This window comes from Candidatus Accumulibacter similis (genome assembly GCA_013347225.1).
Taxonomy (GTDB): Bacteria; Pseudomonadota; Gammaproteobacteria; order Burkholderiales; family Rhodocyclaceae; genus Accumulibacter; species Accumulibacter similis.
In genome coordinates this window covers 3,456,494-3,514,164 of record CP054595.1, presented here as the reverse complement: position 1 = coordinate 3,514,164, position 57,671 = coordinate 3,456,494, and the positions used below count along the sequence as shown (strand labels likewise).

At 63.5% G+C, this 57,671-nt stretch carries 46 protein-coding genes and 1 tRNA gene (2 of these 47 running past the window's edge); 21 read left to right on the top strand and 26 right to left on the bottom strand.

Features of this window, described 5'->3' with window-relative positions:
• The 3 genes in view from HT579_15310 to HT579_15300 are tightly spaced (each overlapping or abutting the next) and all read right to left on the bottom strand, a layout consistent with a single transcriptional unit that may run on beyond the window.
• Positions 1 to 993: the 5' portion of an ImmA/IrrE family metallo-endopeptidase gene (locus tag HT579_15310; protein QKS30171.1), read on the bottom strand. The gene continues 177 nt to the left of window position 1, outside the view; the window shows 993 of its 1,170 coding nt (coding positions 1-993); it begins with the start codon at positions 991 to 993; the stop codon falls past the left edge of the window.
• Entirely contained in the window at positions 990 to 2,363 is a 1,374-nt protein-coding gene (locus HT579_15305; GenBank protein QKS30170.1) for a 7-cyano-7-deazaguanine synthase, read from the bottom strand. Before HT579_15305 ends, HT579_15310 begins: the two co-directional genes overlap by 4 nt.
• Positions 2,360 to 2,929 (bottom strand): hypothetical protein, encoded by a 570-nt coding sequence (locus HT579_15300; protein QKS30169.1) that lies wholly within the window; start codon positions 2,927 to 2,929, stop codon positions 2,360 to 2,362. The genes HT579_15305 and HT579_15300 overlap by 4 nt, the downstream gene beginning before the upstream one ends.
• Positions 2,930 to 3,209: 280 nt before the next feature.
• Between HT579_15300 and HT579_15295 the strand changes: the two genes are divergently transcribed.
• On the top strand, positions 3,210 to 5,045 hold the full coding sequence (locus HT579_15295) for a TraI domain-containing protein (protein QKS30168.1): 1,836 nt from the start codon (positions 3,210 to 3,212) through the stop codon (positions 5,043 to 5,045).
• Here the strand turns inward: HT579_15295 and HT579_15290 are convergent.
• The 12 genes from HT579_15290 to HT579_15235 all read right to left on the bottom strand — a co-directional run bounded on the left by HT579_15290 (position 4,972) and on the right by HT579_15235 (position 26,060).
• A complete protein-coding gene (locus tag HT579_15290; protein QKS31659.1) occupies positions 4,972 to 5,316 on the bottom strand; it encodes a hypothetical protein in 345 nt (114 codons plus the stop codon). The two genes, HT579_15295 and HT579_15290, sit on opposite strands and share 74 nt — an antisense overlap.
• Positions 5,317 to 5,391: 75 nt before the next feature.
• A complete protein-coding gene (locus HT579_15285; GenBank protein QKS30167.1) occupies positions 5,392 to 7,674 on the bottom strand; it encodes a hypothetical protein in 2,283 nt (760 codons plus the stop codon).
• 9 nt (positions 7,675 to 7,683) lie between these two features.
• A complete protein-coding gene (locus tag HT579_15280) occupies positions 7,684 to 8,403 on the bottom strand; it encodes a hypothetical protein (protein QKS30166.1) in 720 nt (239 codons plus the stop codon).
• Positions 8,400 to 10,415: a BREX-3 system phosphatase PglZ gene (gene pglZ, locus HT579_15275; protein ID QKS30165.1), complete on the bottom strand. Its 2,016-nt coding sequence runs from the start codon at positions 10,413 to 10,415 to the stop codon at positions 8,400 to 8,402. Before pglZ ends, HT579_15280 begins: the two co-directional genes overlap by 4 nt.
• Positions 10,412 to 13,240: a DEAD/DEAH box helicase family protein gene (locus HT579_15270; protein ID QKS30164.1), complete on the bottom strand. Its 2,829-nt coding sequence runs from the start codon at positions 13,238 to 13,240 to the stop codon at positions 10,412 to 10,414. The genes pglZ and HT579_15270 overlap by 4 nt, the downstream gene beginning before the upstream one ends.
• Positions 13,241 to 13,242: 2 nt before the next feature.
• On the bottom strand, positions 13,243 to 16,035 hold the full coding sequence (locus tag HT579_15265) for a DNA methylase (GenBank protein QKS30163.1): 2,793 nt from the start codon (positions 16,033 to 16,035) through the stop codon (positions 13,243 to 13,245).
• The gene (locus tag HT579_15260; protein ID QKS30162.1) at positions 16,028 to 17,368 is read right to left on the bottom strand and encodes a hypothetical protein; all 1,341 of its coding nucleotides are present in this window, start codon (positions 17,366 to 17,368) and stop codon (positions 16,028 to 16,030) included. Before HT579_15260 ends, HT579_15265 begins: the two co-directional genes overlap by 8 nt.
• Positions 17,369 to 19,498, bottom strand: a complete 2,130-nt coding sequence (locus HT579_15255; GenBank protein QKS30161.1) for an ATP-binding protein — start codon at positions 19,496 to 19,498, stop codon at positions 17,369 to 17,371. It abuts the gene before it with no gap.
• Positions 19,495 to 20,865 carry an SIR2 family protein gene (locus HT579_15250; protein ID QKS30160.1) on the bottom strand — a complete coding sequence of 457 codons (1,371 nt, stop codon included), beginning with the start codon at positions 20,863 to 20,865 and terminating at the stop codon, positions 19,495 to 19,497. The genes HT579_15255 and HT579_15250 overlap by 4 nt, the downstream gene beginning before the upstream one ends.
• Before the next feature lie 36 nt (positions 20,866 to 20,901).
• Positions 20,902 to 24,630 carry an ATP-binding protein gene (locus tag HT579_15245; protein QKS31658.1) on the bottom strand — a complete coding sequence of 1,243 codons (3,729 nt, stop codon included), beginning with the start codon at positions 24,628 to 24,630 and terminating at the stop codon, positions 20,902 to 20,904.
• A 49-nt stretch (positions 24,631 to 24,679) separates the two neighbouring features.
• The gene (gene brxF / locus HT579_15240; GenBank protein QKS30159.1) at positions 24,680 to 25,135 is read right to left on the bottom strand and encodes a BREX-3 system P-loop-containing protein BrxF; all 456 of its coding nucleotides are present in this window, start codon (positions 25,133 to 25,135) and stop codon (positions 24,680 to 24,682) included.
• A gap of 10 nt (positions 25,136 to 25,145) precedes the next feature.
• Positions 25,146 to 26,060, bottom strand: a complete 915-nt coding sequence (locus HT579_15235; GenBank protein ID QKS30158.1) for a WYL domain-containing protein — start codon at positions 26,058 to 26,060, stop codon at positions 25,146 to 25,148.
• Positions 26,061 to 26,394: 334 nt separating this feature from the next.
• Between HT579_15235 and HT579_15230 the strand changes: the two genes are divergently transcribed.
• A complete protein-coding gene (locus tag HT579_15230) occupies positions 26,395 to 27,291 on the top strand; it encodes a LysR family transcriptional regulator (protein QKS30157.1) in 897 nt (298 codons plus the stop codon).
• Between the two features lie 28 nt (positions 27,292 to 27,319).
• Here the strand turns inward: HT579_15230 and HT579_15225 are convergent, their stop codons facing one another.
• A complete protein-coding gene (locus tag HT579_15225) occupies positions 27,320 to 27,613 on the bottom strand; it encodes a helix-turn-helix transcriptional regulator (GenBank protein QKS30156.1) in 294 nt (97 codons plus the stop codon).
• Between the two features lie 106 nt (positions 27,614 to 27,719).
• On the opposite strand from HT579_15225, the gene HT579_15220 reads away from it, so the two are divergent.
• Positions 27,720 to 28,361: a LysR family transcriptional regulator gene (locus tag HT579_15220; protein ID QKS30155.1), complete on the top strand. Its 642-nt coding sequence runs from the start codon at positions 27,720 to 27,722 to the stop codon at positions 28,359 to 28,361.
• Between the two features lie 54 nt (positions 28,362 to 28,415).
• On the opposite strand, the gene HT579_15215 is transcribed toward HT579_15220, so the two are convergent.
• From HT579_15215 to HT579_15200, 4 genes are all read right to left on the bottom strand, one after another.
• Positions 28,416 to 30,341, bottom strand: coding sequence for a tyrosine-type recombinase/integrase (locus HT579_15215; GenBank protein ID QKS30154.1), 1,926 nt, complete (start codon positions 30,339 to 30,341; stop codon positions 28,416 to 28,418).
• Between the two features lie 236 nt (positions 30,342 to 30,577).
• Positions 30,578 to 30,651 (bottom strand) — tRNA-Gly (locus HT579_15210).
• 60 nt (positions 30,652 to 30,711) lie between these two features.
• Positions 30,712 to 31,125, bottom strand: coding sequence for a hypothetical protein (locus HT579_15205; protein QKS30153.1), 414 nt, complete (start codon positions 31,123 to 31,125; stop codon positions 30,712 to 30,714).
• Between the two features lie 71 nt (positions 31,126 to 31,196).
• Positions 31,197 to 31,640, bottom strand: a complete 444-nt coding sequence (locus HT579_15200) for a glycine zipper 2TM domain-containing protein (GenBank protein ID QKS30152.1) — start codon at positions 31,638 to 31,640, stop codon at positions 31,197 to 31,199.
• A 64-nt stretch (positions 31,641 to 31,704) separates the two neighbouring features.
• Here HT579_15200 and HT579_15195 point away from each other — a divergent pair, with 64 nt between their 5' ends.
• Positions 31,705 to 31,869 carry a hypothetical protein gene (locus tag HT579_15195; protein ID QKS30151.1) on the top strand — a complete coding sequence of 55 codons (165 nt, stop codon included), beginning with the start codon at positions 31,705 to 31,707 and terminating at the stop codon, positions 31,867 to 31,869.
• A gap of 35 nt (positions 31,870 to 31,904) precedes the next feature.
• Here HT579_15195 and HT579_15190 read toward each other — a convergent pair whose 3' ends face one another.
• The gene (locus HT579_15190; protein QKS30150.1) at positions 31,905 to 32,234 is read right to left on the bottom strand and encodes a hypothetical protein; all 330 of its coding nucleotides are present in this window, start codon (positions 32,232 to 32,234) and stop codon (positions 31,905 to 31,907) included.
• A gap of 154 nt (positions 32,235 to 32,388) precedes the next feature.
• A complete protein-coding gene (locus tag HT579_15185) occupies positions 32,389 to 34,956 on the bottom strand; it encodes a hypothetical protein (GenBank protein ID QKS30149.1) in 2,568 nt (855 codons plus the stop codon).
• 464 nt (positions 34,957 to 35,420) lie between these two features.
• On the opposite strand from HT579_15185, the gene HT579_15180 reads away from it, so the two are divergent.
• The 5 genes from HT579_15180 (at position 35,421) to HT579_15160 (ending at position 40,567) form a co-directional block, all read left to right on the top strand.
• Positions 35,421 to 35,894: a DUF2721 domain-containing protein gene (locus HT579_15180; GenBank protein QKS30148.1), complete on the top strand. Its 474-nt coding sequence runs from the start codon at positions 35,421 to 35,423 to the stop codon at positions 35,892 to 35,894.
• Between the two features lie 271 nt (positions 35,895 to 36,165).
• On the top strand, positions 36,166 to 36,741 hold the full coding sequence (locus HT579_15175; GenBank protein ID QKS30147.1) for an NUDIX hydrolase: 576 nt from the start codon (positions 36,166 to 36,168) through the stop codon (positions 36,739 to 36,741).
• Positions 36,742 to 36,781: 40 nt separating this feature from the next.
• Entirely contained in the window at positions 36,782 to 38,140 is a 1,359-nt protein-coding gene (locus HT579_15170) for a hypothetical protein (protein QKS30146.1), read from the top strand.
• Positions 38,141 to 38,154: 14 nt separating this feature from the next.
• Positions 38,155 to 40,224, top strand: coding sequence for an SIR2 family protein (locus HT579_15165; GenBank protein ID QKS30145.1), 2,070 nt, complete (start codon positions 38,155 to 38,157; stop codon positions 40,222 to 40,224).
• 46 nt (positions 40,225 to 40,270) lie between these two features.
• Positions 40,271 to 40,567: a hypothetical protein gene (locus HT579_15160; protein QKS30144.1), complete on the top strand. Its 297-nt coding sequence runs from the start codon at positions 40,271 to 40,273 to the stop codon at positions 40,565 to 40,567.
• A 199-nt stretch (positions 40,568 to 40,766) separates the two neighbouring features.
• On the opposite strand, the gene HT579_15155 is transcribed toward HT579_15160, so the two are convergent.
• The gene (locus HT579_15155; protein QKS30143.1) at positions 40,767 to 40,967 is read right to left on the bottom strand and encodes a hypothetical protein; all 201 of its coding nucleotides are present in this window, start codon (positions 40,965 to 40,967) and stop codon (positions 40,767 to 40,769) included.
• 293 nt (positions 40,968 to 41,260) lie between these two features.
• On the opposite strand from HT579_15155, the gene HT579_15150 reads away from it, so the two are divergent.
• Complete coding sequence (locus tag HT579_15150; GenBank protein QKS30142.1) at positions 41,261 to 43,276, top strand: methyl-accepting chemotaxis protein; 2,016 nt, start codon at positions 41,261 to 41,263, stop codon at positions 43,274 to 43,276.
• A 95-nt stretch (positions 43,277 to 43,371) separates the two neighbouring features.
• Here the strand turns inward: HT579_15150 and cls are convergent, their stop codons facing one another.
• Positions 43,372 to 44,802 carry a cardiolipin synthase gene (cls, locus tag HT579_15145; protein ID QKS30141.1) on the bottom strand — a complete coding sequence of 477 codons (1,431 nt, stop codon included), beginning with the start codon at positions 44,800 to 44,802 and terminating at the stop codon, positions 43,372 to 43,374.
• 297 nt (positions 44,803 to 45,099) lie between these two features.
• Complete coding sequence (locus HT579_15140) at positions 45,100 to 45,657, bottom strand: PEP-CTERM sorting domain-containing protein (protein QKS30140.1); 558 nt, start codon at positions 45,655 to 45,657, stop codon at positions 45,100 to 45,102.
• 444 nt (positions 45,658 to 46,101) lie between these two features.
• Here HT579_15140 and HT579_15135 point away from each other — a divergent pair, with 444 nt between their 5' ends.
• The 7 genes from HT579_15135 to HT579_15105 all read left to right on the top strand — a co-directional run bounded on the left by HT579_15135 (position 46,102) and on the right by HT579_15105 (position 51,707).
• Positions 46,102 to 46,764 (top strand): MarC family protein, encoded by a 663-nt coding sequence (locus HT579_15135; GenBank protein QKS30139.1) that lies wholly within the window; start codon positions 46,102 to 46,104, stop codon positions 46,762 to 46,764.
• A complete protein-coding gene (locus HT579_15130) occupies positions 46,703 to 47,413 on the top strand; it encodes a flagellar motor protein MotB (protein QKS30138.1) in 711 nt (236 codons plus the stop codon). Before HT579_15135 ends, HT579_15130 begins: the two co-directional genes overlap by 62 nt.
• A gap of 78 nt (positions 47,414 to 47,491) precedes the next feature.
• Positions 47,492 to 48,829: an outer membrane protein transport protein gene (locus HT579_15125; protein ID QKS30137.1), complete on the top strand. Its 1,338-nt coding sequence runs from the start codon at positions 47,492 to 47,494 to the stop codon at positions 48,827 to 48,829.
• Between the two features lie 50 nt (positions 48,830 to 48,879).
• Positions 48,880 to 49,167: a hypothetical protein gene (locus HT579_15120; protein ID QKS30136.1), complete on the top strand. Its 288-nt coding sequence runs from the start codon at positions 48,880 to 48,882 to the stop codon at positions 49,165 to 49,167.
• A 70-nt stretch (positions 49,168 to 49,237) separates the two neighbouring features.
• Positions 49,238 to 50,110: a DUF2092 domain-containing protein gene (locus HT579_15115; protein ID QKS30135.1), complete on the top strand. Its 873-nt coding sequence runs from the start codon at positions 49,238 to 49,240 to the stop codon at positions 50,108 to 50,110.
• Positions 50,111 to 50,122: 12 nt separating this feature from the next.
• Complete coding sequence (locus HT579_15110; protein ID QKS30134.1) at positions 50,123 to 50,800, top strand: hypothetical protein; 678 nt, start codon at positions 50,123 to 50,125, stop codon at positions 50,798 to 50,800.
• 31 nt (positions 50,801 to 50,831) lie between these two features.
• A complete protein-coding gene (locus tag HT579_15105; protein ID QKS31657.1) occupies positions 50,832 to 51,707 on the top strand; it encodes a polyphosphate kinase 2 family protein in 876 nt (291 codons plus the stop codon).
• Between the two features lie 207 nt (positions 51,708 to 51,914).
• Here HT579_15105 and HT579_15100 read toward each other — a convergent pair whose 3' ends face one another.
• Positions 51,915 to 52,250: a hypothetical protein gene (locus HT579_15100; protein QKS30133.1), complete on the bottom strand. Its 336-nt coding sequence runs from the start codon at positions 52,248 to 52,250 to the stop codon at positions 51,915 to 51,917.
• A gap of 779 nt (positions 52,251 to 53,029) precedes the next feature.
• On the opposite strand from HT579_15100, the gene HT579_15095 reads away from it, so the two are divergent.
• The 4 genes from HT579_15095 to HT579_15080 all read left to right on the top strand — a co-directional run.
• Positions 53,030 to 54,796 carry a SulP family inorganic anion transporter gene (locus tag HT579_15095; GenBank protein ID QKS30132.1) on the top strand — a complete coding sequence of 589 codons (1,767 nt, stop codon included), beginning with the start codon at positions 53,030 to 53,032 and terminating at the stop codon, positions 54,794 to 54,796.
• 210 nt (positions 54,797 to 55,006) lie between these two features.
• On the top strand, positions 55,007 to 55,564 hold the full coding sequence (locus HT579_15090; protein ID QKS30131.1) for a hypothetical protein: 558 nt from the start codon (positions 55,007 to 55,009) through the stop codon (positions 55,562 to 55,564).
• A gap of 39 nt (positions 55,565 to 55,603) precedes the next feature.
• Positions 55,604 to 56,539, top strand: a complete 936-nt coding sequence (locus tag HT579_15085; GenBank protein QKS30130.1) for a transporter — start codon at positions 55,604 to 55,606, stop codon at positions 56,537 to 56,539.
• A gap of 94 nt (positions 56,540 to 56,633) precedes the next feature.
• A protein-coding gene (locus tag HT579_15080) for a mechanosensitive ion channel (GenBank protein QKS30129.1) crosses the window boundary here: on the top strand, positions 56,634 to 57,671 show its 5' portion. 1,710 nt of this gene lie beyond the right edge of the window; only the first 1,038 of its 2,748 coding nucleotides appear in the window; the start codon lies at positions 56,634 to 56,636; the stop codon falls past the right edge of the window.

Here is a 57,671-nt window from a genome sequence, read left to right as displayed (position 1 = left end):
GGGAGCGGGCCCGTATGCTTCAGGGCCAATTACTTGGCGAACTTGTTCGTCGGTGATACCCCCATTGTCCATGAACCAATCCCAGGTTCCCTTCTTCGTCAGGCCAAGTTCTTCAAGCCGTAGAACGGTTGCCTGGCGGGATACGCCAAAGAAGTGAGCCAGCAAAATGATATGCCGGCGCGTCAAATGGGATGAACCAATGGTCAGTTCCTTAAACTTCTCCATGACTGCACGAGCCGGCATAAGAAACGCACTTGCAAACGCGTTCGCATAGCGCTCCTCCCGAGAGTTTTCATACTTCTCATCTTGATAGATCTCCGGCCGACGTCGCGTCGCAATGAAGTGGCCAAGCTCATGAGCGCCGGTCAAGGTCCGACGGTCCTGTCGATGACCTGCGTTGATCAGAATGCAGGCACCAACTGCTTCATCGTAGGCGAACAGTCCAGAGACTTTGGCATCCAGCTTCCGAGCATAGACCCGCACGCCAAGCTGTAGCTCAAGGAGGGCAAACAGATTTTGAATTGGCCCTTCTCCGATCCCCAGCCAATTCCGTAAGCTCTGGGCATCTTGTTCCGCTTGCTTGCGAACGTCGCCGGGCAGGATAGTTTTCTCCGCAGGATAGTTGTAGGGCTTGTGAATACCCAGGATGTTTTCTAGCTCTACTTCGACCCGGACAAGATCACTCAGCACCCGCGCAGCTTGCTCAATGCCCACGCCGCCGGTATCCGGGAGTGACCTGAACCGAGGGACTAGGTCGACATGAACGGCCTCTTGGCGCAGTAAGGAATTGGCGGATACACCGTAAAAGCGGCTCAGTGCTTGGATTTCATCGAGCCTTACGGGACGCTGCCCCTTCTCAATGGAAACAAGCGTAGTACGAGCGATGCCTGCCGCCTTGGCTGCAGCATCTTGGGTAATGTTGGCGGTCTCCCGCGCAATTTTTAATCTTTCGCCCAGCACTACTGGGCTCAACTCAAAGTTTGGCTTGGTCATGATGCGTCATCTATCCATTGCCTCACAAACGACCCCGGTCCAAGGTCGTTCGTGAATGCAGACCATTCATTTGCGTGCTGCTGTATAAGTCGGTCGAAGTTTTGCGCTACAGCTGCTGGCGGCTCTGACAAAGAGCGCGCTAGCTCGTTCGTCCTTCGACGCTTGATGAGCCCGTACTGCAATGACTCATGAAGCGAGGCGAGATGCTCAAAGTGGAGCACTCCTGCAATCGAATACTCGCGCAAGGCCGGCGTGAAGCTGGCAAAGTCTTTTGCAGCGCCAGTTTCCCAGGTCGCGGCCTTCAGTGATTCCCATACATAAGTCTCGGGCGGTTCATTCAAGCCAGCGGCATGAACACTAAGACGGCGGAGCATGCAAGCTGCACACACTCCGCATTGACGCCTTTCGCCCGAGACGGCCACCTGCCGCGATTGCTGCCAGCACGATCTGGTCATTGCCCAGTGCGCATCACTGCCACAAACATCGGCGAACTCGCGAAGGGTCTCACCTTTCGTCATCCACAGGCGTGGAAATCGATATTGGATCTGGTATCCAAGCAGGGCGTTGAAGAAGCGTGCCATTAATGCAGTGAAAACTGGGTAGCTCCGATAGTCCTCATAGCCTTGCCCGACGGGAAGAAGGACAGGAGCCAGTGCTCCCTGTCCGCTCTCAGGAACAATGACCGATGGAGCATCAATCAAATATGCCGCAATCGTGGATACGACACTGAATTTGAACCCCCTGCTCCGGGCACTGTTCTCAGCATTCCTACCATTGTCCAGCTTGACGGAATACGGGAGGGCAGTGAAAGGGATTCGGAGACGTTCCTTTTTCGACACGTCGTACTGCTTGCTACCTACCCTCACGCGTACCAATCGGCGACCAAGGCGCTTGCTCTCAAGCCCAGCAACCGCACACGAGTCCATTCCATCGCTGTAGGCGATGACTGCTTCTGCATTGGAGGGAAACCTCATGCGATCCTGCGGAGGTGGTTCCGCCGACGCTTTCCTGGCGCGGAATTCGAAGTGCCAGTCGTCCCCGGTCAGTAGATTCAATGCTTCCACTAGCGCCCGAGTTACCGTTTTGTCTGACCATTTGTCGGGATCATGAACGGGAATGTGCACCGAGAAGTTCCGGCCCCAGTTCATGGCACTGCGGGAAAGACTGCGATCACAGAACTCGACTACGGCAGCCACGACAAGGGCGTCGTACACCGTCGTCTGCCATTTGATCGATGAGAAGGATTCAAGAGCTTCGAGGTCGAAATCGATGTTTTGGCCAAGTCTGCAGGGCACCATACCTTTGCGGCGACGAGCACCAGCTTCAACCACATCTACCGTAAGCTCCTTGAGAGGTAGTAGGTTCATCACAAGGGCACTCCTTCGTCCAGATGGGTCTTCTTCTTGCTCCGACGGGCTCCGTCAGATTCAGGAGATACAAGCATCGCGCCCAATCTGCCCTCAGAGAAGTTGGAGATAGCGCTCGAGAGTCGCGCACTTACATGGTCTGCTCGGCGTTGGTTTGACTCCCGAAGGTAATGCTCTTCAACTTGCCGTACGTTTGCGAAACCACGCATCTTGGCTGCAAGGCCAATCGCTTCATGAAATGCATCCAAACCAAATCTACCTTCGTTGATGAGCTCAATGCTCCACGCAACCGCGTTCGTTCCAAAGACCGAGCCAGCGGCCAAGGACTTCGCTTCCTCCAGTTCTTGAAGAGCGATTTCAGGGAGCCCCAAAGAGTTATCGCGGCCGGAGAAGATGGACTTCAACGCATCGACCAATGACCACTTGATCTCGTTTTTGAAGTCGCTTGCGAGGGCACCCGCTGCCGCTTCCGCAACTTGCTCGGCGTCGTAGATGCCCTGATCTCCGCGCTTGGCCAGTTCCTTCCAAGCCTTTCGCAGCGGCAAACTTCTATGCGGTCCATCGCTCATAGCCCGGCCTCCTGATTGTCAGATTGTATGAAGAAAAATCGGACAATGTCAAACTGATCGGAGGCAGGGTTTGTGAACGTGATCAACGTCGTCTCCAATCTGGACTGCTCGGGCATCGCATTGGCTGTGGAGGAAGAGCACCAATTCCCCTATATCCAAAGACTGTCACCAATGAAAGGCTTAAGGGCTGGCAAGGGGCAAGGGAATGGGTCCAAGGGGAAAGGCCCTACCCAAAAAGGCCAAAAGGCTCCCCCGAGCAGCCCGACATCCGGGGTTTGCCATGCTCTCGCTGTTCAAACGCAAACGGGTGCCGTCCACTGCCGGCGCGCCGCCGACGCCCACATCTCCCGCCGAGCCCGGCAAAGGGCTGGTGCGGCCGGAGTCGGCCGCATCGCTGCTGGCAACACCGCGCCGGCAGAAGCTGCTGGAACACATCTGGCAGCGCACCTCGCTGTCGCGGCGGCAGTTCGCCACGCTCTACCTCGCACCATTGGAACGCTACGCCGAGTTGGTCCAGCAGTTCCCCGCATCCGAGAGCCATCACCATGCCTATCCGGGCGGCATGCTGGACCACGGCCTGGAAATCGTGGCCTACGCGCTCAAGCTGCGGCAGTCACACTTGCTGCCCGCCGGCGCCACGCCGGAGGCGCAGGCGGCCCAGGCTGAGGCCTGGACCGCCGGCATCGCCTATGCGGCGCTGTTGCACGACATCGGCAAGATCGCCGTGGACCTGCACGTCGAGTACGCCGACGGCACCGTCTGGCACCCCTGGCATGGTCCGCTGCAGCGGAGTTATCGCTTCCGCTACCGCAAGGACCGCGAATACAGGCTGCACGGCGCCGCCACCGGCCTCCTGTATGCGCGCCTGCTTGACGCAGCCATCTTCGATTGGCTCAGCGGGTATCCAGACCTCTGGACTGCGTTGCTTTACGTGCTGGCGGGCCATTACGAACATGCCGGCACGCTCGGCGAACTGGTCGTGCAAGCCGACCAGGCTTCGGTTGCCCAAGAACTCGGCGGTGATCCAAGCAAGGCTCTGGCAGCGCCCCGGCACGCGCTGCAACGCAAACTGCTGGACGGCCTGCGCTACTTGCTTCGGGAGGAACTCAAGCTGAACCAGCCGCAAGCCTCGGACGGATGGCTGACCCAGGATGCGCTGTGGCTGGTGAGCAAAACGGTCTCGGACAAACTACGCGCCCATCTGCTGGCCCAGGGCATCGACGGCATCCCATCCAGCAATACCGCCGTCTTCAACGTGTTGCAGGACCATGGCATTTTGCAGCCGACACCTGAGGGCAAGGCCATCTGGAAGGCCACCATCGCCAGCGACGCGGGCTGGTCCCATACCTTCACGCTCCTGCGTCTCGCCCCCTCCCTGATCTGGGAAGGCAATGAGCGGCCTGTACCGTTCGCCGGCACGGTGGCGGTAGTGCAGGAAGACGGGGAGCCAACTGTTCCTGTGCCCTCGCCAGCCGCGGCGGATTCGGCCGCATCCGAGCCTTTGCCGGCGCAGTCGGCCGGCGATGGCGTCGAAGCACTTCTGGATCTGCTAAGCGCTTCCGACATGGCGCCGACCGACCCCTCGTCCACCACCGAACTCCTTCCCTCGACCATGAAAGAGCCACTCCTCGAATTCAGTGATTCAAGGGCACCGGCCGACTCGCTGGTACCGGCACCTACGTCGACTCCAGGACTGGGGGGGACACCGTCAGGTGAGCATTTTGTCGCCTGGCTCCGCCGGCGTATCGAAGAGAGGGGGCTCGTCATCAACGACGCCAAGGCACTGGTGCATACGGTTGCCGACACCGTCTATCTGGTCAGTCCCGGGGTATTCCAGCGCTACGTTCAGGAACATCCCGAGACCGCCGTCCTTGCCAAGCAGGACCAGGTGGCCGACTGGCAGTGGGTGCAGAAACGCTTCGAGAAGCTGCAACTCCACCGCAAGCAGCAAAACGGTTTGAACATTTGGACGTGCGCGGTGACGGGGCCACGGAAGTCGCGGAGACTCCACGGTTACCTGCTGGAAGACCCGCGTGTTCTGTTCATCGATTTACCACCGAACAACCCTTACCTGTCTCTATCGCTCTCCACCGACTCCATGCGGCAGCCTTCGTAGAAATCACTCCGTAACTCCGCGGCCACCGTTTCCGTGGCGCTCCAGTGGTCGTCATGCTGGTTGAAGGGTTGAAGAACGACGAGAAGAAGTCCTGGATCAGGAACTCATCGGCGCCGTGCAGCTCGATTCCGTCGAAGGCCGCCTCGATGGCGCGGCGCACGGTCTCGCCGAAGGCGCGGATGATCTCCTCGTGTGTCAGTGCGTGACTGGTCAGTTCCCCGCCATTGAAGGGGCACGGGGCGGCACCTTCAGTGCGCTGGCGTGGGTCTATGGCGCCGGGAAGGTGCTACCGGGGACTGGTGGCCCGTCGCGAAGCAGAAATCCTTCTACTGGTGTCCGGCTGACATCAGACCATCCGCGTCTGGTGGGCCATGCCCGGCGACAGCAGGTCAGCGATGTCCTCAAGAAGAGGGCGCAGTTTCTCGTGATCGGATCGAGCGATCGCCATATCGATCCGAGATGACCAATGTCCATGCCTGTACAAGCTTTCCGCGCGCTCCAAGATTTCTCTTGCCGCGCGATCTCGGATTTCCTGTGCTGGCGCCGACTCGCGCGACAGATGAGCTGCAAGCGCCGTTCTGAACTCCGAAACCTGCTCATCCCCAGCCATTAGAGCGAATGCAGCGAGCCCGCAAAGACCTTTTTCCAGAATGCCCCACCCTGCTTGATATTTCCCGCCCTTGAACGTCCAGGACAGGAGGCTCTCCCCGATTTCTTTCGCAATTTCATCGCAGCCGCGATTACGCGCGTCTATTGCGGCTTCGAACAACGTCCCCGTCATCTGGAAGTTCTCAACGAACGTGATCGATTCCTTGTCATCGGGAATCCAGGTCAATGTCGCGATCAACCAGCGCGCATGCTTCTGCAGTTCCTCTTGGCTGTGATGGTCGCATGCGGGCGCATTCGACACTGCCAACAAGATTTCCGTCACGCCCGTTATCCAGTGAATCATGTCAAAAGCGAAGTGAGACTTCGCCTTTACAGCTTCGAGAAGAAGCTCCTTCTCCGTTTGGTAAAGGCCATCCGCCCAACGCTCGATGTTCCGTATGACTAGTTGGGCGTCCGTGTTATCCGGTTTCGCTTCAGAGATCGCGTTCGCCAATGCCGTAAGCCGCGACCTCAGACTCTGCATGCTCGTCGACGAGTAGTACGGCCCCAGGAATGTGCTATGGCTGCTCGACAGGGGAGTATCCGGCACGTTGAGAAATAACTTCGCCACCAAAGCAACATCTCGGCGGACTTCTCCAACGGAGAAGTGAATGTCATGGCTCTCACAGCGAAGTAGATCAAAAGTGAGATTCGCAAGCTGCGCCATTCCTTCCATCGTGACGGGGCGGTAATCCTCTCTCGCGCAGCCAGTACACGCAATCAAAGCAATTTTTTCGCTGAGCGTTGCTATGTCGTTCGGATCTCCATGGGCGAGGAGATATTGCGCAGATTGCCCCATGAGCCGTTGTCCCTCTAGCAGAACATCGGCCATGCCATGAGGAACTACGCTCTGCACCGCACTTGCAAGGTATCCTGCAGCGAGCTGTGCGTGGCTTTTCGAGGCATACGGGCTGGAGTAATCAATGCCGAGATACACTCGGACAAGTGCAGCCATTGCTTGCAGTGTCTGCTCGATCTGCTGCTCATCACGACGGGCAATCCCACTCTGCAAGTTTTGCCGCAGGTGCTCCAGCGTGTCGTTGATGAAGCCATCGCTGGAGAAAGGATTATCGACAAAGGGGTTGTTGGCGTAGAACGTTTTTCCCTTGGACTCGATGTATGCAGCATTGATGCCGACGACTGCGTTCAGCGCCGCACCAGAAACTTCATAGTCTCCCTGCTCTGCATAGCGTCCCGCAAATGACATTGCATGTCGGACCGCTCGTTTTGTGCCATCGGTCCATCTATTGTTGATCTGAAAAAATGCTGTACGGGCCAAGTCGTGCGTGGAGTCCGAAGGTGACGTCGCGGAACTTGCGCTTTCATCGCGTTCAAGCAGTGGTATCGAGCGCTGGGCTCGTCGAGCCCATGACCGCAACTCCTTACGAGTGTCTTGAATGAGTATGCCCAGTTGCTGCAATGGGTTGATGAGCACCAAAGCGCGCCGATAGGCGTACATGAACGAGATCAGTATGAGTACAACCGACCATGAAGATGCGAGCACGACCCGCGCCAGCCGGGCCTGATCCACAAAGGTCGACAGCGTCGCGACGCCTATTGCCAGGAGGAATGCCAACGCGAACGCACCGAGCAACTTTCTATCTGCACTCAGACGGCGAAATAGCCCGTGAGGCATGCGCTCGATGTTCACCTGCATGGCGAACAGTACGAGAGATGTAACAATCGCAGCAGCTCCTATCAGCGCGCTTCCCACATTTAGGATCAAGCCGCGCAGGCCCTCGATCGCATGTTCGGTCGAGTAATAGCTTGCCAACACATTCTGGAGAGCCGATGACAGGTAGGCGCTTGCAGAAACTAGAAGAAGCAACAAAGCATAAAAAGCGATACTGCCGTATCGAAATTTCCAAACACCAAGCTGGTGTTGGGCTCGATAGGTGTACTGCCAAAATGCTGCAATTCGTCTTGCGACCGCTTTGCGTATGCGTTTTTCAGGTAGGTCGATGTGGGGTCGCCAGGACATGAGCAATGACTACCTCTGACGCAAAGCGACGAACTGGTTACTCGGGCCTTCCGACCGGAGGTCGAGGTTCGGGCTGTTCGACACCACGTAGGCCAGGGGCCGCGTCAAGTTGAACGGGAACAGCACGGGCAGCGACTGCAGACTGGGCACTGAAACGGGCTTACCGGCGTAGCGCACAGCAGCTTCGATCAGCCAAGCAGTGAGCGCATCGTTGTCGATGCTCGTCTGTGCCAAGCGAATGACGCGCTTGCCCTTTTCCACGCGCTCCACCGCGCCCCAGCTCGCCTGGCTCTGGATGACCATGTTGGTCATGCGCCGGGTACCTTCGCGCTCCCCATAGGTTTCACTCATGCGCCGGTGCACTTCGGCCGACGCGCAATCACCCTGGATGGCGGACAGGCGGCCCACCAGCTCGGCCACCTTGCCGAAGAACGGGTACGTCGCAACGGCCATACCCCAGCACAGCGCGGCGACCGGAGTGTCCGGCTGCGTCTTGTGGATGGCCACGCCGCGATCTGCGTAATCAACCAGTTCTGCGCGCGGCTCCAGCCAGAGCCGATTCAGTACGGTGCGTGTTTTCTTCTTGGCTTCAACGCCAAGTCCGGCTGCATCAAGCAGTGCATTCAGATCATCTAGCCCAGCCGCACCCGCACGAACATTCAGTGCTGCAGCCGCCCAATCAAGCTGAATGAACCGATCAAAGCCGATTTGAGGGGCTGATGAATTCATTCGGTACCAATCACATAACTGACTTTCACAAAGGGCACGATCAACTCTTCGACCGACACCCCGCCGTGGACCACCACCTGCTCGCCCTCCGGCACAAAGGCGGTTCGTCCGCCTGCGAATAGGGGCATGAAGTTCGCGGGTAGTCCAGCGATGTCCAACCTGACTGTGGTGGGATAGGCCGCAGCGGAGTCGGCCAGCAATGGCTCACTCCGGTAGACCCGAACGCGCTCCCCGCGCGTCTCTGCAATCACGCCCTGGCTGGGCCTGCCGACGCCGGTGGACTCAACGTTGCCGTGGTCCGCCGTGAGATAGATGTGGTATCCCTTGTCCAGCAGCAGCGAGAACAGCCGGTCGACGAAACCGGTCGTCAACCAGTTCCCGATCCACATCGCCACGTCCTTCTTGGACCGCTCCTTGTGGAGCCGATCGTCCACCTCATCGATGACCAGGCCCACCACCTTCGGGCGACGGTCATTCAAATCCACTTCCAGTGCGTCGAGCTGATGGGTCTGACGCAGCGCACGTCGATACATCACCTCATTCGAGTTGACGCCTTCGTTCTGCCAGAACGTCTTCCACAAGGATTCCTCCTTGTCCGTCCTGTCGATGGAGTCGTCGAACTCTCGCGGTTTCAGGCCGGAGAACAACGCCTGACGCGACACCGATGTCACGGTCGGCAGCCATGCGAACGCGGTTCCCTCGTCGAACGCGAAACGTTTCGTGGTGGCGATCAGGCGCTCGCGGATCTGCACCCACTGGTCAAAGGCCAGCCCATCGAATACCAGCAGAGCCACCTTGGTTTCCCCTGCGGACCGCCGATGGCGCAAGAAGCGCGGCACGTGGTGCACCATCACCGGGCCCTTGGTCACCGGCTGCAGGATCAGGTCGGCGTAATGCTTGGCTGCGACCCAGGCTTGCAGACCCTCGTCTGATTGCGCCTGCAAGGTCTTGATCCGTTCCCGAATCACCGGCAGGTGTTCGCTGCCTTCCGTGCCCGGCAGACCATGCGTGCGGGCCAGGATCTCACCGTAGCGCTTGGCGAACTCGCTCCAGTCCTTGTGCGAAGAGGCCGCCGTTGGCGTCGTCTCGATCAGGCCATCGATGCCTTTGAGCACCAAAGCCTGCAACGCCGCCGGGTCCTGGACAATGCCGGCCTTGATCCAACTCGGCATCCCCGCCGGAACACTGTGCACCGCCAGCGGATGCAAGCTGCCGTCGAGGAACATGGAGTCGACCAGCACCTGCACATCGGAGTGCTCGAACGGAATCTCGATCTTGGCGACGTAGTCTGGCGGTGGCGGTTCGCCCGTGCGCATGCCATCCAGCCCCAGGGTCTTCAGGTAGCGATACCACGCATCCTGTACCACGCGCAGCAGCGCACTTTTGGACGCCAGCCATGTGGCGACGGGCAGATCCGTGAAGAGCCCCTTGCCTTGAATGATGCCTGCCGCGTGTTGAGCAAACAGGGGCGGCAACGAGCGATTGGCGAAGTGCATTCGCAGCAGCTCACGCCAGAAGTCGACCGGGTTGCGAATCGACCTTGGCGCCAGTTGGTAGACGTGTTCAAGGATGAAGTCCTTCGACTCGTTCTCGCCGCGCGCTGACTGCAGCTCGGTCTGGTGGGCATGAAACAGCCCGGCAAAATGCTCCGGCTCGACTTGCTGCACCGCGCTGTATGCCAGCCTGGGGAAGAGCTCCGCAAGGCTCAATCGAACCACACGACCGTGATGCACGATGTCCCACGGCAACTCATTCGCGTCGGCGCTGCGCAGATGAAGAACCAGGGACGGCGCTGGCCCCGGCTCACCGCGATCCCATGCGGCGCGATAGCGCTCCTCGTATTCCGCACGGAAGGCGAACGGGTCCTCGTACAGCATCACCTCGAAGCCGCGACCGCGCAGCTCGGACAACAGCTTTTCGTCCAGCAGTACATCATCGGGATCGCATGCCACCCACAGACGGGTGAGATCGGCCGTGAAGTGGCTGAGAATGCGTTCTGACCACTGGCTCATCCCACCTGTCCTCCGGGCATCACATCGCCGGAGACGCGCACCATCATCACGGCATTCAAAGCCGGCACGCTGGCCTCCATGTCGTCCAGGGCGGCCATGCGTGCATCGTGTTCTTGTTGCAGCCGCTTGCGCCGATGCTCGCGCACAGCGGGCAGGCCGATTCGCCCAATGGCCTGGCCTCGGGCCTCGAACGCATGCACCGCACGTTCGCGTTCTTCCTTCAGCCGGGCGCGGTGTTCGGTCAACAGTTCGGTGAAGATCCGTTCACCCTGGGTACTGGCAGCCACATGCGATGCCTCGAACCACTTCGCCGACTCCTCGGCACCCGTCACGGCATGCACGTCTACGGTTTCAGTTAGCAGCAGATCCCATACGCGTTTCGCTGTCGGCACGAAGGGGCGACCTTCCTCGTTGATGAACACGGGCAGGAAACGCTTCCGACTCAGCCCCTCAGCTGCCAGGCTGATTTCCCACAGCGACCAGATGCCGCGAACCGAATCCGGCAAGCCGGTCACGCGAATCACCGGCAGTGGTTGGCCAGCGACAAAGCGCGGCAGCTCACTGATCACAGCCCGGGCGCGTGGGTCTTCCATCGTGACCCATTCCAACTCCGGGTTCTCATCCGCCGTGCGGGCGTTAAAACAGGCCTGTGCTGACTCGCTGCCGTCCGCCCACTTCACCCGCCACGCATTGCCCACCTCGGTGGCTGAGCCGCCACGGGCGGCCAGTCCGCTGGTGATGGCCCGCTCCAGCCAGAACTGCGCTGGATGGTCGCGCCACTTGCGGGCGTCATCGGCGTCCAGATCGTGCTCTGTGGTGAGCAGGTCGCTGTTCTTCTTCGACTCCGCCAGGGTGGATCGCAGCTGCGACACCACCGCGTCGCACTCCTGTTCGATGGCATCCGGGTTCTGCAGACCATGCACGAACAGCTCGTCGAAGATCGGGTCGGCCTCGACCGAATCCATCACGTCGGCCGCCTTATCGACGCCAAACTCCTGCGCGATGACCTCGAGCTTTGCCTCCAACACCTGGCGCACTCGATGCTCCACGGTGTCCTCGAGCACGAAGTTGATGGCGCGAACAACGTGCTTCTGTCCGATGCGGTCCACCCGGCCAATGCGCTGCTCGATCCGCATTGGGTTCCACGGCATGTCGAAGTTGACGATGACGTGGCAGAACTGCAGGTTCAGGCCTTCACCACCGGCATCCGTCGAAATCAGCACGCGCACATCTTTGGAGAACACCTGTTGTGCCCGCGTGCGCGTTTCCAGGTCCATGCTGCCGTTGAGCGTCGCCACCGAAAAGCCACGGCTCTCCAGGTAGTCAGCCAGCATCGCTTGGGTGGGCACGAATTCGGTGAAGATCAGCACCTTCAGCGCCGGGTCGCCTTCCTCCTGCTGCAGCTTGTAGATAAGCTCCAGCAGCGCCTCGGCCTTGGCGTCGGTGCCTGCGGCCTCGGTTTCGCGCGCCAGGTCCAGCAGCATCTCAACTTCGGACTTCTCCAGTTCCCAGCCACTGGCCTGCATGGCCAGATCCACCTGGGACTGGCCGTCGAGGTCTGCCCACTCGTCGGCGCTGGTGTTCTCGAAAAGGTTGGCCTGCGGCTGCGGCGCATCAAGCAGTGCCTGGCGCTTCTCCAGCGTCGTGCGGATGGCTGCGGTGCTGGAGGTCACCAGCCGCTGCATCAGGATCATCAAGAAGCCGATGTGGCGCTGCTTGGCCGCCATCGCCTGGTTGTAGCCGTGGCGCACATAGTCCGTCACTGCCCCATACAGGCGCTGCTGCGAGCCGTGGCGTCCCTGCCAGGCCACCGCTTGCAGCCGGGTGACACGCGGTTTGAACAGCGGCTGTCCTTCCGCATTGATGGACACGCGCTTCTCGGTGCGGATCACGAAGGGCCGCACCCGGTCGCGGCTGACGCTGCTCTCGTCCGGGAAGGCTTCGCGGTCCAGCAACTGCATCAAGCGCATGAACTGATCGGTCTTACCTTGGTGCGGCGTGGCCGACAGCAACAACAGGTAGGGCGATGCCTCGGCCAGCGCGGCGCCCAGCTTGTAGCGGGCCACCTGCTCTGTGCTACCGCCCATGCGGTGGGCCTCATCGATGATAACCAGATCCCACGACGCCGAAATCAGGTCCTCGAAGCGCTCGCGGTTGTAGGTGTTCAGTTGTTCCAGGCTCCAGCCGCGCCGGCCTTCCAGGGGCTTCACCGAATCCAGCGAGCAGATCACTTGGTCGTGCATGCGCCACAGGTTTTCCTCCTCACCCGCACCACCGCTGCGCCACTGGCGGAAGGCCGCCAGCTCGGACGGCTCGATGAACTGGAACTTCTCGCCGAAGTGCAGCCGCATCTCAGCCTGCCACTGGCGCACCAGCCCCTTGGGTGCCACCACCAGGATTCGCTTCACCCGGCCACGCAATTTCAACTCGCGCAGCACCAAGCCAGCCTCGATGGTCTTGCCGAGGCCCACCTCGTCGGCCAGCAGGTAGCGAATGCGGTCGCGGCTCACGGCGCGGTTCAGCGCGTAGAGCTGGTGCGGCAGCGGCACCACGCTGGACTGAATCGGCGCCAACAGCAGGTTGTCCTCCAGCGCATCCAGCAGCTTGGCTGCCGCCGTGGTGTGCAGGATCTGCTCCATGCTCGGCCGGACGCTTTCCAGCGGCGCCAGATCAGGCGCGAGTGCACGCACCACCGCGTCCTTGGCCGGCAGCCACACGCGGTAGGCGACTTCGCCCCACACGTCCTGCCGCTCGATCACGCGGCAAGGCGATGCCTGCCGAGTGAACCAGCACCAGTCACCGATGGTGAACCCGCTACCGGCCACGTTCAGACCCCGTCTTCGGTACGGGTCAACGCGAGGTCATAGAGGGTGAGAAGCTTCTCGTCCTCTTGCAGTGCCTCGTCGGGCACCATCTTCGCGATGTCGATGATCGTCTGATAGTCCTTATTGCCCCATGCAGCTCTGAAGCCAGCGCGCAGCGCTTCCAGGCGGAATTCCTTCAGACGGCGACCCGTGAATGCTCGATAGTGGTCAAACTCCTTGAGCAGCGCCTTCTCGCGCTTCTTCTCGAGGTCCTGCGCCTTGTTCGGGTCGGGCACGTACCAGCGATCCTTGGCCTTGGCCACAAGGGCTGGGCTGTTCTTCTCCAAACCGCGCAGATCCTTGTGGTTGGTCGAGAGATAGCTATGAATCTGGCTCGGAACCTCACCCGTGCCGTCGTACTGAATGAAATTGTCTTCAAGCAAGGCGGCGAGTTCCGGCTTAGATTCGTGCTTCTTCCAACCTGCCCCGAGCTGGCTGATGAAATCGGTGTGGACCTCTTGATAGGTTGACGGGCGTCGCTTCAAGAAGTCCGTTAGCCAGTCAATTGCGCTTCGCTCGTCAGAAACAAACATCTCCATTTGTGGGGCTTGTGCAACCTGAGCTCGCTTCCTGTCGTACTCGGCAACCTGATCCGCCAAGAACACCATTCCATCGCGATCCGCAAAGCGCTGGGTAAGACCAGCCTGGAATTCGTGGGTGGACATTGGAACCGGGAAGTTGTGCCGCACAAACCATGCCACCATGCGATCAAATATGATCCGAGGATCGCGCTCAGCAATAAACTCAAGATCGCCTGCCTTGACCTTGACGGTTGGCAGATAGCTCAGGTGCGTTCGCACGAAATCCCACACTGAATCCTCACTGCCGCCGGCTTTGGCGAAGCGATCCTCAAGGCCACCATTTGGCTTGTAGGCTGAAATGACGAGGTCTTGCTTCACAGCCGTTGTTGTAGTGACCGCCTTAAAACTTCCTTGTTTTTTGTCTAGAGCAGAAACATTGGCGACAACAAATCCTGCCTCCTGCAGAGCGATCTGAATCGCGTTCCACACTGACGCCTGCGTGTTGGAAAACTCGATGGTCATCCAATGCCCAGGTTTTAGAATCCGATAGGCTTCTGCGAAGCAGGCGGTCATCAGATGTCTGTAGTCATCGAGACTTTTTTTGTGCGCCTTACTCTCTATCGCCTCTGGCTTCTTGTTAGTTATTACTTTCAGCCAAGACTCCCACAGAAAATTCAGCTCTGAATAGTTGATGTTCGCTCCGAACGGCGGATCGAAAAAGACATAGTCAGCACTGTTCGCTGGCATAGTTATCGATGCGTTATGGCTGGTAGTAACGCACTGACTTTTTAGCGCCGCTTTGTAGGCGCGTCGAATCATTTCGACCTTCTCGGCAAAAGCGTTGAATACGTTTTGCTCGCCCTGGAGCGAAGGCACGTACAGAGTTCCAGCGGTCCAACCCTTCATAGGGCCCGTAGACCTGTCGAACCATGCTGGAGCGCGAAAGCGCGACATCCGCGTCAGCACAGAAAAACAATCAAGCAACGCTAACTTCAAGAGGGGCGATGCGGCTTCGTCAGTCACCTGGCGCATTAGCCTTGAAATGACGTGAAGATTTCTTTGCGTAAAGAAATGATGGACGTGCGTCATTCCTATCGGGTCATTCCTACGCGATTCACCACCCTCCATCATTCGTTCTGAAGGATGCCAATCACTGACTGGCTTCGAGGCAATCTTTTCGACTAGTTGAAGATCAAACTCATCTGGCGTCTTCTCGAATCGGGACTTACCAACGCTGTAGTTGATTAGCACCGGAACCTGTTTTGCCTGACGAACCGTCTGCTTGATCGACTCATCGAATAGAGTCGTCCACGCACGGTCCAAGCTCCGCTTGGTGATCTGTGCAGAACAATGCGGACACTTGAATTCATCAAGGATCTGCTTCCCCACCTGATCAACTGCCGCATCCCAAAAGACTACGTCGCCCGCGCACTCGGGACAGGTGAAAACATCTGACCAAACCGTGTAATTGATTCGGCCCTTGGCCACGCCATCCGTATGTGTGGTCTCGTACATCCATCCGAGGTTCTTTTCGACCTCCCCTAGAACTCGTTTAGCTTGCGCGTCGAAATCGAGCGAGTCGACTTGGGTGTTGTAGTTGTACGCAATGAAAGTTGCCGCTGTAGACAGATCATTCAATACCGCGTGCCGCGCACCGACTTTCGAAAACGCCTTCCAAGTAGTTCTTCCATCCTCTTGGCGTGGTTCCAGGATCGTTCCATCTGCTTCAACCCGGTAGCCAAGTGACGTAACGACCGACCTATCACCACAAAGCTGAGCAGCGACGCCGGTCATTCCAGTGCCGCAAAATCCATCAAAGACCACATCGCCAGGCTGCGTGTAGTGCAGGATGTACCGCATGATTGCTTTATGCGGCACCTTCGTGTGATAGCTATGTGCGTTGTAAATCGGGTCGTTCTTCCCTTCACTGACATCGGCGGCGAAGGGTTCTTTACTGTATGAAACCGATGAGTCGTAGCTCTTGCCGCAATGCCTGACGAACTCCTCGATGAATGGGTTTGGACACGCCGTGTAGTACGGCGGGTCAGAAAGCGCCAGGATGTCTTCGTCCGACCCAATAGGAAAACCTTCGATCTTCCGGAACTCAGGATCTTTGAGCTTCTCGGCAAGCAGCTTCAGGTAATGCTCGCGGCGAACCTCATCACTCGGGAACGTCTGCCCGAGGCATTCAACCGGGCCGGACTTGGCCGCGTGGTTCTGGAATAAGTCATTCATCAGGTGCGATCTCGCTAAGGTTGATCCGCTCAACATTGGCGGCATCAGTTTTTTTGGGTTTTACCGCGATAGCCACGGCTTTGCCGGTCTCAATGGTCTGACGAATTGCTTCTCTCAAAACATCTGACTGGCTCGGTGTGGTGCCAACCCAAGCTTTGGAAACGATTGTCGTGAACGATGAGTTGTCGAAATGCCGGCCTGCGTTTTCGAATGTCACGCGAAGTCCACCGCGTGGCCCTTGGACACGAGGACTCTGGACGAGAAGCTTCCAGTAATCGAGTGGTAGATACATGCCAGATACCAACCCGATATCGTCCGGGTTGAAAACAAGCCGGGAGCAAAGCTTCAAGAAAAACGGGTTATCCGTGAGGCGATAGCCATCGTGCGACCTATTGGGCGCACAAGCCTGTATGCTTGCCAGCAATGCGTCCATACGAGCGATCTCTTTGACAAGATTCCTGTCGTTGGACGGGCGATAACCCACCTGCTCGTCTGTGCCCTTTTCCATCGCCTTGTACTGAACCATGACAAAGCTATGAAACGTCTCGTTGAAATAAATGAGATCGGTGCCTGACTGCTCTTCCAAGGGAAGCCGGTTGGCAAGAATGACGGTGAGGCGCTCAGACGTCGCTTCGGAGACAAATACTGCGGCGCCGGTAACGCTCACTTGGTCTTGAATTAGGGTGAAGCCTGGGATTTTCATCAGGTCATTGATGACCATCTGGTCTTCACGTAGCCGGGCGCTGGGCAACCCGTCGAGGAAGGACACCGGTGTTCCTTCTGGCGGTGACCACTCTTGAACTGGCTCACGGCTCAACCCTGCAATTGACAGCGCCGTGAGTAAGGCTTCTTTCTGTTGCGCCAGGTTGTCTTTCGCCTTCGGGGAAAGCCGTTGGATGCGCGCTGCTCGTATGCGGCTGAATCGGTCGAGCAATGTGCTGGCCTGGGGTGCAAGTTGCCGAATGGTCTCTATGACTGCGGCAAAACCTTTATCTGTCAGCAAACCACCAGAGTTGAAACGCTTCCGCACGGATGCAGCATTGCGCTTTGGCAAGCAATTGATGATTCGCTGAACCGATAAAGGCGCGGAGAGCTTTTCCACACGATCGATGTTCAGCCGTCTGAGCCCAGTACCGGCGCGTGTGCCTCGTCGCCCTAATCCAATGTGGGCAATCTTGCGCGCGCTGACGATGAAGCAGACGAGTGGCACGTTTCGGCTGTGCTGGAAGTCGGCCACAGGCTCGGCAAACGGTAGCCCTTCCTCGACGCATTCGAGGAATGATGTCATCCGATCTTTGGGAAGGAGGACGGCAAAGCCGCTTGCTTTGGCCATCTAGGAGGCTCCGCCTTCGTCCGCAGCATCATCGTCTGGAACAGGTGCCAATTGTTGCCAGTCTTCTGCAATCGCCTTCCAATCCACGGTGCGCTCGACAGCTTCTATCTCGCCTATTTCGTTCTCCTTCTTACCCGACCATACCGCCCAAAAGTCCGGGTCGTCGGATTTTGGCCGTTGGCCTTCAGGCAAGGCATTCATCTGCACCAGCACTGGTAACTCAGAGGCCCAGCCCAGTAGGATGGCGTGGCGTGAGGGTAGCGAGGGAAGATCGCGCAGCAGACCACGCAGGTTGTCAGGAACCAGCTTGTGCACCAATTCCTGGTCACGGTCATTGCTGATGCGGTGCAGCAGGTAGCTGTTGCATTGCGAAAGTACCGTGGGCGACAACTCGCTGGGGCGCTGGGATGACAGCACCAAACCCAGTCCGAACTTGCGCCCTTCGCGGGCGATTTTCTCGAATACCTGACAACAAATGGCGGCTGAATTCTGGTTCTCAGCATCGTCCTGGTAGCGTTTGATAAATGTGTGTGCTTCTTCCATCACCAGAACGGTAGGCAGCGTTTTACCGTGGTTGAGCTTGCGGTAGCGCTGCATGGCTTCCAGCGTCATACGGGCAATAACGGCGGTGACGATATGCACCACTTCAGCGGGCACCAACGATAGGTCGATGACGGTTACCGTGCCGTTGGACGCTTGGTCATCGCCGATGGTGTTGGCTAGCCAGTGATGCAGCGTCACACCATCGGTATTACCGGTGATGGTTTTCATGCGGCTATCGGACAGAATCGTTCGAATGCGCATGAGCATTGTTTCGACGTATTCCGAGACGCCTAGCAGTTCTGCATTGGCTTCAACACTGCGCAGCAGCTGGTCGCCGGTAAAGGCGCGGGGTACGTCCGCATCGATGGGCAAGACGTCGGTGTCACTGCCGCCAAAGGCGGCGTGGGCGGCTTTAGCCATGCCTAAAAATTCGTCAATCTCTGGTGCAGTGAAGTCGTAGTTTGGATACTGGCCTGAGCGCGCGTCGGCAAACGCGGCAATCTTGTCTCGTACTGCGCCTAGCGCCGCATTCTCATCCGCAGTGAATGAGACATCGTTACCCAACCCTTCCTGCCACTTCCTGGTTTTTTCGAAGAAGTTTTTTGGATGCGGAAAATTAGCCCAGGGTCGTCCGGCAGCGCGCTCGATCTGAATCACGCTGACCAGCGTGCGCAAGAAACGGCGCATGTCGTGGCTTGGCGTACCGGCGGCTTCCACTGCACCGTCGCGCACGGCGCGCAGTGCCTGAATCAATGTCGGCCGTTGCGCCTTGGCGCTGGCCTGAGTAAATGCACTCCACTCGGCACTGTTCCAGAACCAGAGTGGCACCTGAAGCTGCTTGATGCCGCTTTCTGGTTTCGGCTCGACCGCGAACACTCGCACTTTCCCCAAACCATCAAATGCCTTGGCGTATTCGCCGTTGGGGTCGAGCACAATGAAGCGGGCATTGGGGTCTGCTCCGCCACGTTCTTTTCGGGCTGCTTCCATCGACCAGCGGATCAAACCGGCGACCGAACAGGATTTGCCACTACCGGTGTTGCCCAGCACGGCCAGATGACGACCGAACAGGCGATCAGGGTCGATTTTGACTTCCGCATTGGCGGCCAGCGGACTGATGCCGATTTTCACTCTGCGGTTTTCGCCCGATTCAACGATGGCGCGTAGTTGTGATTGGGTCGGCAACAGAACGGGGTCACCCACTGTTGGGTAGGTTTCCACACCACGCCGGAAGGAGTAGCGCTCCTTTCCAGCACTCTGACCCTCGAACGCCAGGCCGCCCAGCGGGTTGAGGCTCATCTTGCGCAGCGGATAGGGCAAATCGACCAGGCCGAAATCCTGCATGCCCTTGCGCTTGGGGTACTGAGATCGCTCGATGGTGATCCACTCCACCTGTGCGACCAGATAGCCTGCATCACTAGGCACGAGGACATAACCGTTGATACGCGGGAACGGCCGTGGTGTGCCGGTATTCATGGCGAGGTTGTCGGGCGCCTCAATATCCAGCAGCACCTTGATTTCGTCAGGAGAGACAAAGTCAATGCTGCCGATGCGCAGTGAGTCGGCGTAGGCCAGGGGCGAGAAGCTCATACCAGGTCTGCCCCGTCAAAATCACTACCAGGTTTCGCTGCTGCCGGGCCTGGATGGGCTTCGGTGCCGAAACGCTGCTTGAGCAGTTCGCTCATGCGGAAGGTGGTTTTGTCGATAGCGGCCTTGGGCAGGAAGCTTTCGGTCAGGGTTTGTAAATCTGCCAGCGCGGGGCCGATCAGCAGGCTGATCTGCGAAGGGCGCCCCAGCTCCTGGTAGCTTTGCATGATGCGGCCGAGCGGATCGTCATAGGCAATCACCACCAGATGGGTGGACGGAACCGTGAGCATGTCGCGGATGACGCGGTTAATGTGCTCGTCGCCAAAGCTGTAGCCATAGGTAATCAGCGTGCTGTTAGGGCGGCACACGGCGGCGGCGAGGTCTCGGAACAGTTCCACATAGGGGTGATCCGAAGTCTCCCGATCCTTGGCGGCATTGGGGTAGATCATCAACTTGTGAGCACTGGCGCCGTTGAGGCCAGGCGCTTGCAGATAAGGCGCGACATCACCGGCGCCGAAGGGCAGCCCGATGCGGCGGATGTCCCTATCGGCCTGCACCCAATCCACCGAGCCGTGCAGCTTGGTAAAGCGGGCTACTCCCTCCAGGTAGCGCGGTTCGCCGCGAATGCCGGGCGGGTTGTAGTGCATGTCCAGATCCAGCCGCGACGAGCGAAAGATCGGCATGAGGTTGCCGAGGAAGCGGTCCAGCAGATGCAGCCCGGCCAGTTCGGCCCCAGCTTCGATCAGTCGGTCGTAGTTGGTGGTGAAGATGTTCAGCCGGTCGCGCACGCCGGTGCGGCTGGCGAAGCTCATCAGGAAGGTGACAAGCACATTGAGCGCTTGTTCACGCTTGTCTTCACCTGCCCTGGCAATACCAGCTTCGCTTTCGAGGATGGACTTGGAGAATGCTTCCAGCGTGCTGGTCAGCTCAGTCAGCAGCGTTTCAGCTTCTGCTGAATTGCCCAGTATCTCTAGCCCTCGCAGCAATTCGGTGGCGACGCGAAGCTGGTCTTCCAGATTACCTGCTTCTCGCCCTGATTTTTGGGCGGCTTCTTTCGCTGCTTTCTCGATTTCATCCTTGTAGCTAGTCAGGGTTGCTTCGCCCATTCCAGCCGCTGGCTTGCCTGTCGCCAGATGGTGTACGGCATGGGTCAATCCTGAGCCAGCAAGCAGCGAAAGATGCTCCGACTGGAATAAGGCGGTCAGCCAAGGTTCAACACGGCTACGCAACTCCTTGATGCCGAAAGTTTGGCTCTGGGTTAGCCAGGAGGCTTCTGCGCCTTCGCAAAGCTTGAACTTGTCGACATCCTCGGCGCTTGCTTCGAAGCAGACAGGGGCGTGGTCGTCCCTGACTTTTAGCGTGTTGCTCATGGCAGTAGCTCCCTGTTCGTTTGCAGAGTCATGGCATCACTCGATCACGAAGCGCAGCTTGGTTGAGTCCTTGCCCTTGCAACGTTCGTTCAGAAAGGCGTCGAAGCGCTTGCGCAGATCGTCTGGCATGGCCGGCGAGCCGCCTTGAAGTAGCGCCTGCTTGATCTCGTCGCCCCTGACCGCGATCTTCTCCAGCCCCGACAATGCTTCCTGAACGGCATTGGCGAACTCGGCGGTCATCGGGTCTGACAGCTTGCGTGAGGTCAGGAAGGCGTCGATCAGCTTTTTGGACGCAGGCGGCAGCAGACCCAGGCTGTCCTGCGTGAACGGGTCTTCCAGGTTCTCCAGCAGCGTTTGCTGCCAGTTGGTCACCAACTGGTCCAGATCGTCGTCCAGCTTGTGCAGGCGGTTGGCCGCCGGGATCAGCTCCAGCTGCTCGGCAGAGGGGCGGAACTGGCAGTGGGGGCAAACGGCCGCCGTGACCAGGGTTGGCTCATCCAGCGAGGAACAGCTCTTCAGGCCGTTGAGCGACTCCTCGAAGGCAGTGAGCTGGCTGGTGGGCATTAGCGACACACCGGCCAGCACGCGCAACGCCAGCAGGCGATCGTCCTTGCGCAGCGCGTTTCGGGTCTTGTCCTCGGCCACGCCGAGCCGCGCCTTGCTGTGGCTGGCGATGTAGGCGGTGATGTAGTCCTTTTTGAGCTGGTTGAGCGTCTGCCGGTATTCTGCGGCGTGCTCGGCGGTGCGGTCCTGGCTGAGCTTTTCCTGTAGCGCCTTGCGGGCGGCCTCGGCTTGTTTCACCCACGGGTGATCAGCGGGCAGCACCATTTCGGCCTGCGAGAGGTAGGACGCTGTGCTGCCCAGTTCCACCACCAGTTCGAGCAGACGCTCGACGGCGGCCAGGATCTCCAGATTCTTCTTCTGGCTGTCGAGGTCTTCCTGCGTGACGCGCAGGTTCTTGAGCTTCCCGACGGTGTTGTACGGCGCCAGCGACTCGGTGAACTTCTTCAGCGAATCGAGCCGTGCGTGCCAGTCTTTGGCTTCTTCTTCGCGCAGCAGGTTCTGGCCCCAGAAGCCGAGCTTACCTTGCTGCAGGTCGGAGCCAGCTTTGAGCACACGCGGCACCAGCCCACTGACTTTCTCCTGCAGTTTGATGACCGGTTCGGTGTCGCCCTGGCTGGCCTTCTGGGCCAGGCCGGACGGCAGGTCGAACAACTCGAACAAGGCACGCAGTACCGCGAGGTTGATCTCCTTGGGCGCTTCAACGTGCTTGAACTGCTTGAGCTCGTCAATGGAGCGTTCAGCCAGTTGCGCCAGCTTGCCAGAGTCGATCTTGTCGCCGGTGATCGACAGCACGATGTCGCCGGAATAGACCAACCCACCCAGCACGGTGACCAGCAGATCGGGCTCCAGCCGGTACTTGATGGGCGCGAAATACTCGACGTCCGAGGTGCCCGACAGCAGTTCGCTGCGGTTGAGCACCTGGCCGTGGCCCTTGGCCTTGAGCCGGTTCAGCACTTCCTGCGCGTAGCGTGAGTTGGCCGGATCGACGCGGTCGCCATCGAGCAACTCCAGCGCATCGAGCACGGCGAGCGCATCCTTGGTGCGAGTACCGCCGGCCAGTGCGCGCAGCGCGTTGCCGATCAGTTGCTTGCGGTTGGCCTCGGTGACCAGCACCGAGAAGGTGGGGTATTCCGGCGAGAGATCGACGAAGCGCTGGCCCAGTACCAGTCCCGAAATGACGTTCACCACGTCGCGGAAGTTGATGCGCTCGTCCGCGCCAAGCCGCGCCCGGTCACGCAGCGACACGCCTTTGGCCCACTCCTGCAGGTTCTTCTTCTTGCCCTGGTAGGTGACCTCGAAGGCGGTCATCTGCTTTTCCTGCAGCCACTTGCTCATGGCGCGCAGGAAGTCTTGCGCCTTGGAGAGGTAGATGGCCTTGGCGCCGCCACTGGCGGTGGATGCCAGATCGAGCGCCGCCGCGTAGGACGACAGGTGCCGCTTGAGATCGTCGTCCAGCCCGGTGAGGCGGAAGAACACCTCGTCCGACAGGTTGTTGTCGGCGAACTTCGGTTTGTCGAAGGGCTGGATGAAGTAGACGTAGAAGTCGCGCTCGGGCTGCGCCGTGGGCCGATCATTCGGCGCCCCGAAGAACAGGTAGCCCATGCGTTCGACACGGCGCTCCTGCCATTCGAGCTGGTACTGCCAGATCTGGAAGCCGGGATAACGCAGGTCGTCGCTGCACTCCATCAGCGCCTTGACGGCGCTGTAGTAGGCACGGTCCAGTGCGTCGTCGGATAGGGCTTCGGCGCGCTTTTCGATCTGCGCGTCGTAGTCGATGTCCTTCTTGAGGTCGAGGTAGTACTGCTCGGTGTCCGGCGCCTTGGAGATGAACTGGCCGTTGACGGTCTTCAGCACTTCCCGCATGACGGTCTGGACCATCGACAGCAGGTTCTCGGCCGGATCGCCCGGCATGTCCTCCACGCCCGGCTGGAACAGACACATGGCGTCGCGCAGCTCGGCAGCCGTGGGGCCAATGGGCACATGGATGTCGCCGCCCGTGGTCAGACGGTGGACGGCCAGCGCGTTGATGACGCGCAGCGCCATTGCCTTGTAGGCCGGGCGCGTGAAGGCTTGCTGGACCCGCGACTCCAGTACTTCGGAGACGCGCATCACTTCCTTGATGTTGGGGTCGGCGCGCAAGACCGAGTTGGTCTTGATGGTGTTCCAGAAACTCTCGTAGCTGATGAACAGCGGCTTGTCGGCAGGCACGTCCTGGTCGAGGATGGCCAGCATGGCGGCTTCGATGGTCTTGAGCGCGCCGCGCTTTTCGGTGAAGTGGATCTGCTCGAAGGTCTTCAGGTAGTCCGGGTGAACCGGGAACAGCCGGACGTACTCGTCCATACGCTCGTTCATGGAGCCGTAGAACTTGGCGAACGGCGTGAGGTACTCGCGGATCTTGTTCTGCTGGTCGGCAGTCTTCTTGAGCAGGCGCGCGGAGACGACGAAGCTGACGTCCTGGCGGTCGATCAGGATCTGGGTGAAGCGCTCGTTGACCCGCCGCATGCTGTCGGCCACGTGCTGGAAGCGCACGCTGTCGAAGATAGCCTCCTGCACACCGGCCACGAAGCGGAACTTCAGGTGCTTGGTGACCTCGCCGATCTGACGCAGGATGGCCAGATCCTGCACCAGCTCGTGGTCGCGACGGGACTGCAGGTACTCCAGGAACTCGTCGACAACAAGCAGCACACCCTGGTCCGAAAATTTCTCGCCGAACGCAGCCATCATCTCCTCGAAGGAGTCCTTGTTGTTGAGTTCCTTGTCGGCGGTCGGGAACGTGTAGTCGACGCCGATCTTTTCGAGGAATCGCTCAAGCTGCAGGGTGATGATCTGGCGCAGCGGCATCTGCAGCCCGCCCACCTCAATGCGCAGCACCTTGAAGCGGCCAGCGATCGGGGCAACCGCCTCGGCCACTTTCGGGTGGCGGATCATCGGCGCGTAAGCGGCGTCTTCAGCCACCAACGACAGCACCGACATCAAGTGCGATTTACCGGTGCCGTAATTGCCGACGATCAGCACACCCTTGTGATCGACCGAGTCGTCGAAACTGAGCTGGGGAACCATGAGCTTGGAGATCCGCTCAGCCATGTCGTCCGAGATGACATAGGTCGCGACGAGCTTCTTGGCCTCGTCCGGGCGCCCGGCATCGAGCAGCTGAATGACTGACTCGATCTGCTCGAACTGGATCAGATCTCCGTATTTCATGTTCTTGGCCATATGGTTCTACCTTCCCCCGCAGTTTCCGTAAATTCGGTCAAATTTCGAGTACGACCACGCCGTCCCGGCTGTAGTCACGATGTTCTGGATGGCTCATCTCGGCGTACACCAAGCGATCACCGCGCAGCTCACCAGGCCAGACGGCCACGACGCGCTTGGAGTGAGCCAGCCGCCTGACGAGGTCAAGCGGGTTGATCTGCAGGCCCGGCTCGAACAGCAACTCGAGGTTGTCGAGCAGCAGCGGGTCCTCGGTTCGTTCCTTGTCCGCGATTTCCCGCAGCAGTTCACCGGCGGAGAAGCCACGCTTATTGTTTGGCGTGGCGGCCAACCGGCGCCCGAGCTCCAGGCCCACGTTGAGCGGATCGATGTTGAGCTTGGCGCCGAGCTGGCGGAGCAGTTGGGTTTTGCCACTGCGGCTGGGACCGACCAGCAGGATCAACTTGCTGTTGAGGTCGCCGATTTCGCCGATGAGTCGTTCGAGTTTTGCGAGCATGCGCATCCCCTCAGTCCGACTCGGCTTCAAGCCGCTGTTGATCGGGGGAGCGGTAACCCGGCGCCAGCACGGCATTGCGCACACCGTAGATGGCAAGGGGGTCCTTCAGCCACAACCGGTACTCGTGCCCGCGCAAGCTGTGGTCGGGCGTGCAGTCCACACTCCATTGGCGAAGGATGTAACCGGCGGCAGCTGCCCGCAGTTTCATCCGAAGCACGCCACCCTGCATGCTGTAGTCCATCTCGGTGATCTCCGGCCGGGGCTGGTCTGGGTGCGGCACCAGCTCCAGCTCGACGATCCGGGTCCACTGAATGTCTTGATCGCTCATCTCGTGGGGTGCCACTGGCTGCCCCTTGTGCACCACCGGGCGCTTGATCCGGGTGATGACGAAATCCCGGAACTCCTGCGACTTCCGGTCGAAGGCGCGGACGTGCCAGCGCAGACCGTTGTCGATCAGCGCGAACGGGACGATCTCCCGCTCGGTGCGGCCACTGGAGATGGAGTGGTACTCGATGCCGAGCGGACACTCCTGGTGGATCGCCCGGGTCACGCTCGCCAGCACATCCAGATCCGGGTGCGTGAGCCGTGACGGGCTCTCGCTGGCCACCCACGCCTTGAGCCGCATCGGCTCACCATCGCCAAAGCCTTGGGTCAGCCACGACAGAACCCGCTCCGGTGGGAAGTCGAAGACGGGCCGGAAATCCGGCCCGAGGACGTAGGACTTGCCCTTGGGGTCGTAGTCAATGTTGCCGGGCGCCAAGTCCTTGTACAGCGCCAGATCCCTGGATGCAGCGGCGGACTGGATGCCAAACCGCGTAACCAAGTCGTGGCGACGTATCTCCCCGATGAAGCGCACGCGCAACTCCACGAACGCGAGCCGATCGCGTTGTGGCTGGGTTAGATCTGCAAGCTGTTCGTTCGACATCCTGGCTGGCTCGTTCGGGTTAGCGAATGCTTATACGGGTTATTGCGGAAAGTATATGGTCCGCCCTAAAATCTGTCTATGATGCGTTTTTGATATAAAACACGTCGCCTCGTGATAACCACCATGGCGCGGCGACGAGAGGGGCTACGCGGACTTTCACAACCGGGGCAGTTGCTGAGAAGCGCGTGACGTGCTCAATGCCGGCGCGCTCGCTGGAAGTTATTGGGGGCGCCCCTGTTGTCGTGGCGGACATGAGTCCAGTCTTTCGCCCGCAAAATCGGGCGTAAGAAACGATGCTATTGCCAGGAAATGGCGTCTCATGGGAGGGCAAGGCTTGGAATTGCGCCATCTTCGCTGCTTCGTTGTCCTCGCGGAGGAGTTGCACTTCACTCGTGCCGCTGAACGATTGCATATCGAGCAGTCCCCACTGTCCCGCGCCATCAAGGAACTCGAAGATGAGCTTGGCGTGCTGCTATTTGATCGTGATCGGCGCGGTACACGGCTGACACAGGCTGGCGAGGTCTTCCTCCAGGATGTGCGTCGGGTGTTTTCGACGCTGGAACTTGCCCGTGAGAACGTAAAGGCCGTTTCGTCAGGCTACCTGGGCATTCTTCGCATTGCCGTCCCCAGTGGATGCATTGATCCCCGCCTCTCAACCTTTCTCGCACGCTGCCGCGAGGAATATCCGGCAGTTGAGATACGTCTAACCGAGGCCTCGCTGACCGAGCAATTGCGCGGACTCCGTTCAGGGAGCTTCAATTTGGGGTTTGCGTATACCGCCGAGGTCGGGGATGGCATCATCGCCGAACCGATCTGGGTCGACTCGGTAGTCGTAGTCGTAGCGGCACGGCATCCGCTGCTCGCTAACAAGCAAATACCTTTGGAGGACTTGATACATTATCCGCTCGTAGTGGCTGATCCCCGGGTATTCGGAAAGTGCGGTTGCGAGGTGGGGCAAATGGTGCAAGATGCAGCGGTCAAGCTCGATGTCGAGTACGTTGCCTCAATGGAAATGATGCTGACATTGGTCGCGGCCGGCTATGGCGTTGGATTTGCGAATGCTGCACAGATCAGGGTTTCAAATCGCCCTGACATCGCAATTCGTCCCCTTGCGACTCCAAACGTCACTCACACGACCTACCTATTACGACCGGAAAGCGGCACCGGCGCCCCTGCTGCCATATCACTGGATCGATTTATCGCGTGTTTGCACAAGCAGATAGACGAGTGATGAGCGATGCCCCGTTCCTTTTCGCTGACTAGGTTCTCGGTCCCGAGCGCAGGTTTTTCTCCGTCGCGGCGATCAGATCCGCGGCACTCCTGTTCAGCGCCACGGCGATTCTGAGGATCAACGCCAGCGTGGGCATGTGTTCTCCGCGCTCGATCTTGCCCATGTGGGACCGCTCGATTTCTGCCGAGGCTGCCAGCTCTTCCTGAGCCATCCCCTGTTCCATCCGGGCCGCACGAACTGCTTGGCCAAAGGCCAAGGCCGGTTCAGGTTCATAGGTTGTCGATCCGACAGGGCGGCCTCGCTGGACAGTACGCTTTTGCATTAGCAAGAGCGTCGAATATCGCCATGTTTCTAACCACGTTAAATTTAACTCTTGCTATCATGGCAAGGGGGCCGCGTGCCCAGATTTCCAGGATGAAATGACACCCTTGAGTGCTCCCGATCAAACACCGATTCTGAAGCTCGCCGTGTCGGCCGACACACTGTCGCCACGGCTCGCGAGTGTGCTTGCCCTGCAACGCGCAGAGGAGCCCGCGACCATCATCCTGCCGCAGGAGGTTGCCGCCAGGGATTTGATCCGTGGTATCGAGGACGGCACCTACGACGCCGGTATAGCGCTGGCGGCCACAACAACTGTTTTCGCCATGTACGCACAGCCGCTTTGGGCAGACGAACTGGCCTTGGCGGTTCCGCTGCGCTCGCCGTTGCTTGCGTACCCCGAAGTTCCGCTGGACGCCTTGCTCCGCTATCCGCTGCTTCATTGGTGCCTGCGGGCATGTGACGGACTGAGCCAGCAGGTGACTGCGCGCTTCGGATCTGAAATGCATCCTATCAAGGAGGTCACATCCTTTGATCTCTTGGCGGTACAGGTGGCGGCAGGCTTTGCTGTCGGTATTGCGCCCCGCTCGCAGATCGCACGGGCTCACGGCTGGGGTGTCGCCATGCGCCCACTGGCGAATGGCCCCTATCTCATCGGCACCCAGTTGCTACGGAAGCCCCACGGATCGGCACGAGCTGTCGAACGGTTTGCCGAACGGGCGGTGAAGGTGGCGGCTACCGAAGCCGCCTGACCTCGGCACCCCCGCAGATATTTCCCGGTAGTTCACCGTTCGACAGCATGCCTTTCAGTCGCTCACCATAGGCAGCGCCGCATCAGCCGCGATTGCGTTTTGCACCAATTGCTGAACGCTCTGCCGCACCTCGATCGGGTATGACATCGGAGCCAGTGACTCCTCTCGTTGCGAACACTGCTCCACGACCACCAGCACGGCGATCTTCATGTTCTCGGGCGTCACCGCCTCGATGGGCGGCCTGCTCCCCAGAGCGTCATGCGGTCGCAGCAGTGCGTGATAGATGTCCCAGGTATCCACTCCACGGGGCGTCTGCTTGAGGATGGCCTGGACCAGTTGGCGCTTGAGCGGATCGAGCTGCCACACCGGAACACGTTGGCCCTTGTTCCCCAGTTGAATCGACAGCAGGTTGCCGGCCTGGATCTCGTAGGTGATCCAGCGGCGCGACTTGCCGGCCAGCTTGGCGTAGTCGGCCACCACCAGGTTGTCCGGTCCCTCGAAGATTTCCAGCAGCTTCAGGCGCTCGCGCTGCAGGTCCGAGAACTTTGGCTGCGCGTACTCGGGCATCTCCACGGCCGACAGGCGCTGCGTCGCCGGTGCAATCGTCGGCATGCCCTGCTCGGTGGGCGCCACCAGCAAGATGGGTGCGTGCTGGCCAGGTGTCGGCAGCGGGGTGGTCTGCTGCCCGGCGATCGTCGGCAGGCCCTGCAGGTGGATGGTCAGGTGCATGCTGGCGACCTGCACCTGGTTCTGCTCGAAGAGGTCCAGGCGGTCGGCCCAGTCCTGCATCATGACGCGGCGCTGCTCGACGTATTCCGCGTGGTTATAGGTGGCGCTGATGCGGTTGGGGTCGGCGTGCGAGAGCTGGGCGTCCACCCAGACCTTCGGATAGCCCAGTTCGTTCAGGGCCGTCGAGATCGTCGCGCGGATGCCGTGGCCGGTCAGCCGGTCCTCGTAGCCCATGCGCTTAAGGGCAACGTTGAGCGTGTTCTCGCTCATGCGGTCGCTGATGCGTTTGACGCCGGCGAACAGGTACTTCTGCGCGGGCTTGACGTCCTCGAGCATGTAGCGGACGACCTCCATCGCCTGGACAGACAACGGGACGATGTACGGCGGGATGTCGGTGGGGCGCTTGCGCTTCTTGCGGGTGAGCATCTTGCGCTGCTTGAGCGACATGACCGGAATGATCCACAGCCCACGATCCAGATCGAATTGATCCGGCGTGGCCAGGCGCAGTTCCCCCGTTCGGACACCCGTCAGGAGCAGCAGGCGGATCGCCAGTTGCGTCTTCAGCATGCCGCGGTACTTGCGCAGGGTCTGCAGGAACACGGGAAGCTCGGCCATGCGCAGGAACGGATTGTGTTCGACCGGCGGCAGCGGCACCGCGACCACGTGCAGGTCGGTGGCCGGATTGGCCTCCATGGCCGGGATGACGACCATCGCGTAGTCGAACAACTGCTTGAGCCAGGTGCGCACCTTTTCGGCCACCGACAGCGAGTTGCGCTTCTCGATGCGGCCGATCACCTCCAGCAGGTGTGGACGGGTGACCTCGTAGATGGTCAGCCGCTTCAAGTAGGGGAAGACGTCCTTCTTGAAGACGCGGCGAATCTGCTCCAGCGAGCTCTGGCGGCCCTCTTCGAGCGTGAGCTGCCGGTGCTCCATCCACTTCTCGTAGACCGCCATGAACGTGTTCTCGCCGGCGAGCTTGATGGCCTGGCGCTTCTGCTTGCGCTCGGTGCGCGGGTTGATGCCCCTGGCGACCAGAGAGCGCGCCTCGTCGCGCAGTTCCCGCGCCTCGCGCAGCGACAGCTCAGGGTAGCTCCCCAGGGAGATGCGGGCGCGTTGCCCCATCCAGGTGTAGCGGAAGTGCCAAGCCTTGCCGCCAACGGCTGAGACATGGAGGTAGAGACCATCGAAGTCGGCGATGGTGTATGGTTTGCCGGTGGCCTTGGCCTGCCGGGCCGTCATGTCGGTGAGCATGTGTCCAACTCCTGAAAGCGAGTTGGATGCCATGTTCGTTACCGGGCCCTGGCTCCTCCAGCAACAATGCGGAACGAAGGCTCGCCGCATTTTGTACCACTTTTTGTACCGTTTTGTACCGGCTGTCAGTGGATTTCGCTGGACGTCACTAGATCGAGGAAAGGGGATAAACCTTAACCGGATCAGCTACTTACAACACTCCTTGGATTTCGGTGGAAGTCCCTGGAAAGTCGAAGTGGAGCGGGCGAAGGGAATCGAACCCTCGGCTCTAGCTTGGGAAGCTAGGGTATTGCCATTATACGACGCCCGCGAAGGCCGCCATTCTACGAGGTTGTCGGCCCTTGCACAACGCTTGAGGAGCGGCGGCGGATCACTGCATCAGCGCCGGCGGCATCGGGTCGCTGCCCCGCGGCACGCTGAGGATGCAACTGATCGCCGGCGACCCGGGGTCGCCGGCGAACGAGCCAGCGAGCGCGCCGGCGTAGTTCTCCGGCGATATCTGGCGATGGAAGTAGCGCGAGGTGAGGTCGAGAAAGTACGAATCTGGACCCTCTATGAGGTTGGCGCCGATGCGCCGGCCACCGATCTCGAGGTTGCCGCAGCGATCCTGCACGCGGTCGAGAAAGGCATCATAGCGGCTGTCGGGTCGCCAGGCGTCGGGCGCGCAGGCAGTGCCGATGACGACGGCGCAGAGCGCGACAACAGCGCCATGAAGCGTCGCCGGCAGGGCAACTCGCGGCCTGGCGCCAGGGGGCAGGGCGGGGCTGGTCGAAGAATGCGGCATTCGGTCTGCTGCTCCGGGGGGCGGGCGTCGGCGGCGATGCCGACAGACGCCCTGTGCTTGCTGAACGCCGATCAGCGCGGGACGACGCGAGCGCCCTCGCCACTGCCCTCGATGAAGACGCGCTGACCCTGGAACAGGGACGCGTTCATTGGCTGGGTCACCGAAACCAGAACCCCGTTGCTGGTGCGGACGATGATCTGTTGCCCCTGCACCGGCTGGTCGTATCTCTTCTGGATTTGGTTGCCGGCGATTGCGCCGCCGATGGTTCCCACGACCATTGCCACGTCACGTCCGGTGCCGGCACCGATCAGGCTGCCGATGCCAAGGCCGGCCAGACCACCAACGACTGCGCCGACTCCCTGGTGGTGGGTGCTCTGCAGTTCGACGAAGCTGATCTGCTCGATCACCCCGCTGCGGATCTCCACCTCTCCGGGCTGCTGGCCCGGCACCGCACAGGCGGTCAGCAGAAGGGCAAAGACAAACGCTGAAAGGTGGGACGAAAGTTGCTTGAACATGCTGAACTCCTTGCAAGACCGTTGAACAGGAGAGGACGGGCGATCGCTGCGTTGCGGATGGCGAATGATACCTTTTTTGCCGAGCTTTTTGCCGCTCGCTGCAGGCGGCGCCGAGGCCGGCGGACACCTGCCGGACGACACGGTCGCCGCTCCCGCTCTGCTGGCGACCGCCGGCCGTGGTCGTGGGCCAGGCTGCGCACGCCTGCTCGGCGCGCTGCTGCTGCCGTGATTGACGCCGACCCGGCTCCGGTGCTTCGGTCATGGCTATTGCGCCAGGTTGCGGCCCGAGACCGCGACGCAGCCCGGCGAGCCCAACGGGCACACCGTGACGTAGGTCGCCTTCTGGCCGCAGCCCTCGACGCCGATGGTGTACTCGGCGCGCTCGATGCCGTTCCAGAGGACGGGCTGCAGCAGGTTGGCCGAGAGTACGACGCCGCGTGCCGTCGGGCAGGACATCTCGAACTGGCCACGGCGTACCGCGGTCAGGAGCGCCTGGTCCTGCTCGCTGGCAAGCATCTGCTGCTCACTGGCGCAGCCGCCGACAACAAGGGCAAGAGCCGAAGGGACGAAGATTCCTGATGGTACGCGCTGCATGCGATCCTCCGCGCTGAGAACATGCGCCGTTTGCCGGGCGCTGTTGTCCGACGCTGATTCCGACGCATGGCCGGGATGTCACTGGGACGTGGGCCGGGACGGCTTGCCGGTCGCCGCCAGCGACCTTGACTCTGCGGCGGTAGCGTGGTGCCCGCTAGCGCCTGCCGCCAAAGCCACCGCGAAAGCCGCCGCCTCCGAAGCCGCCGCCACCGAAGCGGCTGCCGAAGCTGCTGCCGCCACCAAAGCGGTTGCCCCAGCTATCGTCGCCACCCCAGCCACCGGCGGCACGGTCGCCGCCCCCGCCGCCTTGATAGCTGCTTCGCGCCTGTTGCTCGCGGTCCGCCCACGCGGTGTCGCCGCTGGCCGACTGCCAGCCGCCGGCACCGTGCTGCTGCCACCCGCCATCGCCGCTGCGGTAGACGTTGCCGTCGGCACCGGCATAGTGGTCGCCGAAGAGGCCGCTCGAGGTGTAGCTCCTGCTCTCACCGGTCTTGGCGTCGTAGGCGCTGACCGTGTGCTGGGCATCGACCCCCTGCGGTCCCGCCGTCGCCGTTGCCGTCCTCGACAGCGAACTGCCTTGCGGGCCGGTGACCGTCGCACTCGAGGCATACGAGCGCTGGCCGGTGTCGGCGTTGTAGGAACCGGCGCGGGCAATGTTGCCGCTGCTGCCGCCAGCAGTGTCGAAGGTACGGTCGTAGCCGCGCGTCGCCTGGCCAGTGTAGGGGTTGTAGCTGCGCCCCGCGGCATAGGAGCCGGTGGTTCCGGTGCGCGTATTGGCGTAGGTGCCGGCGGCTGCCGTGCCGACGCGACCGTCGGCGCTGGCGTACCAGCTGCGCGTCCCGGAATAGACGGTGTTGCCCCAGTGACCGTAGACGTTGGCGCTGGCCGAGCCGCAGCAGGGATAGCCCCAATAGCCTGGATGGTAGTAGGCGCCACCCCAGTAGGGCGCGGCCCAGGCGGCGGTGGCCAGGCCGAGGCCGAAACCGAAGCCGAAGCCGATGTAAGGGTTGTAGATCGGTGCGGCAGCGAGCCCCCAGGTGTACGGCGTGGCGTACCAGACGGAACCGATCCAGGGCGCATAGGTATAGCCGGTACCGTAGACAACGACGCCGTCAGGGGCGACGACCGTTCCCAGGTAGCCCGGCGTGTAGCCGACATAGACGAGTTCATCGCTGCCACCATAGACCTGGACATAGGTCACGTAATGCAGTGGCGAGCTGGGTGGAATGCCGTAGATCGCGGCCGGGACGCTGCTGGCGACCGTCCATGGCCCGGTCAGCCTGCTGGCGGTGAACCAGACGCCGGCCTGCACCGCGTAATAGGCGTTCGGGCCGACCTGGATGATCGGTGTCGCGGCATTGACGACGTACTGCAGCGCTGTCCCGGAGATCGACCGCCACTGAGGTGCGCCGTCGAAGGACGGCGTGAAGCTCGGACCGTTGCGCAGCGGCACGGCTGCCGTCTGCGGGATCGAGTTGGCGATCAGCGCCTCCTGCGCCTGCGCTGTTCCGGCGACCGAAGCGAGGACGACACCGGCGGCAACGTCCTTCGGAATGTGTGCGAAATCCGCCGGCAGCGCGTTGGCGGCGACGAAGGTCCACGGGCCGTTGAGCGAGGGCGCCCGATACCAGCGGCCCGAAAGCAAGGTGTAATAGTCGTCGTTGGCGGTGTTCACAAGCACATCGGCAGTCGTGTTGTCGGCCCAGAGCAGGCCGGTGCCGGTGATCGGAACGAAGTTCGGTTGCCCCTTGAAGACGATCAGTTCGGCCGGCGTCTGCGTCACGTAGATGGTCGGCGCGCCGCTGGCGAGCGATGGTTTCGGGTCGGCCTTCGGCCCGCCATCGAGCAGGTCGACGATGCCCTTGCCGGCGAGCTGTTGCGCCAAGTCCGCCAAACCGCGCGGTGTCTCGCCGGCCGGCAGCCACGGCCCGTCGAGCGACGCGGCAGCCAGCCAGCCGTCGTAGACGTGCAGGTACCAGGGGCTGCCTTGGCGCGGGCGGGCGATCAGCGCCTGCGTGTTGATCACCCGCTCGAAACGGGAACCGTCGACCGTCCGGATCACCGGGCTGCCGTCGATCGGCACCAGGATTGCCGGGCTCTGGCTGACGATCACCCGTGGCGGCTCGTTGCTCACCGCAACGCTCTTCGGCTTCACCGTCTGCGAGGCGGCGAGCTGCCCCTGCAGCAGGTCGAGCGACATGCTGCCGATCGCTGCCGGCAGGGCTTGACGCAGTTGATCGAGGTAGGCGAGGCCATTGTCGGCGAGGGTCGGAAAGCGCGCCCGCGTCAGTGTCAGGTCTTCGAGGCTGACGTTGCGCGTCGTGCGGTCGACGGCGGTGCGTGCGCTGCCCCAGATGACGCCGAAAGTCTGCTGCTCCGTGCCACTGCCCGGCAGCGCGACGGCGGCGCGAAAGTTGAGCGTGCCGTTCTGCCAGCCGTCGACCTGCGGCAGGTAAACCAGTGCCGTCGTGCCGGCCAGCACGACCTGGCGTGGCCAGGGGTCGGCCAGCGGCGGCTGCCCGGCCGCGTCTGCAGCGGCGCCGGCGGCGGTCGCGGGCGCACTGTTCGGCGTCACCGCGGGGCCACTTCCGGGGATGACGTCGATCACCTGCATCCCAGGGCTCATCGGCTGTTGGCCGGCACAACCCAGCGGTCCAAGCAGGGCGGTTGCGATCAGGCAGGCGAGTCGGCGCGGCGCCGGCATGGGTGTCGTCGTCATCATCGTTGTGTCCTCGAGGGCGAAGGGCGGGAAAGCCAGGCCGAAAGTATCGCGCCGGCGGTGACGACGGTCAATGCAGGTGCGCCCGGGCTGCCCCGCCGCAGCCGCGTTGCACGCTGAGGTCCTCGCAGGCATCCCCGGCGCCGGTGACGGCGGGCAGCCATCACAGCGGCTCGGACAGTGCCGCGGCGACGATGCGTTGATTGCGCCGATCCGTTTGCGCTGCAGCCGCTCGGCCGCGCCTTCCGAGTCGAAATCGCTGATCATCGCTCAGGGTCGTTGTCGCGGCTGCCACCGCTCACCCGCGCCGCCGTTGCGTCGTCCGCGACCACCGATGGGCGACGGCGGCAAGTCCAGGCCGCCGGTGTTTGCGCCTGCGCCGCCAGTCGGCTAGAGTCCAGCTGCTGCCCCCATGGGGGCGCGCGACTCTTCGATGACAGGAACACCGGCAGGCAGGAGGTCTGTTCATGCTCACGCTCTCGAACCAGGTGTTGTCGGTGGCGCAGGTGATCCAACTCGCGGTTGCGCCGGTATTCCTGCTGGCCGGCGTCGGCGCCCTGCTGGGCGTTCTGGCCAACCGGCTGGCGCGGGTGATCGACCGCTTCCACGTCCTCGAGAAGCTGCTCGCCGAACCGCTGCCGCCGCTCGAGCGGGGGCAGACGTTCTCCACCATCGTCTCGCTGTCGCGACGCGCGCGGATGATCCATTGGGCGATCAGCCTGTGCGTCGCCTGCGAACTGCTGATCTGCCTGGTCGTCGCCGCGCTCTTTATCGGTGCCGAGATGCAGATCGACCTCTCTCGACTGATCGCAGCGCTGTTCGTCGCCGCGATGCTGTCACTGATTGCTGGTCTTGCCTGCTTCCTGCGCGAGATTGCCCTCGCCACAAGCGTCATCGAGAGCCTTGGGCGGACGGCGGCGCGCGCCGATCACGAGCCCTGAGCCGTGATGCCGCCTGTGGCAGCCAGAGCCTGGGCGGTGGAGGTGGTGCTGGCTGGCACTGCAGTGATCCGCGTGCCGGCGCAATGCTTGGCCGCAGCGTGCGCGAGACGCGAATTTGACGCCGTTGCGGTCGGTCGCTATGCTGTCCCGAATGCTGCGCCGCAACCGGGAACGGCTTCGGTCGCCGCCCTGCTGGCGGCAACACCGGGGTCGTGGCGTCCCGCCGCTGGCGCTGTCCGCGGCAACCGCCGACAAGGTGGGAAGGAGATGGATGGGAAGGGTCGAAGTTCGCAGCCGTCGGCGCCTGCTGGACGATTTCTTCAAGGTTGACGAGGCCGAGGTGAGCTTCGAGCGCGCCGATGGGTCGATGACGCCGCCGGCACGGCGACTCGTCTTCGAACGGGGCGACTCGGTCGCCGCCGTCGTTTACCATCGCGAGTCCGATAGCCTGCTGTTCGCCGAGCAATTTCGCTATCCGACCGTCGACAAGGGCCCGGGCTGGCTGCTCGAAGTCGTTGCCGGGATGATCGACGCCGGCGAGTCGCCCGAGGCCGCGTTGCGTCGCGAGATCGAGGAGGAACTGGGTTTCGCGCTCACCACCTGCGAGCCGATTGCCACCTTCTTCGTCTCCCCCGGCGGCTCATCCGAGCGCATCTGGCTCTACTATGCCGAGGTCACCGAAGCCGGGCGCGTTGGCGCTGGCGGGGGGGTTGCCGCGGAGCTCGAGGACATCCGCATCGTCCGCATGTCGGCGGCGGCGGCGAAGGACGCGCTGCGTCAGGGCACCCTGGCCGACGCAAAGACGATCATCGGTCTGCAGTGGCTGGTGGCGCGAGCATCGTTGTAGCTGTACAGCCGGGTGGGTTGCACAACGGGGAAGGAACGACATGCCGAACGAAGAACTCGGGCGTCTGTGTTTCGTCATCATGCCTTTCGGTGAGAAGGACGATCACGGGAAGCTGATCGATTTCGACGCCGTCTACCGGCAGATCATCAAGCCGGCGGTGGAAGCGCTGACGCAGGACCGGATCCGCATCCATTGCCTGCGCTGCGACGAGGTCGAGAAGGCTGGCCTCATCCACGAGCGGATGATCAACTACATTCTCGACGCCGAGGTCGCAGTGGTCGACATCAGCACCGCCAACCCGAACGTCTACTACGAACTCGGCGTGCGCCATGCACTCAGGGATCGGGTGACCGTGCTCATCCGCCGCGAAGGAACGAGAAACCCGTTCAACATTGCCGGCATGAACACCATCGATTACGACGACTCGAGTCCGGAGAAGATCGCACAGGCGCAGTCGATGATCCGCAGTTTCATTCGCAACGGCCTGCTGTCGAGTACACGCGACAGCCTCGTCCATGCCGCTGTCCCGGGTCTCGAAATCAGTTCGCGGCAGGGCGCGATCGCCGCTTCGCGGGTTCATCGCTACGCGCCGGCGAACGCGCCGGGCAGGGAGATCCGGCTGATCACCGGCAACCTGCGCAACGTGAATCTCAACTCGGGCGCTGCCGACGACCAGATCGACATCTGGGTCAGCTCCGAGAACATCAACATGCAGATGGCGCGGGTCTTCGATGCCTCGATCTCGGCGCTGATCCGTTATCTCGGGGCACGCCGGGACGACGTCGGCGACATCGTCGAGGACACCATCGCCGACGAACTGCGCGCCAAGATGCGCGGCCGGCAGCAGGTGAATCCGGGAATGGTCGTCTCGACCGGCAGCGGCTCGCTGGCCGATTCGCACCATGTGCGGCGAATCTTCCACGTCGCGGCGGTCTATGGCGTCATTGGCGGCGGCTACCATCCGATTGCCCAGGTCGAACAGTGCATCACGGCGGCGCTGCTGCAGGCGGACCGCGAATCGGCGCGGGCCGAGAAGGCCGGTGAGAAGCCGTATCGCTCGATCGTCCTGCCGCTGCTGACGACCGGCAGCGGCTCCAGCAGCCTGGTCGACAACGCCCGCAAGCAGCTTGACGCCGCGCGCAACTACCTCGAAGCGCGGGCCGCAGTCACCCGGCTCGACCGGGTGTACTTCCTGGCGCCGACGAAGAGGCACCTGTCGGCGCTGCAGGTGGCGCTGGCTGAACTGGGAATGGCCGAGGTCGGCGCCGGCGATGCGGCGCCGGTCACGGTCTTGCCGGCAACGCAGCCGGGTCATTGCACCAGCACCGACAGCGCGCACGCCGTCGATGGCACCAAGGCCGGTGCGCCCGGCAGTGGTGCCGCCGGCGCCGCGCCCTGAGGGGGCTGGAGTCGATGTCGGCCCGGAAGACTCCCGCAGCGGCAGCGCCGGTCGCAGCCGCCGCTGCGGTCGACCTGGCGATCCCGCCGCAACTCCTGCAGCACCTGCGCGAGCGACGGCTGCTGCTGTTCGCCGGCGCCGGTCTTTCGGCACAGGCCGGGCTGCCGACCTGGCGATCGCTGGTGCAGGACGTCGTCGACGCAACGATCGCCGAAGCGATGCAGGGAGAGGAGTCGCGCCGCGAGCTGGAGGGCATGATCGCCGCCGGCAAGTGGCTGCAGATCGCCGATCACTGCAAGCTCAAGCTCGGTCCGGGCGAGTACGCGCGGCTCCTCGGCGAACGGCTCAGCGACTTCGGCAGACCGGTCCCCGAAGCGCATCGGCTGGCCGTCCGGCTGCCCTTTGCCGCCTGGGTGACGACCAACTACGACAAGCTGCTCGAACGTGCCTACGCCGAGGAGCGCGGCGGCCTGCCGAAGACCCTCACCAGCCTCGACACCGAAGCGCTCGGACGTCTGCTGTTCGACGGCGCGCCCTTCGTCCTCAAGGCGCACGGCGACCTCGACAAGCCCGACAGCCTCGTCTTCACCTCGCGCGACTATCGTGACCTGATCCACGGCAACGCGGCGTTCAGCGCCGCCTTCTCGGCGATCCTGCTGACGCACTCGGTACTTTTCGTCGGCTATTCGCTCGCCGACCCCGACTTCAACCTGCTGCTCGACCGCCAGCTCCTCACCTTCCGCGGCTTTGCACCCGAGCGCTATGCGCTGATGTCCGGGATCGGCAAGGTCGAGGAGGAGTATCTCTGGCGCGTCTGCCAGATTCGCGTCATCCCCTATCCCGAGGGACAGCACGAGGCGGTCCCGGCCTTCTTCCAGCGCCTCGCCGATCGGCTCGAACCGGTGGACGTGGCGCCGCTGGCGCGCGTCGCGCGGGCGGCGACGCTGGCCGTGGCGCCGCCGGCGTTGCGCGCCTCCCCCGCTACCCGCGCGGCACGGGTGCCTGTCGCAGCGGTGGCGCCGGCGGTCCTCGCCCTCGACTGGCGCGCGGGTGCCGTGCAGGCGATCCTCAGTGACGCCGGCAAGGTCATTGCAACCGCCGCCGGGCCGCGCGAGGCCTGGGCGACGCCCGCCGCGGCATCGCGCTCGCTCGAGTCGGCGAGCGGCCGCGACGGTTCTCTCGCCGAGTGCAGCGGCGCCCTGACACGGACGCTCGGGGCAGCGACGGTGAAGGCACTGGGCAGGGTGCTGAAGGGGCAGGGTGGCCGGCTGCTGCGGCTCGAGCTGACCCGCGAGGTGGAGCGGTTGCCGTGGGAACTGCTCGCTCTCGGTCCGCAGACGCTGGCCGAACTGGCGGCCGTTTTTCGCGCACCGGTCGGTGTGTCCGAGAACGCGCGCGGACTGCCAGCGGTCGGTTCGCCGTTGCGCGCACTGGTGGTCGCCGACACGAAGAGTGCAGAGCCCGCTCTGGCCCTGCCGGGCGCGGCCGCCGAGGGGCGCGCCGTGGCCGACGAAATCCGCGGTGGCGGCGTCGGCGAGGTGAGGTTGCTGCTCGGCCCGGAGGCGACCCATGACGCGCTGGCAAGAGCCTTTGACGACTTCGACCCGGACGTATTCCACTTCGCCGGTCATGCCTGGTTCGACGAGCACGAGGCATACCTCGAACTTGCCGACCGTCACCTGACGGCGACCATGATGCGCCCCTGGCTGACGCGTCATTCGCCGGCATTCATGTTCCTCAACTCGCACTACACGGCATTCATTCCGGCCGGCGTCGAGGGCCAGGGCGCCGCCCATGCCGAGGCGATCAGCGCCGGCCTGCGCGGGCGCCCCGGCTTCGCCGACCTCGCCATGCGCAGCGGTGTCGGCGCGTTCCTCGGCACCTACAGCGGCGCGATCGACGACAACGGCGCCCGCGACTTCGCCGTCGCCATCTTTCGCGCACTGCTGCAGGGCGCGACCGCCGCCGGCGCGCTGCAGGCAGCCCGCAGCCTCGCCGCCGAGCACGCGAGTGCCACCGCGCTGCTGTACTGCCTCTACGGCGAGGGCGCACTGCGGCTGGTCGATGCTGGCGAGGCGGCCTGAGCGAGCGGATCGGGGCGGCGAGGCCCGGGCGATGCGGGATCGGGCGGTGGCGAGGCTGCTGCCACCGGCGAGCGAGGTGTTCGATGAACTCAGGGTTGCCGTCAGTCGGGATTCCGGTCGCGCCTCTGCGGGACGGCCGCTGCCCGGGACGGTTCGCCAGGGCCCATGCAAGGCGCAATCGCAGCGCCCATGGCACTGGTTCGCGGCCAGCCAGCCAGAGAAGCTGAAGGAGTTGCCGGAGGTCTTCATCGCCGAGGCGGACAGGCACCAGGTCTCCCCCGCTCGACAACTCGGTGCTGCCGTGCCTGCCGAGCCCTGGTCCGACCGGCACCGCCGGCCGTAGGACCTGCAGCTGCCGCGGCGTGAATGCCGGCATTCAGGTCGCCAACGCACCCGCGCTTCTCAATCGGGACTGCACGAGCACCGCCGCGGCCACGACAGCGGCCTCGATACGCACTCGCCGGTGGACGACCGGTACACGCTGCCGTTCCGCTTCACGGGCACCATCGACAGGCTGAGCTACAATGTTCGCCGCGAGCAGTTCAGCGCCGCTGGCCGCGACGAGTCGAGCCGCGTAGCGGTGGCGGCGCGCGACACGCCGCTGCGTTGGCGATTGCGGCAGCGCACTGGATGGCGTCGGCGGCCAGCGTGCCGGATGGTCGGCGTCCGGGACTGGCGAAGTCGCGCAGCGCGAGCGTCGGATTGGCCAGCACCACCGGTACTTCTGGCCGGTGTTCGTGCAACGGGGTCGCCGCCGCACGCCGCGGGCTGATGGGAACTTCCGCGCGCGGTGCGGTCGTCGCGTCGGTGCTGGTGCAAGCGGACCCGGCGCGCCACTGCCTCGCCCTGGCGCGACGCCGGTCATGGCCTCGAATGCGAGCGATGGGGTAGCGTCCGCCTGTCGCAGCGGCAATGGCGGCCTTCAGGAATCAGCAGCAAGGCCGCTACCGGATCCTGGAGGCAGAGCCTGTCGTGTCGCCGCGGGCAGGGGCATGCTCGGGCTGCCAGCAAGAACCAGAGCGAAAGGCGCAGGACCATGTCGTTGATCAACGTGTTTGCGAGATTCGGCAACCAGAAGATCTGGGTGCGCCTGATCGTCTCGATCAGTGCCATGACCATTGCGTCGTGGGCGGTCATGATCCTGTGGACTGCGCACGTCAGCGAAGAGGTGGCGATCGAACAGGCGCGGGATTTCGCGCGCAGCGCACACGACATGGTGCTCGCCGGGCTGACCGGAATGATGGTCACCGGCACGATCCCGCAGCGCGAGGTGTTCATTGACCAGATCAAGCAGTTGCCCAGCATCCGCGAGGTTCGGGTTCTGCGCGGCGAGGCGGTGAGCGGGCAGTTCGGCGCAGGGGCCGAGCAGGAACGCGAGCACGATGCGCTCGAGGCACAGGTGCTCGCCACCGGGCAGGAATATTCGGCAGTCGAGGTCAGCGCCGACGGCGAGGACGCACTGCGGGTCATTCGGCCTGCGCTGGCGCAGGAGAACTACCTGGGCAAGAACTGCCTCAACTGCCACGTCGTGCCGCAGGGCACCGTCCTCGGTGCCGTCAGCATGAAGGTCTCGCTGCAGAAGACGCAGGAGGCGGTTGCACGCCAGCGGATGCAGACCGTCCTGGCAGCGGTGCTTCTCACCTTGCCGATGCTGTTCGTCATCTTCCTCTTCATCCGCCGGGTGGTCACGCGACCGCTCGCGCAGGGGATGGAGGTGGCCCACGCCGTGGCAGCCGGCAAGCTCGACAACGAGATCGAGGTCGTCTCGAACGATGAAGTCGGCGACCTGCTGAAGACGATGAAGCGCATGCAGGAGCGTCTCAACGTCGTCCTGCAGGAAGTCGAGAGCTGCGGGCTGAGCATGGGGCAGTCGTCCTACCAGATCTCGTCGCTGTCGAACGAGATCTCGAAGGTGAGCCAGCAACAGCAGAGCCGTTCAGGCGAGGTCGATGGGGCGATGTCGCAGCTCGACGCAATCTCCCGGCAAGCGCTCGCGCAGGCGCTCGCCGCGGTCGAGCGCTCGAACGACGTCGAGGGCATGGCGCGCGCCGGGATCGCCAGCGTCGAGAGCAGCCTCGACGCGCTCGAGACCACCTCGGCCCGGGTCGCGCAGGTGTCGAGCGAAGTCCGCGATCTGCAGCAGTCTGCACGGGAGATCGACGACATCGCCACGTCGATCAAGGAAGTCGCCGGGCAGACGAACCTGCTGGCGCTGAATGCGGCCATCGAGGCGGCCCGTGCCGGCGAACAGGGGCGCGGCTTTGCGGTCGTGGCGGACGAGGTGCGCAAGCTCGCCGAACGCAGCAGCAAGTCCGCCGGGCGGGTCGGGACCATCATCGAGCATCTCTCCCGGCGGGTGGCGCAGGTCGTGTCGACCATGGACGCCCTGGTGGCATCGGTCGGCCAGACGCGCGAGGAGTCGCGCCGCATGGCCGCGACCATCGAGCGCATATCGAGCAACGTCGCGGAAACCGTGCGCGCGAACCAGAGCATCTCTACCGCCAGCACGCGGCAGCTCGATCAGTCGAGGTTGCTGCAGCAGACGCTCGATACGCTGTTCCAGACGTTGCGCGAGGCGAGCAGCAAGGTCGAGGTGACGGCCACGATCAGCGACGACCTGCGGTCGGTCGCCGCGCGCCTCAACGCGATCATGGCCAGGTTCTCATTCACCCACAGCCCGCTCATCGACAGGGCGCAGAACGAACAGCGTCGCGCTCCGCGATTGCCGAGCAGCCTGCGTGTCCTCGTCGAGCAGGGCGGGGAAGTCTTCGACGGCGTCACCAGCGACGTGTCGCTGGTCGGCGCGCGCCTGCGCCTCGCACGACCCGTCGATCCCAGCCAGACCGTCAGCCTGTCGATCTACCTGCCGGCGGAGGAGATGGCGCTCTACGAGCGGCAGATCCCCCTCAAGCTCAGCGGGCGGATCGCATGGAGTGAAGTCGCGACCAGTGGCGCCTGCCTCTGCGGCGTCGAGTTCTGCGGGCTCGACGAACAGCAGCGGACCGGCCTCGCCCGCTGCTTCGAGCACTTCGGCAAACAACCGGTGTTCTAGCTGACGCAGCGAAGTCGCTGTTGTGCGCCTGGCGCGGCTGCGAGCGGCCCCTCCGCGCTGCGGCGGAGGCGCCTGCCGCCACGGCGGGCACGAAGTCAGAGCAACGGACTCATCACCTGGATTGCGTTTTCAAGCAGCCGGCGCCAGAGCGGTCGGGCACGCCACTGCTCGAGTTGCATGGCGTGCGAGCGCGACTCGTACTGGCGCTGCAGTTCGCGCACTTCGGCCGAGAAGCGCTGGTCGTAGGCGATCAGCGACACCTCGAAGTTGAGCTCGAAACTGCGCAGGTCGAGGTTGACGGTGCCGAAGATCGTGATCTGCTCGTCGATCACCATGCTCTTGGTGTGCAGCAGCCCGTCGCGGAAGCGCAGCAGCGTGATGCCGGCGGCCAGCAGGTCGTCGTTGTAGGCATCGCTGGCGTAGCGCACGAGCCGCGAGTCGATCTTCTCCGGCACGATCAGTGTGACGGCCACCCCGCGCGTGGCGGCGGAGCGCAGGGCGGTGAACAGCGTCTCGCTGGGAACGAAGTAGGGGGTGGTGAGGACGATCTCGCGGCGCGCCGAGTAGATCGCCGTCAATAGTAGTTCCTCGATGTGGCGGGTGGAGGTCTGTGGTCCGGAGGGGAAGATCTGGACGCGGCAATTGTCGGTCAGCGAGAGGATCGGCGGTTCGGGCGGGGAGAAGTCATGGCCGGTCTGCAGCGCGGTCAGCGACAGCGAGACGGCTTCGAGGGCCCAGGCCGCTGGTCCCTCGATGCGGACCATGGCATCGACCCATTCACCGACGCCGGCGTCCTGCTTGAAGAAGCGTGGGTCGGCGATGTTCATGCTGCCCGTGTAGGCGACGCCGCGGTCGATGACGGCAATCTTGCGGTGGTCGCGCAGGTCGAGGCGGACGAAGAGGGCGCGCAGCGGATTCACCGGCAGGACCTCGATGACCTCGACGCCGGCCTCGCGCAGACGCTCGATCGCCGCGGAACGGAAGAACGGCCGGCTGCCCAGCGAATCCATCAGCGCCCGGCAGCTGACACCGCGTTCCGCGGCGTTGGCCAGCGCCGTCACCAGGTCTTCGACGAAGCCGCCGGGGTTCCAGATGTAGAACTCGAGGTGTACCGAACTGCGGGCAGCGTTGATGTCGGCGATCAGCGAACGGATGACCGTTTCGCTGTCGGCAAGCAGGCGCAGTCGGTGCCCGGCCATCACCGGCAGGCCAGCGAGACCGGTCGCGAGCCGGCTGATGCTCTCGGCGGCGCTGCTCAGGCTGCCCGATGGCACGATGTCGGTCGCCGGGATGCCTCGTGCCCAGCGCACGACCTGCGGCTGCAGGTTGATCGCACGCTGCATCCAGGTCCTGCCGAGACGTCTTTCGCCGATCAGGAGATACATCAGGGCGCCGATCGCCGGCACGAGAATGACCAGCAGCAACCATGCGAGCGCCGTTCCACGCGAACTGCGATGGGAGAAGATGCGCAGTGCGACAGCCACCGCCAACAGGATGTAGACGCCGTACAGGAAGCTGAGAAACATGCCGGCGAGTATGCGGCCGCGCTCCGCGGGCGGTCAAGGCGGATCGTTCGCCGAGCGTGCGTTTTCGCCGCTTCCGCCGCCTGGTCCGCCAATCCGCCGGGCAGGCGTCCCCTGCGTGTCGCCGGCGATGGCGACGGCCGTGGCAGGGCGGGACGATGACGGCTGACTGCTGCCGATCACCGGGAGGAGTATCGTCCGTGGCAAGTTCATCCGGCTTGCCAGACGCGCCGGGTGGCACGCCTGGCTGCCGGGTGTCCGGCACGTCGCTGCACGGGCAGCAGGCCGTGCCGGGCCGGGTCAGGGTTGCTGCCGGCGCCTTGCCATCCAGCCCACGAGCCCGAGGCCAGCCATCAACATGGCGTACGCTTCCGGCTCCGGTACCGGCGCGGTCGCATACAGGGCCGCGTTCGACGACGCCGTCAGGTTGTAGGTGATGACGTCGAGGTTGGTGCCGACACCGGCGTCGATCTTGTAGAAGGCCGTGCCATTCTCGCCGGTGCCGCCGCCACCGCGGTGGATGCCGATGTAGGTGATCCCGTTCAGCGGCGTGCTGAAGTTGATCGAGGTCGCGCCGCTGAGCGGGGTGAGCTTCTCGAGCCAAGTGCCGCCGGTGCCGGGCAGGCCGAGGCTGGCGAGGATCTGGTCAACGTAGCCCAGGTCGGTGGGATTGTTGCTGATCAGATTGCCCGCGTAGTAGCCGGCACAGCTGATGAACGAAGCGCCGCTGATGTCGCCGCTGCTGCAGGCAGGCGCGACCAAAGGCGGCAGCGCGGCATGGGCCGAGCTGCCGATGAGTCCGAGGACGGCCACGCTTGCGGCAGCAAGCGAGGACTTGGCAAGGTGCGAAAATGACATGGAACCCTCCGTATGGTATGGAACAATTGGATCGAACGCGCTTCAGGGATTGAAGCGGGCCGTTCGCGGGAATGTATAAGCAAATGTGATGCCAGTTCATAAGTCACAGTTATTACATGCTTTTCTTTCTTCCACTTGGTCGACCTGTCAAATTTGCCGACACCGTGCGGATCCGACGCGGCAAGAATGGCTTTCCGGGTCCATCGCTCGGGCTTGGCGAATGCTCTGTCTTCCGGTCGTGGGACACTGGCAAACGGGCGCGTGCCGTTCGCCGCTCGACAAGCCGCTGGCGATTGGCAGCGGCCGACTGGCTCCCCGGAGCATCGTGCTTGTGGTATCGTCTCGGCCGCGTTCGCTGGCAGTCTTGCCATGGGGCCTGGCTGGACGGTGTGCAGGCCTCGCCGCGAGCGACTTCGATGACTGGCCACGTTCTGCGGAGCCTGCATGACGCCCGAAGTCAGCCTCTTCATCAGCCTGTTCACCACCCTGCTGGCGATCATCAACCCGCTCGAGGCGATTCCGGTCTATCTCGGGCTGATCGACGGCAAACCGGCCGACGAGCAGAGGCGAGTGGCGCGGCAGGCCTGCCTGTACGCGCTGCTGCTCAGCTTCTTCTTCCTGCTCTTCGGCACGCTCCTGCTGCGCGTCTTCGACGTGCCACTGAGCATGGTGCGGGTGGTCGGCGGCGTCATCCTGACGCGTGTCGGGTTCGAGCTCTTCAACCCGCCCGCTTCCGGTGGCATCATCCCGCGCGGCAACGACGACGACGGCAATATCGCCTTCGTGCCGCTGGCGATGCCGATCATGTTCGGCCCCGGCGCGATCGCGACGCTGATCAGCATGGCGTCGACGATCAAGCAGTCGCCCGGCGAACTGATGCACTTCGTGGCCGCCAGTGCGGCGATCGTCGCCTGCATGGCGATGACCTGGCTCTCGCTGACCTACGCCAAGCCGATCCTGCGCCGCATTGGCCGGCAGGGGATCGACGCGGCGACGCGCATCGTCGGCTTCTTTGTCGCAGCAATGGGAATGGGGTTGATCTTCCATGGCGCGGTCGAGTTCCTGCAGCCCTACCAGGCGGCGGCGAGGGTGGCAATCGCGCCGTGAACGGGTTATCCTTGCCGCGGCGGTTCTGCCGGAGGGCGGTCAAGGCGGGGCCCGTCTCCTTGCAACGGCTCTTGTTCGGAGGGAATGCATGAGATCCTGGAAACTCGCAGTGCCGATCGGCGCACTCGCCCTGGCGGGCTGCGTCTCGCAGCAGACTTACGATCAGCAGGTGCAGCAGACGCAGAAGACGGTGGCGCTCGAACAACAGTATCTGGCGCTGAACCAGCAACTGCGGACCGAGATCGCCGCTGATCAGGTGCAGATCCGGCAGCTCAGCGATCGCCTGGTGGTCACCTTCGTCGACGAGATCCTCTTCGCCTCGGGCAGCGCCGAGATGCATGCCAAGGGCCGCGGTACGCTTGCCCAGGCGGTACCGACGCTGGCTGCCCTCAGCGGTCACTGGATCAGCGTCCAGGGCTACACCGACAGCGAGCCGATCGGCCCCGCGCTGCGCGGCCGCTACCCGACGAACTGGGATCTGTCGGCGGCGCGAGCCGTCGACGTGGTCCGCTACCTGCAGGCGCAGGGAGTCGATCCGACGAATCTCGTCGCCGCCGGCTATGGGCAGTACCAGCCGGTGGCGCCGAACGATACGGCACAGGGCCGGGCGAAGAACCGGCGCATCGAAGTCGTTCTGCGCGTCAAGTGATCCACCGGGCTGCCTGCAGCCGCTGGTCGGCGCTCGCGGCCTGTTGCAGCCCTTGAGCGAGTGAGGGGGAGGGAAGTGATGCGGGACAGCCAACAGGCCGCCGGACGGCGGCGCTTGAGCAATCGGGCGCGACGGCTGGCGATGGTCGCGAGCCTGCTCGTGGTCGCCGTTGGCGAGGCCGGTGCCGGCGGCCTCAGCCTCTACGAGGTCGGGACTGCGGATGTCGGCCTGGCTTCGGCGGGCTATGGCGCGCGTGCGCAGGATGCGTCGACGGTGCTCACCAATCCGGCCGGAATGACCCGTCTGGCGGGAACGCAGGTGCTGGCGGCGGCACAACTGCTCTACGGCGACGTCGATTTCTCGCGCGGTTCGGGCACCTCGCCGGAATTGGGCCGCAACGAGGGCGGCAACCCGATCGGCTGGTTTCCCGGCGGCAGCTTCTTCATCACGCAGCAGGTTTCGCCCGACCTGACCGTCGGCTTCGGTACCGCCGGCAACTTCGGTCTGGCGGTGAAGTACGATACGAGCTGGCTGGGCCGTTACTACGGGCAGGAGGGCACGCTGATCGGCCTGTCGCTCTTGCCCTCGGTCGCCTACAAGGTGAATGACCGGCTCTCGCTCGGCGCGACGGTCAACGCGATGTTCGGCATCATGAAGCAGCAGGTGGCGATCAACAATCCCGGCGCTCCGGGCCGCGCCGACGGCCGGCTCGAGCTGAGCGATCGCGAATGGGGTTGGGGCTTGAATCTGGGGCTTCTTTACGAGGTCGACCCGGCGACCCGGCTCGGCCTGACGTGGAATTCGCAGGTCAAGCTCGACTTCTCGGCGCGTCCCGATTTTTCCGGACTGTCGCCGGTCCTTGCGGCAGCTCTGGCGAGCCGCGGAGCGTTGCGCGCCAACCTCGATCTCGGCATCCACGTGCCGCAGGGGGTGATGGCCAGCGCTTTCCACCAGGTGAACGACCAGTGGGCGGTGCTCGGCAGCGTCGGCTGGCAGCAGTGGTCGAAGTTCGGCGAGGTGGATATCGGCATCTCGGACACCAACAATCCGGCCAGCCTGACGACCGACCTCGATTTCAAGGACACCTGGCACGTCGCGCTCGGCGGCCAGTACCGCATCTCGCAGCCGTGGCTGCTGAATTTCGGCGTTGCCTACGACTCGGCCTTCCAGAGCGGCGACATCCAGTCACCGCTGCTGCCGGCCAACAGCGCCTGGCGATTCGGCATCGGCGTGCAGAACGAGGTCGACCGCTCCTTCAACTGGGGGCTTTCGGCCGAGTACGTCTATGGTGGCACGCTCGACCTGCAGAAGAACGGTGAGCTGCCGGTCCGTCTCGGCGGCCGCGGCGACGTGGACGGCGCTTACCGGAACACCGGCGTGCTGTTCATGGCCGCCAACCTCAACTGGAAGTTCTGATGCCGGACGGCGATGAGGCCGCCGGTCGGAATGACGAATGGAGAAATGACATGAAGAAAATCCTTCCCGCCGTTCTGGTGGTTGCTGCGGCGGCCGCCGGCGGCTACGCATGGGCACAGCAGTATCCGCTTCTCGACATGGTTGCCGGCCGGGTCGTCCAGAAGTACCAGCAATCGAGCTGCCAGGAACTGTGGGTGCAGCGGTCGGAGCCGAAATCGCCGCGCGAGCAGGAGGTGCTGCAGATGTTGCGCAATGATCCGGCGCTGCGCACCGAGTTCATCAATCGCGTGGCGGCGCCGATCGCCAACAGGATGTTCGAATGTGGCATGATTCCCTGAGCGGGCGCGCCCCGGCCATTGCCGGCGGGGTGGTTTCCTCGCGCTGGTTTCCTTCTTGCGGAGAGAGTCGATGATCGATCTTCACCATCTGGGGCGGCGGGCCGCGATGCTTGTTGCCGGGTTCTTTCTCGCCGCCGGGATGCAGGCACAGGCGGCCGATGCCGCGGGCGGCAAGGGGGCCAAACCGGCCAAGGCCGCCCCACCGACGAGTTCGACGGCCGCTCCCGCGGCTGCCGTCAAACCGATTCTCGAACAGCGCGCCCTGGATCTGCTGAAGGCGATGAGCGACCGACTGATGGCGGCACGTTCGCTGTCATTCACGGCGCAGGTCACCTATGAGCATCCGAGCCGTCTCGGTCCGCCGCTGGCGTTCATGACCATGTCCGAGGTGCTGATGCAGCGCCCCGACCGGCTGCGCGTGCTGACCCTCGGCGATGGTCCGGCCTCTGAGTTCTACCTCGACGGCAAGACGATGACCGCCTATTCGCCGGCCGAGAACTTCGCTGCCGTGGCGGCCGCACCGGCGACGATCGACGAGGCGTTGAAAGTGGCATTCCGGGATGCCGGCATCTACTTCCCGTTTGCCGACGTGCTGCTCGCCGATCCCTACGCCAGCCTCACCGCCGGTCTGGTGAACGCGTTCCTCGTTGGCCAGTCGAAGGTCGTCGGCGGGACGACGACGCAAGTGGTGGCCTTTGCCAACAACGAGGTCTTCATGCAGGTCTGGATCGGTACCGAAGACAAGCTGCCGCGAATGATGCGGGCGGTTTACCGACGTGACCCGTTGCGCCAGCGCCATCAGATGGAGTTGTCGAACTGGAAGGTCGACCCGGTGGTGGCAGCGACCGACTTCGCCACGGCGAAGTCGGCCACCGCTGTGGCCATCCCGTTTGCCCATCCGGCAGCGAAGCCGGCAGCCGCGGCAGCGGCCAGATCGCAGTAAGGAGACGAAGGCATGAAGAGGATGATCATCGCTCTGGCTGGCCTCGCCAGCGGCGTGTTGCTGGTTGGCGAGGCGGCAGCCTGGGGTAGTGCCAACCGCTTTGGCGGCAGCACCGAGCACGTCGCTGGCGTCGGCACCGAGCACACGAATGCCTGGGGTGGCAGTACGGAGCATGCCTTCGGCGGCGGCACCGAGCACACCAACGCCTATGGCGGCAGCACCGCCGGTCGCTATGGTGAGGGCGTCGAGCACACCAACGTGGATGGCGGCACGACCGCCGCGCGCTACGGCGACGGCGCCTATCATGTCGCCCCCGACGGGGCTGCAGCGTATCGCCCGCCGGCTCCCTATTACCCGTATCATCCGCCGGCAGCGGTGGCGTACTACCCGGCGGCCGGCTGCGCTGGCTGTGCAGCGGCGGCAGGCGCCGTCGTCGGCGTCGCCGCGGGCGCCGCGGTCGTTTCGGCCAACAGCGCAGCGGCGACGGGCAACGCATATGCTTCGGGCTACGCTGCCGGCAGCGCGACGACGGCAGCAGCCTATGCCATGGGAGCCAACTACGCCTCGCTGCCGCCCGGGGCGACGTCGGTGCAGAAATACGGCACGACGTACTTCATCGTCGGCAATACCTGGTTCCTGCCCGCCTATGGCGCGAACGGCGTCTATTATCGCGTCGTGCCCGCGCCATGATGGGAGCACCGGCACCCGCTGGAGTCGAATGATGGACCATCGCAAGCAGTTCGTGGTCAGGCCGGGTGACAAGCTCAGCCTGGCCGGGATCGATCCGTCCTACAGCGGGGCACACGCTTCGGGCGAGGCCGCGCTGCCGGAAATCCAGAGGAACGTGGCGCGCATGGACGAGTTGCAGGCGCTGCTCTACGCCGATGGCAACCAGTCGCTGCTCGTCGTCCTGCAGGCGCTCGATGCTGCCGGCAAGGATGGCGTCGTTCGCCACCTGTTCAGCGGCATGAACCCGCAGGGCACGCGCGTCTTCGGCTTCAAGCAGCCGAGTGCCGAAGAGGCGGCGCATGACTTCCTCTGGCGCGCGCACCAGCGGACGCCGGCGAAGGGCGAGGTCGTCGTCTTCAACCGCTCGCACTATGAGGATGTGCTCGTCGTCCGCGTGCACAATCTTGTGCCGAAGGCGGTCTGGTCGAAGCGCTTTGCGCTGATCAACGACTTCGAGAAGATGCTCGCGCAGAACGGTACACGCATCCTCAAGTTCTTCCTGCACATCAGCCCCGAAGAGCAACTGGCCCGCTTCCGGCAGCGGCTCGACGACCCGGCGCGCAACTGGAAGATCAGCGAGTCGGACTATTCGGAACGCGAGTTGTGGTCGGACTACGTCACCGCTTACGAGGAGGCGCTGAGCAGGACCAGTACCAAGGATGCGCCGTGGTACGTCATCCCGGCCAACCACAAGTGGTTTCGCAACCTCGCCATCTCGCAGATCATCGTCGACACGATGGAAGGGATGGGACTCCAGACGCCGCCGACGCGCGTGAACCTGCAGGAAATCGCTGCCAAGTATCACGCCGCCGAGGCGGCGCAAGAGAAGCGTTCGGGCAAGCCGGGGAAGCGCGCCGCCAAGGCGTAGGTGGCAGGCGCTGGCCGGGACTACTCGAAGTCCGCGGGACGGCGGCGGCGGGCCGACTGCCGGCAACATCCTCGACGTCGAATCTGGTCCCGGCCGGCGTGTAGCGGAACCGCTTGCCACGCTGCGACGCCGGCGTCACCGCCACGGTCGTGATCGTGTTCGCAAGCACCTGAACGTCAGCGAACTGCTGCGCGCGCCGTATCTGCGCTACGTCGATGACTTCGCGCTGTGCGCCGACGATCCGGCGCTAATGGCGCAGTGGTGGCAGGCGATCGCCGGCCACCTCGAAGGGCGGCCGCTCGTGTTGCATCCGGGCAGGATCCTCATCGCGCCGACCGCGGCGCAGCGACCTTTCTCGGTTACGTGCTCGAAGCGGGTGGCCGCCGGCACCTGACCGAAGAGAACCTGCGCCGCTTCCGCAACCGGCTGCGCGGTCTGCGCGACCGCTGGCGGGCGGGCGCGGTGGACGAGGCAGAGATCGAGCAGCGCGTGTCGTCGTGGATCGCCCACGCCGCGCACGCCGATACGTGGCGCCTGCGCCACGCCCTCCTTCGCGGCGGCTGGTTCGACCCGTCGCGGGAGCCTGACGGCCCGCCTGTCGGGCGCGTGCTGCGCGGCGGTTCGTGGAACAACAGACCGCAGAACGCACGCTCGGCCCAACGCTACAGGAACGACACGACGAACCGGAACGACAACAACGGGTTCCGTCTGGCCAGTGCGCTTCCCATCGCCGGAGCCGACGCATCCACGGATGCGCGGGTGTGCATGGAAGCATCCACGGGTCGTCATGATGAGTGCCGTATCCCGCCCCCGTCTTGCCGGGCAACCGGGACGGGGGCGGAGCCTCTGGCCGGCGCCCGGCGGGCGGCTCCTGGGCGCCGCGTTGTTCACCCTGATTCCGTTCCCGGCAGCGAGTACCCGACCGCCGGCGCGCAACCGTACTTTGACGTGCTGGGCAGGGCCGCCGGTGCCCCCGGCAAGGGCCATTGCAGCCTCGACTACCACGGCTGGCATCTGATCGCGCTTCCACGAGGCCAGCCAGTTCCTGCGCCAGGCGCGCAGTCAACGCCAGCAGTCCAGAACTTCGACTCGCCGAGCGTCGGGCCCGAAGGGCAGCGCGATCGGCTGCGAGACCTTCTTGACGATGGGTGGCAAGGGCGGAGATACTGCGCCGCGCGGGAGAAGCGCACGGACAAGCCGGCAAAGCATGCCGCCAAGCCTGGTATGGCAGCCATCGGCGGCGCTGTGACCGGCAGCGTGCGGGGCGCTGGCCGTTCGACAGGTTGCCTTCGGGCCCAGCCCACATCGATTGCGAGGGGACGATGACACAGGAAAGCGCAGGACGGCGCTTGCGGCTGCCGCTTCTGCAGGGGGTTCTGCCGGTCGATCGCGCCGGCTTGACGCGCGACGTCCTGGCCGGATTGACCCTCGCCGCGCTCGCCATTCCGGGCACGATGGGTTACACCAAGATCATCGGCACGCCGGTGATCACCGGGCTATACACCATCCTCATCCCGATGGCGCTGTTCGCCCTGTTCGGGTCGTCACGGCATCTGTCGGTGGGCGCCGATTCGGCGACGGCGGCGGTGGTCGCCGCCGGTCTTGCCGGCATGGCCGTGCGCGGCTCGAACGAGTGGCTGGCGCTGTGCAGTCTGCTGGCGCTGATGGCCGGGGTTCTGATGTTCGCGGCGAGAGTCTTGCGGCTCGGTTTCCTCGCCGATTTTCTGTCGCGCACGGTTCTCGTCGGCTTCCTCACCGGCGTCGGCGTACAGGTGGCGCTGCTCGAGGTGTCGGGCATGCTCGGCCTGCAGCGAACGAGCAACGATCCGCTGCTGGAGATCGTCCGTGATCTGCGGCTGATCGGCGAGAGCAACGCTTACGCGGTGTGCGTTTCGCTCGCGGTGCTGGCGGTGATCCTCGGCTGCCGGCGAATCTCCGACCGAGTGCCCGGCGGGTTGATCGCCGTCGTCACCGCCATCGGCATCAGTTGGGCGCTGGGTCTCGATGCCCACCTCGAAACGCTCGGTGCCGTCCCGAGCGGTTTGCCGACGCTCGGTCTGCCGCATGTCGAATGGAACTGGCCGCTGCTGCAGAAGCTGCTGCCGATCGCCTTCGCCTGCTTCGTCGTCATTCTGGCGCAGAGCGCCGCCACCTCGCGCGCCTACGCCGCCAAGTACAACGATCCCTTCGATGCCAACGTCGACATGGTCGGGCTTGGCATGGCCAACCTCGGCGCCGGTCTGTCGGGGACCTTCATCGTCAATGGCAGCCCGACCAACACCGCGATGGTCGACGGCGGAGGCGGCCGCAGCCAGGTCGCGCAACTGACGACCTGCGTTCTCGTGCTGCTGGTGCTGCTGTTCCTGACCGGACCACTGGCGCATCTGCCGACCGCGGTCCTGTCGGCGATCGTCTTCCTGGTGGCGGCGCGAATGATCGACATCAAGGGCATGCGCCGAATCTACGCCGTTGCACGGGCCGAGTTCTGGGTGGCGTTGCTGACCGCCGCGACGGTCGTCGTCGTCGGCGTCGAGCAGGGGATCCTGCTCGCCATGGTCCTGTCGCTGATCGACCACGTCCGCCGCGGTTACCGGGGAACGAACCTGGTGATCGTCGCCGACAAGAAGAAGCGTGGCTGGCAGACCGTGCCGCTCGACGAACCACAGGCGATCTCGCCCGGGCTGCTGGTCTACCTCTTCAGCCACAGCCTGTACTACGCCAACGCCGGGCAGTTCGCCGAAGAGATCCTGCGGCTGGCCAGGAACGGGACGCAGCCGCCGCTGCGCTGGTTGTGCGTCGAGGCGGCTGCGATCGGTGATGTCGACTTCTCGGCTGCCGCGATGCTGCGGGATACTGCCGCTCTGTTGCAGCAGCAGGGAATCCGGCTGCTGTTCGCCAATGTTTCGGCGCCGGTGCGCAGCCAGTTCGATTGCTACGGAGTCACCGAGGCGATCGGCGCCGATGCGATCTGCGGATCGATCCACGCAGTGGTCGTCGCCTGCGAGCAGGCGGCAGGTGTACCAGCGGAGGCACCGGAGGTACAGGCAGGCCAGGCAGGCCAGGCAGGCGACGACGCGGCAAAGGCCTGATTGCCGCCGCCGAGCAGCCAGCGGTACCGAAGGGTTCCTGCCGGCCGCTGCTGCGAGCAAGGGATGCGCCCCCGGGGATGCCCATCGCGGTCCTCGCCGCCGCTTTCGCTGCAGGCGACAGCGGCGCAGGTATTTCTTGACGACCTTCGACGCCATGCATAGGATGCCCGGATTGCCGGTGGCCCGGCCATTTTGATGAGGACTGATCCCATGAAACTGCACCATATCCTGCTGGGCAGCATGATCACCCTGTCGCTGCTGTCCGGCGGTGCCGTGGCGGCTGATGACAAGGCCGCGAAACAGGCCGAGATTCGCCAGGTGACGCAGGCTGCGCTGGCGAAGTTCTACGCCGCGCAACCGGATCTCAAGGCCAAGGTGGAGAAGGCACCAGGTTACGCCGTGTTCACCACCTACGGACTGAGCTTCCTCGTCGGTGGTGCCGGTGGCAAGGGTCTGGCGCACAACAACCGGAGCGGCAAGGACACGTACATGTCGATGGCACAGGCGAGTGCCGGCGCCGAGATCGGCCTCGCGGAGAGCGAGACCCTGATCATCTTCGCCTCTGCCAAGTCACTTGACTGGTTCGTCAGCAAGGGCTGGGAAGGTGGCGGTGGCGGTGGCATGCAGGCGGGTGCGAGCGGCAAGTCGGCTGGCGTCGCTGGTGGCGGTGGCCCCGGCAGCGCCTATTACACGCTGACGAAGAACGGCCTGCAGGCAGGGGTCGCTGTGCGCGGCACCAAGTTCTGGCAGGACCAGGATCTGAACTAGCCGGTCGTTCACGCTGCGGAGACTGAGGGGAGGGCGGCAATGCATCGCGCGCGTGCAGCCGCCTGTCGGAGGTTCCGGTGGTTCCCCGCCCTCGTCGCCGGCAGCGTCGCCGGCAGCCTGGCGTGCGCGCAGGAAATCGAGCCGCGCGCCTATTCGAACGCGCCGGTCGGCGTCAACTTCCTGATCGCCGGCTATGCCTACACCGCCGGGGCCGTCCCCTTCGACGGCGCACTGCCGGTCAGCAACGCCGAACTCAGGACATCGAACGCCGTTTTCGCCTACGCCCGGGTTCTCGATCTCTGGGGCATGTCGGCCAAGTTCGACGCCATCCTTCCCTACAGCTGGCTGTCGGGAAACGCCCATGTGCGCGGCGAGCCGGTCGAGCGCATCGTCGACGGGCTGGCGGATCCGCGTTTTCGCCTGTCGGTCAACCTCTGCGGTGCACCCGCCCTGTCGCTGCGCGAGTTCAGGGATTACGAGCAGGATCTGATCATCGGTGCCAGCCTGCAGGTGTCGGCGCCTGCCAGCCAGTACGACTCGACGCGGGTGGTCAACATCGGCACCAATCGCTGGTCTTTCAAGCCGGAAGTGGGCATTTCAAAGGCGAACGGTCGGTGGACGCTGGAGTCGCAGGCGGCAGTGACCCTGTTCACCGAAAACCGCGACTTCTTTGGCGGCAACAGGCGGCAGCAGGATCCCATCTACTCGTTGCAGGGGCACGCCATCTACAGTCTTCCTGCGGGCATCTGGGCGTCGCTGGACGTGACCTATTTCACTGGCGGTCGGACGACGATCGATGGTGTCGAGAACTCGGATCTGCAGCAGAACTGGCGGCTGGGAGCGACGCTCGCACTACCCGTCGATGTCAACAATTCCGTCAAGTTCTATGCCAGCAGCGGCGTCTCGTCGCGGACCGGCAACGACTACGACCTGATCGGCATCGCCTGGCAGTACCGCTGGGGCGGCGGCCTGTGACACGGCAGCAGCGGGCCGCCGTTGCCAGGCAGTCGCCAGCGGATCGGTCGGCTCAGGCGTCCGCCAGCGACCTGCCGTGTCGCGAGCCGAGCGCATGACGGTGGCGCTGCCTCGCTGGCGGGTGGCGCCTGGCTGCGGCCACCGGATTGCGCCGGGCGACCGACGTCCGGCCGACGACGCGGCATGGACCGGTGTCGTCCGTCTGCTTCTCGCCTGGCTGTGCGCGCTGCTGTCGGGCGCCGGCCTGGCGCAGACGGTCGACCCGCTGCGCGCCGTCGCCGACCGGAATGGCGAGATCTCGGCCAGCATTGCCGCGACCGTGCAGGCAGTCAATGAACCCGCCAAGGCACTTGCCGAGCTTCGCCGGGAACGGATCGATCTCGAACAGAGGATGCGCTGGGTCGAGCGTCGGGCCAGCGTGCAGGCGTTGGGGCAGGAGTTTGCGCAGACCTTGCGGGAGTATCTGCGCAGCCTGCCGACCGCGGAGCAGGCGGTGGCCAGCAGGCAGCGCCGCATCGAACTTCTCGCCACGGCCAGCGATTCCCAACTGGCGGTCGAGCGTGCCCTGCACCGGCTCGAAGATCCCGATGCGGTGATCACGACGCTGCTGGCGAAGGCGCACCCGCCCGTCAGCGAGGAAGAACGGCCGCAACTGCTGCGTGCGCTGGCGGCCGCGTTGCGGCAGCAGAGCGAACTCCTGCAGCGGCTGGCGGCGGAACAGGAGAGGCTGCGCAAGACGCTGAACGAGGCCGGCGAGATGGCCGACGCGCTGCTGCTGGAGGCCGATGCCGCGCGGCAGGAACTGACCGAGCTGCTGTTCTGGACGCCGGCGCCGCCGAGCGCGCGCACTCTCGCCGAACTTGGGCCCGCCCTCCGGTGGACCTTCTCTCCCAGCCATTGGCAGGAGTCTGTCGAGTTGCTGCGCGCTGAAATCGTGCGCCAGCCGCTCTGGCCAGCGGCAGCCGTGTTGACGGCAGGACTTCTGCTGGCCCTGCGTGGCAGATTGCGGCGTCTGCTGCAAGCCCTGTCGCCGGCTGCGTTGCCGGCCGATCGGTACAAGGTCCGGCACGCCCTGGCGGCGCTGGCGGTCACCTGCCTGCTCGCGCTGCCGCTGCCGCTCCTCATGTGGACG

Bases quoted from the DNA above. Each gene is read 5' to 3' on its own strand.
- HT579_15245 (QKS31658.1), bottom strand. From the start codon at position 24,630: ATGAAATACGGAGATCTGATCCAGTTCGAGCAGATCGAGTCAGTCATT.
- HT579_15135 (QKS30139.1), top strand. From the start codon at position 46,102: ATGACGCCCGAAGTCAGCCTCTTCATCAGCCTGTTCACCACCCTGCTG.
- HT579_15090 (QKS30131.1), top strand. From the start codon at position 55,007: ATGAAACTGCACCATATCCTGCTGGGCAGCATGATCACCCTGTCGCTG.
- HT579_15265 (QKS30163.1), bottom strand. From the start codon at position 16,035: ATGAATGACTTATTCCAGAACCACGCGGCCAAGTCCGGCCCGGTTGAA.
- HT579_15300 (QKS30169.1), bottom strand. From the start codon at position 2,929: ATGAGCGATGGACCGCATAGAAGTTTGCCGCTGCGAAAGGCTTGGAAG.
- HT579_15215 (QKS30154.1), bottom strand. From the start codon at position 30,341: ATGCTCACCGACATGACGGCCCGGCAGGCCAAGGCCACCGGCAAACCA.
- HT579_15150 (QKS30142.1), top strand. From the start codon at position 41,261: ATGTCGTTGATCAACGTGTTTGCGAGATTCGGCAACCAGAAGATCTGG.
- HT579_15260 (QKS30162.1), bottom strand. From the start codon at position 17,368: ATGGCCAAAGCAAGCGGCTTTGCCGTCCTCCTTCCCAAAGATCGGATG.
- HT579_15205 (QKS30153.1), bottom strand. From the start codon at position 31,125: ATGCCGCATTCTTCGACCAGCCCCGCCCTGCCCCCTGGCGCCAGGCCG.
- HT579_15235 (QKS30158.1), bottom strand. From the start codon at position 26,060: ATGTCGAACGAACAGCTTGCAGATCTAACCCAGCCACAACGCGATCGG.
- HT579_15295 (QKS30168.1), top strand. From the start codon at position 3,210: ATGCTCTCGCTGTTCAAACGCAAACGGGTGCCGTCCACTGCCGGCGCG.
- HT579_15130 (QKS30138.1), top strand. From the start codon at position 46,703: ATGGCGCGGTCGAGTTCCTGCAGCCCTACCAGGCGGCGGCGAGGGTGG.
- HT579_15105 (QKS31657.1), top strand. From the start codon at position 50,832: ATGGACCATCGCAAGCAGTTCGTGGTCAGGCCGGGTGACAAGCTCAGC.
- HT579_15285 (QKS30167.1), bottom strand. From the start codon at position 7,674: ATGTCCTGGCGACCCCACATCGACCTACCTGAAAAACGCATACGCAAA.
- HT579_15180 (QKS30148.1), top strand. From the start codon at position 35,421: ATGCTCACGCTCTCGAACCAGGTGTTGTCGGTGGCGCAGGTGATCCAA.
- HT579_15185 (QKS30149.1), bottom strand. From the start codon at position 34,956: ATGATGACGACGACACCCATGCCGGCGCCGCGCCGACTCGCCTGCCTG.
- HT579_15165 (QKS30145.1), top strand. From the start codon at position 38,155: ATGTCGGCCCGGAAGACTCCCGCAGCGGCAGCGCCGGTCGCAGCCGCC.
- HT579_15225 (QKS30156.1), bottom strand. From the start codon at position 27,613: ATGCAAAAGCGTACTGTCCAGCGAGGCCGCCCTGTCGGATCGACAACC.
- HT579_15115 (QKS30135.1), top strand. From the start codon at position 49,238: ATGATCGATCTTCACCATCTGGGGCGGCGGGCCGCGATGCTTGTTGCC.
- brxF (QKS30159.1), bottom strand. From the start codon at position 25,135: ATGCTCGCAAAACTCGAACGACTCATCGGCGAAATCGGCGACCTCAAC.
- HT579_15255 (QKS30161.1), bottom strand. From the start codon at position 19,498: ATGAGCTTCTCGCCCCTGGCCTACGCCGACTCACTGCGCATCGGCAGC.
- HT579_15095 (QKS30132.1), top strand. From the start codon at position 53,030: ATGACACAGGAAAGCGCAGGACGGCGCTTGCGGCTGCCGCTTCTGCAG.
- HT579_15195 (QKS30151.1), top strand. From the start codon at position 31,705: ATGATACCTTTTTTGCCGAGCTTTTTGCCGCTCGCTGCAGGCGGCGCC.
- HT579_15140 (QKS30140.1), bottom strand. From the start codon at position 45,657: ATGTCATTTTCGCACCTTGCCAAGTCCTCGCTTGCTGCCGCAAGCGTG.
- HT579_15110 (QKS30134.1), top strand. From the start codon at position 50,123: ATGAAGAGGATGATCATCGCTCTGGCTGGCCTCGCCAGCGGCGTGTTG.
- pglZ (QKS30165.1), bottom strand. From the start codon at position 10,415: ATGAGCCAGTGGTCAGAACGCATTCTCAGCCACTTCACGGCCGATCTC.
- HT579_15170 (QKS30146.1), top strand. From the start codon at position 36,782: ATGCCGAACGAAGAACTCGGGCGTCTGTGTTTCGTCATCATGCCTTTC.
- HT579_15200 (QKS30152.1), bottom strand. From the start codon at position 31,640: ATGTTCAAGCAACTTTCGTCCCACCTTTCAGCGTTTGTCTTTGCCCTT.
- HT579_15175 (QKS30147.1), top strand. From the start codon at position 36,166: ATGGGAAGGGTCGAAGTTCGCAGCCGTCGGCGCCTGCTGGACGATTTC.
- HT579_15120 (QKS30136.1), top strand. From the start codon at position 48,880: ATGAAGAAAATCCTTCCCGCCGTTCTGGTGGTTGCTGCGGCGGCCGCC.
- HT579_15125 (QKS30137.1), top strand. From the start codon at position 47,492: ATGCGGGACAGCCAACAGGCCGCCGGACGGCGGCGCTTGAGCAATCGG.
- HT579_15085 (QKS30130.1), top strand. From the start codon at position 55,604: ATGCATCGCGCGCGTGCAGCCGCCTGTCGGAGGTTCCGGTGGTTCCCC.
- cls (QKS30141.1), bottom strand. From the start codon at position 44,802: ATGTTTCTCAGCTTCCTGTACGGCGTCTACATCCTGTTGGCGGTGGCT.
- HT579_15190 (QKS30150.1), bottom strand. From the start codon at position 32,234: ATGCAGCGCGTACCATCAGGAATCTTCGTCCCTTCGGCTCTTGCCCTT.
- HT579_15250 (QKS30160.1), bottom strand. From the start codon at position 20,865: ATGAGCAACACGCTAAAAGTCAGGGACGACCACGCCCCTGTCTGCTTC.
- HT579_15280 (QKS30166.1), bottom strand. From the start codon at position 8,403: ATGAATTCATCAGCCCCTCAAATCGGCTTTGATCGGTTCATTCAGCTT.